Origin of the sequence: Dinghuibacter silviterrae (assembly GCF_004366355.1) — a bacterium.
Taxonomy (GTDB): Bacteria; Bacteroidota; Bacteroidia; order Chitinophagales; family Chitinophagaceae; genus Dinghuibacter; species Dinghuibacter silviterrae.
Genome location: NZ_SODV01000002.1, coordinates 115,343 through 173,013, shown reverse-complemented (window position 1 = coordinate 173,013; position 57,671 = coordinate 115,343). Strand labels below are relative to the sequence as shown.

At 56.6% G+C, this 57,671-nt stretch carries 49 protein-coding genes and 1 tRNA gene (2 of these 50 running past the window's edge); 32 read left to right on the top strand and 18 right to left on the bottom strand.

From position 1 onward, the window contains the following. The 3 genes in view from EDB95_RS17945 to EDB95_RS17935 are tightly spaced (at most 27 nt apart) and all read right to left on the bottom strand, a layout consistent with a single transcriptional unit that may run on beyond the window. Positions 1-914 carry the 5' portion of an MFS transporter gene (locus EDB95_RS17945; RefSeq protein ID WP_133995522.1) on the bottom strand. It extends 622 nt beyond the left edge of the window, so the window shows 914 of its 1,536 coding nt (coding positions 1-914); the start codon lies at positions 912-914; its stop codon lies off the left edge, out of view. Positions 915-941: 27 nt separating this feature from the next. Next, a complete protein-coding gene (locus EDB95_RS17940; RefSeq protein WP_133995520.1) occupies positions 942-1,730 on the bottom strand; it encodes a helix-turn-helix domain-containing protein in 789 nt (262 codons plus the stop codon). Between the two features lie 12 nt (positions 1,731-1,742). After that, positions 1,743-2,621, bottom strand: a complete 879-nt coding sequence (locus EDB95_RS17935) for an SDR family oxidoreductase (RefSeq protein WP_133995518.1) — start codon at positions 2,619-2,621, stop codon at positions 1,743-1,745. Between the two features lie 124 nt (positions 2,622-2,745). Here EDB95_RS17935 and EDB95_RS17930 point away from each other — a divergent pair, with 124 nt between their 5' ends. After that, the gene (locus EDB95_RS17930) at positions 2,746-3,963 is read left to right on the top strand and encodes a glycerate kinase (protein WP_133995516.1); all 1,218 of its coding nucleotides are present in this window, start codon (positions 2,746-2,748) and stop codon (positions 3,961-3,963) included. A 124-nt stretch (positions 3,964-4,087) separates the two neighbouring features. After that, entirely contained in the window at positions 4,088-6,475 is a 2,388-nt protein-coding gene (locus tag EDB95_RS17925) for an ABC transporter permease (RefSeq protein ID WP_133995514.1), read from the top strand. A 20-nt stretch (positions 6,476-6,495) separates the two neighbouring features. Here EDB95_RS17925 and EDB95_RS17920 read toward each other — a convergent pair whose 3' ends face one another. Next, positions 6,496-7,347, bottom strand: coding sequence for an NAD(P)-dependent oxidoreductase (locus EDB95_RS17920; RefSeq protein ID WP_262710542.1), 852 nt, complete (start codon positions 7,345-7,347; stop codon positions 6,496-6,498). 59 nt (positions 7,348-7,406) lie between these two features. Here EDB95_RS17920 and EDB95_RS17915 point away from each other — a divergent pair. Further along, positions 7,407-7,477 (top strand) — tRNA-Gln (locus EDB95_RS17915). 88 nt (positions 7,478-7,565) lie between these two features. Here EDB95_RS17915 and EDB95_RS17910 read toward each other — a convergent pair. Together EDB95_RS17910 and EDB95_RS27565 are read right to left on the bottom strand one after the other, a co-directional pair. Then, the gene (locus EDB95_RS17910) at positions 7,566-7,889 is read right to left on the bottom strand and encodes a DUF2442 domain-containing protein (RefSeq protein WP_162852666.1); all 324 of its coding nucleotides are present in this window, start codon (positions 7,887-7,889) and stop codon (positions 7,566-7,568) included. Next, positions 7,870-8,331 carry a DUF4160 domain-containing protein gene (locus tag EDB95_RS27565; protein ID WP_211352158.1) on the bottom strand — a complete coding sequence of 154 codons (462 nt, stop codon included), beginning with the start codon at positions 8,329-8,331 and terminating at the stop codon, positions 7,870-7,872. The genes EDB95_RS17910 and EDB95_RS27565 overlap by 20 nt, the downstream gene beginning before the upstream one ends. Positions 8,332-8,389: 58 nt before the next feature. On the opposite strand from EDB95_RS27565, the gene EDB95_RS17900 reads away from it, so the two are divergent. Beyond that, positions 8,390-9,640 (top strand): outer membrane beta-barrel protein, encoded by a 1,251-nt coding sequence (locus EDB95_RS17900; protein ID WP_133995508.1) that lies wholly within the window; start codon positions 8,390-8,392, stop codon positions 9,638-9,640. A gap of 112 nt (positions 9,641-9,752) precedes the next feature. On the opposite strand, the gene EDB95_RS17895 is transcribed toward EDB95_RS17900, so the two are convergent. Next, positions 9,753-10,889, bottom strand: a complete 1,137-nt coding sequence (locus EDB95_RS17895) for an ATP-binding protein (protein ID WP_133995506.1) — start codon at positions 10,887-10,889, stop codon at positions 9,753-9,755. A gap of 224 nt (positions 10,890-11,113) precedes the next feature. Here EDB95_RS17895 and EDB95_RS17890 point away from each other — a divergent pair, with 224 nt between their 5' ends. From EDB95_RS17890 to EDB95_RS17865, 6 genes are all read left to right on the top strand, one after another. Then, positions 11,114-11,377, top strand: coding sequence for a LytR/AlgR family response regulator transcription factor (locus tag EDB95_RS17890; protein ID WP_162852665.1), 264 nt, complete (start codon positions 11,114-11,116; stop codon positions 11,375-11,377). Positions 11,378-11,590: 213 nt separating this feature from the next. After that, positions 11,591-12,853, top strand: coding sequence for an ATP-binding protein (locus tag EDB95_RS17885; RefSeq protein WP_262710571.1), 1,263 nt, complete (start codon positions 11,591-11,593; stop codon positions 12,851-12,853). Positions 12,854-13,009: 156 nt separating this feature from the next. Further along, positions 13,010-13,465 (top strand): RDD family protein, encoded by a 456-nt coding sequence (locus EDB95_RS17880; protein ID WP_133995500.1) that lies wholly within the window; start codon positions 13,010-13,012, stop codon positions 13,463-13,465. Positions 13,466-13,584: 119 nt separating this feature from the next. After that, positions 13,585-16,269, top strand: a complete 2,685-nt coding sequence (locus EDB95_RS17875) for an ABC transporter permease (RefSeq protein WP_246073735.1) — start codon at positions 13,585-13,587, stop codon at positions 16,267-16,269. 106 nt (positions 16,270-16,375) lie between these two features. Continuing rightward, positions 16,376-19,450 carry a SusC/RagA family TonB-linked outer membrane protein gene (locus EDB95_RS17870; RefSeq protein WP_133995498.1) on the top strand — a complete coding sequence of 1,025 codons (3,075 nt, stop codon included), beginning with the start codon at positions 16,376-16,378 and terminating at the stop codon, positions 19,448-19,450. 11 nt (positions 19,451-19,461) lie between these two features. Next, the gene (locus EDB95_RS17865; RefSeq protein WP_133995496.1) at positions 19,462-21,036 is read left to right on the top strand and encodes a SusD/RagB family nutrient-binding outer membrane lipoprotein; all 1,575 of its coding nucleotides are present in this window, start codon (positions 19,462-19,464) and stop codon (positions 21,034-21,036) included. Positions 21,037-21,096: 60 nt separating this feature from the next. Here the strand turns inward: EDB95_RS17865 and rfbD are convergent, their stop codons facing one another. From rfbD to EDB95_RS17835, 6 genes are read right to left on the bottom strand one after another with little or no spacing between them, the layout of a single operon-like run. Next, on the bottom strand, positions 21,097-21,960 hold the full coding sequence (rfbD, locus tag EDB95_RS17860) for a dTDP-4-dehydrorhamnose reductase (RefSeq protein ID WP_133995494.1): 864 nt from the start codon (positions 21,958-21,960) through the stop codon (positions 21,097-21,099). Next, complete coding sequence (rfbC, locus tag EDB95_RS17855; protein WP_133995492.1) at positions 21,957-22,508, bottom strand: dTDP-4-dehydrorhamnose 3,5-epimerase; 552 nt, start codon at positions 22,506-22,508, stop codon at positions 21,957-21,959. The genes rfbD and rfbC overlap by 4 nt, the downstream gene beginning before the upstream one ends. Before the next feature lie 8 nt (positions 22,509-22,516). Further along, positions 22,517-23,566 (bottom strand): dTDP-glucose 4,6-dehydratase, encoded by a 1,050-nt coding sequence (gene rfbB / locus EDB95_RS17850; protein ID WP_133995490.1) that lies wholly within the window; start codon positions 23,564-23,566, stop codon positions 22,517-22,519. Next, on the bottom strand, positions 23,566-24,507 hold the full coding sequence (locus EDB95_RS17845; RefSeq protein WP_133995488.1) for a UDP-glucuronic acid decarboxylase family protein: 942 nt from the start codon (positions 24,505-24,507) through the stop codon (positions 23,566-23,568). Before EDB95_RS17845 ends, rfbB begins: the two co-directional genes overlap by 1 nt. Before the next feature lie 4 nt (positions 24,508-24,511). Beyond that, the gene (locus tag EDB95_RS17840) at positions 24,512-25,825 is read right to left on the bottom strand and encodes a UDP-glucose dehydrogenase family protein (RefSeq protein ID WP_133995486.1); all 1,314 of its coding nucleotides are present in this window, start codon (positions 25,823-25,825) and stop codon (positions 24,512-24,514) included. A gap of 10 nt (positions 25,826-25,835) precedes the next feature. Beyond that, positions 25,836-26,966 carry a DegT/DnrJ/EryC1/StrS family aminotransferase gene (locus tag EDB95_RS17835; protein ID WP_133995484.1) on the bottom strand — a complete coding sequence of 377 codons (1,131 nt, stop codon included), beginning with the start codon at positions 26,964-26,966 and terminating at the stop codon, positions 25,836-25,838. Positions 26,967-27,011: 45 nt separating this feature from the next. Between EDB95_RS17835 and EDB95_RS17830 the strand changes: the two genes are divergently transcribed. Next, positions 27,012-28,367: a 3-deoxy-D-manno-octulosonic acid transferase gene (locus EDB95_RS17830; protein ID WP_133995482.1), complete on the top strand. Its 1,356-nt coding sequence runs from the start codon at positions 27,012-27,014 to the stop codon at positions 28,365-28,367. On the opposite strand, the gene EDB95_RS17825 is transcribed toward EDB95_RS17830, so the two are convergent. Then, a complete protein-coding gene (locus EDB95_RS17825; RefSeq protein ID WP_133995481.1) occupies positions 28,345-28,944 on the bottom strand; it encodes a hypothetical protein in 600 nt (199 codons plus the stop codon). The genes EDB95_RS17830 and EDB95_RS17825 overlap by 23 nt on opposite strands. A gap of 486 nt (positions 28,945-29,430) precedes the next feature. On the opposite strand from EDB95_RS17825, the gene EDB95_RS17820 reads away from it, so the two are divergent. From EDB95_RS17820 to EDB95_RS17800, 5 genes are all read left to right on the top strand, one after another. Further along, positions 29,431-30,024 (top strand): thymidine kinase, encoded by a 594-nt coding sequence (locus EDB95_RS17820; protein WP_133995479.1) that lies wholly within the window; start codon positions 29,431-29,433, stop codon positions 30,022-30,024. Positions 30,025-30,119: 95 nt separating this feature from the next. Beyond that, positions 30,120-30,782 carry a heme exporter protein CcmB gene (locus tag EDB95_RS17815; protein WP_133995477.1) on the top strand — a complete coding sequence of 221 codons (663 nt, stop codon included), beginning with the start codon at positions 30,120-30,122 and terminating at the stop codon, positions 30,780-30,782. 16 nt (positions 30,783-30,798) lie between these two features. After that, positions 30,799-31,503, top strand: coding sequence for a cytochrome c biogenesis protein (locus tag EDB95_RS17810; RefSeq protein WP_246073734.1), 705 nt, complete (start codon positions 30,799-30,801; stop codon positions 31,501-31,503). Further along, positions 31,493-31,696, top strand: coding sequence for a CcmD family protein (locus EDB95_RS17805; RefSeq protein WP_133995475.1), 204 nt, complete (start codon positions 31,493-31,495; stop codon positions 31,694-31,696). Before EDB95_RS17810 ends, EDB95_RS17805 begins: the two co-directional genes overlap by 11 nt. An 86-nt stretch (positions 31,697-31,782) precedes the next feature. Beyond that, positions 31,783-33,204, top strand: a complete 1,422-nt coding sequence (locus EDB95_RS17800; RefSeq protein WP_133995474.1) for a Glu/Leu/Phe/Val family dehydrogenase — start codon at positions 31,783-31,785, stop codon at positions 33,202-33,204. Between the two features lie 91 nt (positions 33,205-33,295). Here the strand turns inward: EDB95_RS17800 and EDB95_RS17795 are convergent, their stop codons facing one another. Further along, a complete protein-coding gene (locus EDB95_RS17795) occupies positions 33,296-33,733 on the bottom strand; it encodes a type I restriction enzyme HsdR N-terminal domain-containing protein (RefSeq protein ID WP_133995472.1) in 438 nt (145 codons plus the stop codon). A gap of 32 nt (positions 33,734-33,765) precedes the next feature. On the opposite strand from EDB95_RS17795, the gene EDB95_RS17790 reads away from it, so the two are divergent. The 5 genes from EDB95_RS17790 (at position 33,766) to EDB95_RS17770 (ending at position 39,264) form a co-directional block, all read left to right on the top strand. Next, the gene (locus tag EDB95_RS17790; protein ID WP_133995470.1) at positions 33,766-34,536 is read left to right on the top strand and encodes an AMP nucleosidase; all 771 of its coding nucleotides are present in this window, start codon (positions 33,766-33,768) and stop codon (positions 34,534-34,536) included. A gap of 58 nt (positions 34,537-34,594) precedes the next feature. Next, positions 34,595-35,869, top strand: a complete 1,275-nt coding sequence (locus EDB95_RS17785) for a DUF5690 family protein (RefSeq protein WP_133995468.1) — start codon at positions 34,595-34,597, stop codon at positions 35,867-35,869. Between the two features lie 38 nt (positions 35,870-35,907). Further along, positions 35,908-37,527, top strand: coding sequence for a dipeptide ABC transporter ATP-binding protein (locus EDB95_RS17780; RefSeq protein WP_133995466.1), 1,620 nt, complete (start codon positions 35,908-35,910; stop codon positions 37,525-37,527). Positions 37,528-37,690: 163 nt separating this feature from the next. Further along, a complete protein-coding gene (gene queA / locus EDB95_RS17775) occupies positions 37,691-38,740 on the top strand; it encodes a tRNA preQ1(34) S-adenosylmethionine ribosyltransferase-isomerase QueA (protein WP_133995464.1) in 1,050 nt (349 codons plus the stop codon). Positions 38,741-38,751: 11 nt separating this feature from the next. After that, entirely contained in the window at positions 38,752-39,264 is a 513-nt protein-coding gene (locus EDB95_RS17770; RefSeq protein WP_133995462.1) for an acyl-CoA thioesterase, read from the top strand. Positions 39,265-39,278: 14 nt separating this feature from the next. On the opposite strand, the gene EDB95_RS17765 is transcribed toward EDB95_RS17770, so the two are convergent. Both EDB95_RS17765 and EDB95_RS17760 read right to left on the bottom strand, forming a co-directional pair. After that, complete coding sequence (locus EDB95_RS17765) at positions 39,279-40,037, bottom strand: porin family protein (RefSeq protein WP_162852664.1); 759 nt, start codon at positions 40,035-40,037, stop codon at positions 39,279-39,281. 48 nt (positions 40,038-40,085) lie between these two features. After that, the gene (locus EDB95_RS17760) at positions 40,086-40,838 is read right to left on the bottom strand and encodes a lysophospholipid acyltransferase family protein (RefSeq protein WP_133995458.1); all 753 of its coding nucleotides are present in this window, start codon (positions 40,836-40,838) and stop codon (positions 40,086-40,088) included. Positions 40,839-40,916: 78 nt separating this feature from the next. Between EDB95_RS17760 and hxpB the strand changes: the two genes are divergently transcribed. From hxpB to EDB95_RS17740, 4 genes are all read left to right on the top strand, one after another. Beyond that, complete coding sequence (gene hxpB / locus EDB95_RS17755) at positions 40,917-41,603, top strand: hexitol phosphatase HxpB (protein WP_133995456.1); 687 nt, start codon at positions 40,917-40,919, stop codon at positions 41,601-41,603. A 215-nt stretch (positions 41,604-41,818) separates the two neighbouring features. Further along, positions 41,819-42,310 carry a DUF2383 domain-containing protein gene (locus EDB95_RS17750; protein ID WP_133995454.1) on the top strand — a complete coding sequence of 164 codons (492 nt, stop codon included), beginning with the start codon at positions 41,819-41,821 and terminating at the stop codon, positions 42,308-42,310. A 63-nt stretch (positions 42,311-42,373) separates the two neighbouring features. Next, positions 42,374-42,793, top strand: coding sequence for a hypothetical protein (locus EDB95_RS17745; RefSeq protein ID WP_133995452.1), 420 nt, complete (start codon positions 42,374-42,376; stop codon positions 42,791-42,793). Positions 42,794-42,821: 28 nt separating this feature from the next. Beyond that, positions 42,822-44,654, top strand: coding sequence for an ABC transporter ATP-binding protein (locus EDB95_RS17740; RefSeq protein ID WP_133995450.1), 1,833 nt, complete (start codon positions 42,822-42,824; stop codon positions 44,652-44,654). Here EDB95_RS17740 and EDB95_RS17735 read toward each other — a convergent pair. Next, positions 44,607-45,785 carry an acyl-CoA dehydrogenase family protein gene (locus EDB95_RS17735; RefSeq protein WP_133995448.1) on the bottom strand — a complete coding sequence of 393 codons (1,179 nt, stop codon included), beginning with the start codon at positions 45,783-45,785 and terminating at the stop codon, positions 44,607-44,609. The genes EDB95_RS17740 and EDB95_RS17735 overlap by 48 nt on opposite strands. An 88-nt stretch (positions 45,786-45,873) precedes the next feature. Between EDB95_RS17735 and EDB95_RS17730 the strand changes: the two genes are divergently transcribed. The 7 genes from EDB95_RS17730 to EDB95_RS17700 all read left to right on the top strand — a co-directional run. Continuing rightward, a complete protein-coding gene (locus EDB95_RS17730; RefSeq protein WP_133995446.1) occupies positions 45,874-46,425 on the top strand; it encodes an RNA polymerase sigma factor in 552 nt (183 codons plus the stop codon). Next, positions 46,422-46,979 (top strand): hypothetical protein, encoded by a 558-nt coding sequence (locus tag EDB95_RS17725; RefSeq protein WP_133995444.1) that lies wholly within the window; start codon positions 46,422-46,424, stop codon positions 46,977-46,979. The genes EDB95_RS17730 and EDB95_RS17725 overlap by 4 nt, the downstream gene beginning before the upstream one ends. Next, positions 46,954-47,865, top strand: a complete 912-nt coding sequence (locus EDB95_RS17720) for a DUF4097 family beta strand repeat-containing protein (RefSeq protein ID WP_133995443.1) — start codon at positions 46,954-46,956, stop codon at positions 47,863-47,865. Before EDB95_RS17725 ends, EDB95_RS17720 begins: the two co-directional genes overlap by 26 nt. Before the next feature lie 31 nt (positions 47,866-47,896). Next, positions 47,897-49,159 carry a kynureninase gene (kynU, locus tag EDB95_RS17715; RefSeq protein WP_133995440.1) on the top strand — a complete coding sequence of 421 codons (1,263 nt, stop codon included), beginning with the start codon at positions 47,897-47,899 and terminating at the stop codon, positions 49,157-49,159. Positions 49,160-49,224: 65 nt separating this feature from the next. Beyond that, positions 49,225-52,317: a WD40/YVTN/BNR-like repeat-containing protein gene (locus EDB95_RS17710; protein ID WP_133995439.1), complete on the top strand. Its 3,093-nt coding sequence runs from the start codon at positions 49,225-49,227 to the stop codon at positions 52,315-52,317. Between the two features lie 11 nt (positions 52,318-52,328). After that, a complete protein-coding gene (locus EDB95_RS17705; protein WP_133995437.1) occupies positions 52,329-55,436 on the top strand; it encodes a WD40/YVTN/BNR-like repeat-containing protein in 3,108 nt (1,035 codons plus the stop codon). 4 nt (positions 55,437-55,440) lie between these two features. After that, positions 55,441-57,671 carry the 5' portion of a VPS10 domain-containing protein gene (locus EDB95_RS17700; RefSeq protein WP_133995436.1) on the top strand. 1,486 nt of this gene lie beyond the right edge of the window, so the window shows 2,231 of its 3,717 coding nt (coding positions 1-2,231); its start codon is at positions 55,441-55,443; its stop codon lies off the right edge, out of view.

Here is a 57,671-nt window from a genome sequence, read left to right as displayed (position 1 = left end):
CCTGATTGCAACTGGTCATATCCTTGGGCCTGGACCAGGTTCAGAGAAAGGAACAACATTCCCGCACCGAGGCCCGCATAAAGGAAAAAGGTAAGAAGGTTTGCCCCGGCGAAGGTCCGGTTGGCAAAAAGATGCAACGGCATCATAGGGTGCTTGCTTCTCTTTTCCACCAAAACAAAGACCCCGAGCAACAACACGCCAGCCCCGATCGTAGCCAAAACCCAAGCGTCCCTGATACCGGCCTGGGGTAACCGCAGACAGCCAAAGGTCAGTAAAGCCAGTCCGAAAGCGATGGACAACGCACCCGGGATGTCCAGGGCCGGATCGGCCTGTTCGTCCCTGTTTTCCCCGACTTTACGCCAGAGGATCACCAAGGCCGCAATACCGATAGGAATATTGAGGAAAAAAATATACCGCCACAGGCCTGCATCCGCCAGGGCGCCCCCCAGGACGGGGCCACCGATCGTGACAATGGTCGAGATCGCCGACCAGGTACCGATGGCCTTGCCTTTTTCTTTGTCGTCGATCGTAGAGGAGATCAGCGACAAACTTCCCGGGATCATCAGCGAGCCGCCCAAACCCTGGACAGCCCGGAAAGCAATCAGGTAAGCCACCCCCGGTGAACATCCGCACGCGGCCGATCCTACAATAAAAGCCGCAATGCCGGTCATGAATACCTTTTTGCGACCCAGCTTGTCGCCCAACGCGCCCCCCACCAGGATGAGGGAAGCCAGCATCAGCAAATAGGCATTGAGTATCCAGAAAATTTCCGTGCCCGTGGCACCGAGGCTGCGTTGCAGCGATGGCAAGACCACGTTGAGCGCGGTACCGTCAATAAATCCCATGGAAGAAGCCAAAATGGCCGAAGCCATCACCCACCGGCCGGCCGGGCTGTTGAGGGGAACCGTTGACATACTATGTTTTGTACCAGCGTTGTGTCGTCAAATCCGCGAAGGCGCCACTCCATACCTCTTCTTAAAGGTAAAGGAAAAATGGGAAAGGTCCTCGAACCCCACGTCCAGGTAGACATCCGAAGGGGCCTTTCCCTTTTCCTTGATCAGGTAATGCGCTTCCTGAAGCCGCCGCTGTTGCAACCACCGGCTCGGCGTCGCATGAAATATCTTTTCAAAATCCCGTTTGAACGTCGCCAGGCTCCTCCCCGTCAGGTACGCAAACCGTTTGAGCTCCACGTTAAAGTGAAAGTTCTTTTGCATAAATGCCTCCAGGTCGATCTTCCCCGGTTCGCTAAAGTCAAAAAGTATATCCTGTAGCCACGGGTCCGTCCGGATTAGCACCAGGATGGCTTCCTTTACTTTCAGGTCCAGCAATGGGCCGTCCATGTCCAGGTAGGGCGGCAGGGAGTCCATGTAGCTTTTGTAGAGCGGGGCGGCCGCCAGCGTTATGATGGCGCCTTCTGCGGGCGCACCCGGCGCGGGCGCCAACCCATATTCCACGCTAAAGCCCCTCAACGTCTCCTGGTCCAAATACACAGACAACGTCCTGAATTCTCCCCCCGGCGGCGGCAGCTTGTTGAATTTGATCAGGTGATTCCTGCGGGTGAAGTGGAAACTCCCCGGTTCGCAGACATACTCCCGCTCCGCGTCGTTGAGGATAAGCCTGCCCGTGAGCTGGAGACTAAACACGTGCTCCGGGGCAAACTGCTCTCCCGCCCTGCTCTGTGCATGATAGCAGGAAGAAACGATGGCCGGGGTATTCCGGGACGTGTTCATGGGATGACAAAATTACGACTTGAACAACCGCGCCGCGGCTTCCGTTTCCAGGAAATTGACCGCCCCCTCGTGGTCGGTGGACAAGCTGACCGCTTCCCACTTGGCCAGATCCTGCAGCTTGTCCGTATCCGCCTTGCGTGCCAGCGCCAACGCTTCGCTGCCCAACACCAGGTGTACGGGGGGCTCGGGATGATCCGCCAACTCGACCATCACCTTTGCCGCTTTGTCCGGATCTCCCATAGGCTCAAATTGGCCGCTTTGGAGTAACTGCGTCATAAAACCAACCGTCTTCTCGTATCCTTCGATCACCGGTGCAAAGCTCATCGACGCACCCGCCCAATCGGTCCGGAAACCACCGGGTTCTACCGCCGTCACCCGGATACCCAGCGGCGCCACTTCACCCGCCAACGATTCGGAGAAACCACCCAGCCCGAACTTCGCCGCCTGGTAGATGGACAAACCCGGCCGTCCGATGCGACCACCCACAGAGCTGATCTGCAGGATCCTGCCCGAGCGCTGCTTCCGCATATACGGCAACACGGCACGGGTCACCTCGATCGGCGCAAAGAGATTCGTCTCAAGTTGGCTGCGCACCTGTTCATCCGTATAAGCCTCCGCCGCACCCGTGATCCCAAAACCCGCATTGTTCACCAGGACGTCGATACGTCCGAAATGGGCAACGGCAGCGTCCACCGCCTTGCGGATTTGTTCTTTGTCCGTCACGTCCAGCGCCAGCGTCAGCACCTGTTCGCCATAACGGTCCTTAAAATCCTGTAATTGTTCGGGCCGGCGCGCCGTAGCCGCCAGCCGGTCCCCTTTAGCCAAAACAGCCTCTGCCAGGCTGCGCCCCAGACCCCTGGAGGACCCCGTAATGAACCAAACCTTTGTCATATCAACATGTTTTTGTGACACAAAGTTCCGCCGCCCGGTCCCCTCCCTGGTTTGTTAAAAAGCTCATTGTTGGTTTGCTAAAAAGTTCACCTGCTGTTTGCGCGGCCACCGTATTTTTGATCACATGCGCGTACTCATCGCCCCCAACGCTTTCAAAGACAGCCTCGACGCCCGGGCTGCCGCGGACGCCATCCGCGAAGGCCTGGAGCGTTCCCGCCTGGCCGCCGGGTATTTCTCCTTCCCGATCGCCGACGGTGGCGACGGCACCGGATCTCTGCTGACCGAACGGCTGGGAGGCACGCGCGTCGAGGTCCCCGCACAGGACCCGCTGGGCAGAACGATCGGAGCGGCCTATGGGATTGCCCCCCGCTTTGGGGCCCCTACGGCCCTTCTCCACCAGGCTGCGCCCGGCCCTATCGCCCTCATCGACATGGCTACGGCCTCCGGTCTAAGCCTTCTCCAACCCGGCGAACGCGATCCGCTACACGTCACCAGCCAGGGCACCGGTCAGCTGTTGCGCTCCGCCCTTTCCGCCGGCGCCCGCCAGGTGCTCCTAGGCGTAGGCGGCTCCGCCACCGTCGACGGTGGCGCGGGCATCCTCCACGCCCTGGGCGCCCGTCTCCTCGACGCAGCGGGCCACGAGCTGTCCCCCAACCCGCTGGGTCTTCTTCAACTCGATCGCATCGACCTTACCGGTCTGTATCCGCCTGTGCGCGATACGCGGATGCTTATCTTGTGCGACGTTGATAATCCCCTGTTGGGGCCGTCTGGTACGGCCGCTGTCTTCGGCCCGCAAAAAGGCGCGGATGCCGGCACCGTAGCGCTTCTGGAGAAGGCGCTGACGCGCTGGTGCGAGGTTATCAGTCGCATGGGTGTGGACCGCCGCCCCGGGGCTGCCGGCGCAGGTGCGGACACGGCCGCCCTCTCCCTTGGCGCCCTCCCCCACGGCGGCGCCGCGGGCGGCGTGGCTGCCGGTCTCTTCGCCGTCCTTGGCGCCACCCTTGTCAATGGCGCCGACGGTTTCCTCGACCTTACCCGCTTTGACGACGCCCTGGAGCGCGCCGACCTCGTCCTCACCGGCGAGGGCAGCCTCGATGCACAAACCCTGCGGGGCAAAGGGCCGTACGCCATTGCCCGGCGTGCCCTCACGCGCGACATACCCGTGATCGGCCTGGCGGGCAGCATACCCACAGCAGATGAGCCACGCCTGCGCGACTTCTTCGACGCGCTTTTCAACATCAACCACGCCCCCTCCAGCCTGGATCAGGCGCTACGGGACACCCGCGCCAACCTCACCCGCACCGCCCTTGCCATCGGGGACCTGCTGGCGCTCCGCTCGTAGGCGGACAGACAATGTATTGAAACCGGACACCGCCTCCTCGATAAGTTCATACAAGGAATTAACAATCATAAACTTATATATACGGCACGTTTTTAGACCCTACCAGGCTACTGAAATTGTCGACATGATCAAGAATCTTCTCCTGGTAGCGATCCGCAACCTCAAAAGGGACAAATGGTATAGCTTGTTAAACATCCTTGGCCTGACCATCGGCATAACCTTCGGTTTGCTGCTCCTCCTTTACATCAAAGATGAGCTCAGTTATGACCGCTACCACGAGAAAGCCAACCGCATCGTCCGCATCGTTTCCAATATCAAGGAGGAGTCAAAGGATACCATGCGCTGGTCCAGCAATCCATACCCCCTCGGGCCCACCCTGAAAAAGGATTTCCCCGAAGTCGAGGAGGCCATCCGTTTTGTCGATAATGGAACCATGATGTTTAAGACCGGGGACACCCGCTTCTACAATGAAAATACTTTTTTTGTCGACAGCGGATTTTTCCGGGTCTTTACCTACCCGCTCCTTGAAGGCGATCCGAACACCGCCCTGGTCGACCCGAAATCCCTGGTCCTGACCCGCTCCATTGCGGAAAAATATTTTGGAAAAGTAAATGGCATTGTCGGCAGAACCCTGCTCGATGACAGCGGAGCCGTGTACAAGATCACCGGCGTCATGGAAGACGTTCCAAAAAACTCGCAGCTGACGTTTAACATCCTGATCTCCAACGCCACCCTACCCGTGGATTTTTCGCCTCAATGGGGAAACTTCAGCTACTTCACCTATGTGTTGCTCCGGCCGCATACCGACCTCCAGGCTTTCGACCGGAAAATGCTTCCCCTTTACGACAAGTTCATGGCGCCCATCTTTGCAAAAAACAATATAAAGATCAGGCTCAGCGCCCAGCCCCTTACCGAAATGCACCTTCATTCAACCGACATTTCAGGACCAGGGGAGTACGGCAGCATGTCCTACATCTTCATCTTTGGCGCCGTCGCCCTGTTCATGGTCCTGATCGCGTGTATCAACTATATGAACCTGACCACCGCCCGGTCCGCGCGCCGTGCCAAAGAGATCGGTATCCGGAAAGTCACCGGTTCTTCGCGAAGCCAGTTGATCACACAATTCCTCGTCGAATCCACCTTGTCCTCTCTTGTCGCGCTCGTCCTCAGCCTCGTATTGATCGCCCTGCTCCTGCCGACCTTTAACACGCTGGCCGGCAAATTTATCACACTCAACACACTGCTGGATCCCAGCACTTCACTTTTGTTGCTCGGCATCGTGCTGTTTGTCGGTCTTTGCGGTGGCAGTTACCCCGCCTTTTACCTTTCCAAATTCATGCCCGTCAATATCCTTAAAGGCGCTCTTTCCAAAGGGTCCAGCAATGTCACCCTCCGCCGGATCCTCATCGTCACCCAGTTCAGCATATCCATGACGATGCTCATTTGCACCTTTGTCGTGTACAATCAGTTGCAATACCTCCAGCACAAAGACATGGGTTTTAACAAAGACGAGGTCGCCAACATTACCGTCAATTCCAACAGTGACGAGCGGAGCCGGATCCTTGCGTTTAAAAACGAAATGCGCAATACCCAAGGCGTCCACTCCGTTAGTACCGCCGAGTCCATCCCCGGTTTCGGCAACAGTTTCCAGCTATTCGACGTTCAAACCGACCACGGCATCGTCGACAAAGGCGTGGACGTGTACGGCATAGACGAAGACTATTTCAAAACCCTTGGCATTCAATTGACCCGCGGCCGTAATTTCTCCGGCCTGCCCGACACCCTCCACAGCATCGTGGTCAATGAAAACATGGTCCGGTATTTCGGGTGGAAAAACCCCATCGGCATGCGCGTCAAATACCCCGGCGATACCACCGGCAGGCACTACCTTGAAGTCGTCGGTGTTTTCAAAGACTTCAACTGGAAATCGCTGTACAGCCCCATGTCTCCCCTCATCCTTCTATACCGCCCGAACAGCTTCAACGTCCAGTTAAAGCTTGACGCCCAAAACATCCCGGCCACCCTCGCCATCGTAGAAAAAAACTGGAAAACCGCCTTCCCCGAACTGCCGTTCAGCTACATTTTCCTCGACCGCGAGTTCGACTCCCAATACGCCGCCGACCAAAGAAGGGGAAAGATCTTCACCGCCTTTTCCATCCTCACCGTCGTCATCACCTGCCTCGGACTTCTCGGCCTGATCGCCTTTACCACCGAACAACGGCAAAAAGAGATCAGCATCCGTAAAATCCTCGGCGCCGGCCTGACGGAAATCATCCCGCTGATCACCCGCAATTTCGTGTACCTCGTCGGGCTGTCCTGTTTTATTGCATTCCCCGTCGCCTACTGGTTCATGCACCACTGGCTCGACAACTTCTCCTACAACACGGGGATGACCTTTGGGCCGTTTATCCTCTCCGCCCTCGCGGTGCTGGTGCTGACGCTGCTCACGGTTATTTTTCATACGGTCAAGGCGGCGGTCGCCAATCCGTCGAAGAGTTTGAGGACGGAGTGACGCCGGGGCTCCGCGCCGCTTTAGCGCTCCACCGTCTTTATCACCGCGATGATGTCCTCCTCCCCCATCGCGGCCGCCGCCGCCTGGTAGGTCTCGTACGCCGCCTCCGCCAGCGGCGTCTCCAGCCCTTCGGCTTTCGCCAGCCGCAGATCCTTGGCGATATGCTTCAACGCAAACGCCGCGGTATAATTATCGTGCAAAATCGCCTCCCCCTTGATCCGCGCAAACACATTGCTCATCGCGCCATTGTTCACGATCGTCAGGAAGTCCTCCGCCTTCACCCCATGCGCCCGGGCAAACAACAACGCCTCCGCCAGCCCCTGCGCATGGATCCCCAACAGCACATTGATCGCGAGCTTCGCCGTATTCCCCGCACCCGTGTCTCCCACCCTCAACACCAGTTTACCCAAATGCGCCAGCAACGGCGTCACCCGTTCCACCACGTCCACGCTCCCGCCTGCCATGATCACCAACTGCCCCTCCTGCGCCTGTTTCACACTCCCCGACACCGGCGCGTCCACATAGTGGCTCCCCAGGGCCGCACACCGGACCGCCACCTCCCGGCTCACCTCCGGCGACACCGTGCTCATGTTGACAAAGGTTTTGCCCCCCATCCAAAGCCCGCCGTCGAACACCTCCCGGACCGCCCGGTCATCTGACACCATAATAAACACGACGTCAGATTGTTGTGCCACGTCACCCGGCGTCGCCGCCAGTGCCGCGCCTTCCACGGCCTTCCCTTTGCTCCGGTTGTACACCGTCACCGCAAAACCCGCGTTTAATAACCGTTGCGCCATAGGCACCCCCATATTTCCAAGGCCGACCCAGCCCAGTCTCGTTGTTTCCATCGTTTTTGAGTTTGTTTCCGGCAAATTTACTCGTATATTTGCCCCCCCGAAGGAGCCTCACGGCTCATTTCCGGGGAAGCCACTGCCCAATAGTATAAAGGTAGTACAGCAGATTCTGGATCTGCTCGTCTTGGTTCGAATCCAGGTTGGGCAACACCAATTCAAAACCCGCTCCTAGAGCGGGTTTTGCTTTTCATACTATTGAAAGTAATTTCCTGTGACTTTCCACAAAAGGGAATAATTCAGGCAGCCACTTGATTTCCATCCCCTTTAACAACTTTTCTAAGCTCGTCCTGCAAGAAGCCTTTTAGACTAAGGTCTTCATCTAGCAAGGGCCAATGTACGCCTGTACCCCCACCTATAAGCTCGTATTGCAAAAGCTGAGATTTTTCAGCATTTCGGAGAATGCGGTATGAAGATATATGTTGACTTAAAATAGCCCTGGTATTTAAATATATGGTCATCAAGTCAAGCTCAGGCTTAATGTCCAGTGCTTGGATGCGTATCCCGCCTTGAAAAATTAAATTTTCAATGGCATCGAACTGTTTATTTTCGGAAGTACTCATTCCATCTATTTTTGAATTCTTCAGATTTATTTTGCACCGTTTCCAAAATGTCATTTTCCTCTGCCTTAGTAAAGCCAATCAAGTATTCAATGCTTATTAACGGCTCTAGCCAAATTTTTCCATTCGCGCTTCCCTTGGTCACATGAACATGAATCGGTTCATTGTTTTCATTGCTATAAAAGAAAAAACGAAGTCCGTTTAAAAATAACAATGTCGGCATTTCATCAAATTTAACGCTAAAAGCCCACACTTCAAATTTAACCCAACCTCTATTGCCAACCAAGTTATTGATAATCAACATCAATAATGCTTGAAAGTGGGATAATTTCAATCCACAGCTGGTTCGAAAAATATACAGCCAGGTCATCTTGCTGCGGGCCGCTTTGGGTAATGCAATGCGGCATTGGATCACCGCAGCCGCGAAGGCGGCGGCCTTCGTCAAAAGTTATATCATTTTTTTCGTATATTTAACTCCCAAACCCACAATTTAACCGCGCCGAATGAGAAATCTAATTGTTTGTACCTTTTTGCTGCTCACAACCGTACTATCCACCTCCGCCCAAACTCATTTCCAACCTGGAAGCATCGTTAATGACAATGGCGATACGCTGCATGGTTACATTGATTACCAGCAGTGGAGAAAGAATCCCAAAAGGATAAAATTCCGTCAAGGTAACGAAGACAGCCCCGCCCAATCCTACGGACTCCGGGACATTACGTATTTCAGCATTGATAAACAGGATGCCTATGTCCGGGCCTATGTGAAAGAAGACATGAATTCTGTAGACCCAGGCGCCAACGAGGATGTCAAAGACTCCTTCATCCAGGATACCGTTTTTTTGAAAGTCCTGGTCATCGGAAAGCGCCTTTCTTTGTATGCATTGACCGATTCAAAGGATCATTATTATATCAGCGATGGTCCTGGTCGTTTTAATGAACTGATTTACAAAATACACATTGTACAATTGGAGTCCGGAGGCACACGTGAGGATGCTGTCAACGAATTCAGACATCAGTTGTTGGAGTTCCTTCCAAGCGAAGACAGCGTGTCTATGGCCGAAAGGATTGAGGGTCTGCCCTTTTCGGAGCGTCCCTTGATGAGGGTGGTGAAAGACCTTAACGGAAGTTCAAACACGACTTTTGTGAACCAATATGCTCAGGCAAGCCCTATAAGGGTTCAGTTTTACCTGGGCGCTGGGGTATCCACCTCTTCTTTACGCTTTACCGGCAACGATAACGGAGCCTCTCCCATGTCCTTCAACCATTCAGTGGGACCTTTGGGTGAAATTGGAGTCGATTTTACGATCAACCAAAAATGGGGAGACATTGCCCTGAGACTGTCCGTTGCCTATTGGACAGCCAGCTTCTCCGGCAAGGAAAATGACAACCAGGGAACCGACACCTATAAACTGGATATGAATATCATTACTCCTTCGGTGGACGTAATGTACAGTTTCTACAAATCTAAAAACATGAGGTTGTATGCGGGTTTGGGTGTCGGAATCAATGAAGCAAGCTATCCCACCAACTCGTATGTAACCCACAAACCCGGTATTATAGCGCAGGACACGGCCAACATGCGCCTTACCCCGGCAAACTCCTGGTTCAACCTACATTACCGGGTTGGCGGCAAGATAGCCAACCATTTTGGGTTGGAAGTCGAAGCTATTCCTACCGGAAGCCTGACCAACAATGTTGACTTTAAAGGTTCGGTTGCTAACTATTCCTTAAAGGTGCTCTATTACTTCTAGGCAAAAATAAAGCGCCTCCTTCTCCTCACCGGAATCAAGGTTCGAAAATGTACAGTCAGGGCCCCGTACAAGGTGCGGGGCCTTTGAATTTATTCACGACGTTGCCGGCAGTTTATCCGGTTATCCATTCCAGATAATTATCCTGATTAATCAAAGTAAAATCAGCGTCCGGATAAGCCTTTGCAAAAGCGGTAGGGATTTTAACTTTCTGACTCTGCCATTTGCATTCGAACGCCTGCAAATGTTGCTTGTTATCCAGTTCTATCAGATCGATTTCTTGTCCATCATAAGTTCGCCAGAAGAAATATTGAGGTTGATAATTTCGATAATTGTTATGCTTTATTCTTTCACTCAATATGTATTGCTCCCATAATTGGCCAATATCATTGCGGCTTTGCAATGAGCTAAAATTATTGATCAATGCGTTACGAATGCCATTGTCATAAAAATACCATTTTTTACTCTTGCTGACCTCTTTACGCAAGTTATTACTATAACCTGTCAAAGGGAAAATAATGAATGCTTTGGCAAGCAAGTCCAGATAACGTTCTACCGTAACTTTATTTAGTTGGAGACTATTTCCCAGCTCTGTAGTACTTGCCTGTCCGCCTACCTGCCAGGCAAGCATTTGGAGTAATTTATACAAGACACCGGCGCCTTTGACATTTTCCAGTGTCAATAAGTCTTTGAGTAAATAACTATTTACCATTTGTCTTAAATAGCTCTCCTGCTCCTGCTGATGCTGAAGATGCCATAATTCAGGATATCCTCCATAAATTAATCGTTGTTCAAGATTCCGAAGAGTAGTAAATCTATCTTCCAGAGCAGACAATTCTACTTGTGCAATGGGATATAAATGATATACTATATTCCGTCCCACTAAAGGTTCTCCGGTATGATTTACCGGATCAAAGCTGCTGCTACCTGTCGCAATAATAGTGATGGCCTTCACGTTATCAATCATCAATTTCAGTATCTTCCCAATCTCCGGAATAGCTTGCGCTTCATCGATAATAACAATTTTCTTTCCCTTCGTCAGTTGGATGTAATTTGTAATAGTTCTTTGCTGCAACAAACCGGCTACCTGCATATCCTCACCTTGCAGCAAAAGCACGTCATCGCCATGCCTGGCAGCAATATTCTCAATAATGGTCGTTTTACCTGTACGCCGGGTTCCATATAACATAACCACCTTTTGTTTACCCAGTTCGTCCTCAATTTGCTTTTCTATTATTCGGGGGATATCCATATAATATAAATTAGGTCATTCAGATGTCGTAATTTATATAAATTAGGTTATTTAAGTACCCTAATTTCAATCTTTTAAACTAAATCGACATATTAAATTGATTATCAGCACCCTCAATCCGGCTCGAAATTCGGCTATTCCAAGGCAACAAGGCGTGCAACCACTTCATCCCCTTTTCCCCCCATTCATCGCCCCCTCCCCTACTTCGTCGCCTCGCCGCCCCGGTGTTCCTTTGTGTCATACTCCTGGTCAAAACCCACAACAGCCTCAAAAGCATTGAGACTTCCCAGATCGCCTATATCAAAGCCCTCGACAAGCTGCTCTATATCTATACCTTTTCCGGCCAGGTCCATATCCAGGATGACTCCCTCGAAGAGCTGGAGGCCTCGCTCCATCCGGATCATTTTTTTCGCATCAATCGCAAGTACCTGGCCCACATCAATGCCGTGGCTGAACCGGTGAGTCGCAGGCTGCGGCGGCTGAGGTAATCCAGGATGGACAACTAGTTTTCCGGTCCGCTAAAAAGCGGACCTTTTTTATAATTAGGACAAGACTTGTCGATTTCCCCCTATAGATTTTCTTCTTGACACGGTTCATTTTCCAAATACGCATATATTTGTACGATCTACCAACACGATGTCATGACCGAATCCCAAAACATAGAATATAAACAGACCTAGAGGGATGACTACCTTAAATGGATATGTGGCTTCGCCAATGCCCAGGGCGGGAAGATATTCATTGGTATGGACGATGATGGCGAAGTCTCGGGGATCGATGACTACAAAAGGCTTATGGAAGATATCCCCAATAAAACAGTCAACCACCTTGGAGTAATGGTAGATGTCAATCATTGCAAAAAAGGCGATAAACATTATCTTGAAATCGACGTACCGGTAAGTAGTGTCCCAATTTCCTATCATGGTGTATATCACTACCGGAGCGGCAGTACCAAACAAGAGTTGAAGGGCGTTAGTCTTCAAAATTGGCTCCTCAAAAAAATGGGGAGGCACTGGGAAGATATTCCCGCCTCTGCTTCAAGCCTCAACGACTTGGACCAGGATAGTATTCTCGCTTTTCTAAAAAGGGCAACCGTCCATAGTCGCATCCCGAATGAGGCGCGGCAATATGACATCCCAGCGCTACTCGAAAACCTCCACCTGCTCACTTCCGATGGGCAGCCCACTCAGGCCGCCGTTCTCCTCTTCGGCAAAAGACCCTCCCAGTTTGTTCCCACATGCACCATTAAGATAGGTCGGTTTGGCAAAAGTGAGGACGAACTGTTGTTCCATGACGTCATCGAGACAAACCTCATCTCCATGCCAAGTGACGTACTGCGAAAACTCACCGATCGCTATATCGGCCGCCCCATATCCTACAAAGGGCTCGAACGTCTCGAACCAATGGAATACCCGGAGCCAGCACTTCGGGAAGCAATCCTCAACGCTATTGTTCATAAGGACTATTCCAGTACCTGGACCTTTCTGCGCGTTTATGACGACAAAATTGAAATATGGAACCCCGGTCCACTCCCCGAGGAGCTAACCATACAGAAGCTGAAAGGCAGACATTCTTCTTATCCTCGCAATCCCCATATTGCTGAAGTATTCTTCAAGGCAGGCTATATCGAGGCCTGGGGCAGGGGCACCACCAACATGATTCAGGAATGCCTGGCCGCAGGCTTACCGGAGCCAATATTGGAAGAGGATCAGGGAGGAGTTCGGGTCACTTTTCTAAAAGACATCTATACTAAGGAGCACCTGACCCAACTTGGCCTTTCAGATCGAAAGATCTATGCAGTCCTTTATATCAAGGAAAAAGGTTACATTACTAACAGCCAATACCAAAAGGCCTTACAAGTATCCGATAGGACTGCACTCAGGGATCTTGAAGACCTGGTCCAACGCGAGGTTGTAGTCAAAATGGGAGAAAGAAAGAGTACCCGGTACTTACTGAAAAAGTAATCTTAGCGCGCCTTGATGGCGGATATGGCGGATAAATGGCGGATAAACGACGGATATGGCGGATAAATGCTGACTATCTTAAACTTTACCCGGAATCCCCAAAAGTTATAAATACGATTATAACTCTCCAACAGATTTTTGCTATCTTAAAAGTATATGCCCAACAAATCCCTCGGCAAACGCTCCCTCGCCACCCTCCTCGACTACCTCGTCGTCTACGCCTTCACCTATTTCTATATCCTCGCTTTCGGCGAAAGAGCGCCCAACGGCACCCACGTCATCCACAATTCGGCGCTATTGATCCCGACGGCGTTCTGGTTTATTTTTATCGTGCTCACCGAACAGTACCTCGGCGGGACGGTGGGTCACCAATTGTTTGGCCTGCGGGTGATCACCGCGGACAAACACAGCCTCTGGCTTGGCCGGACGCTGGCCCGGCGGGCGTGTGACGCCATAGAGATTTCATGGTGTTTTGGACTGATCGCCTACATCATTGCCCAAACTTCCGAAAAGGGCCAGCGGCTGGGGGACATGGTGGCCAGGACGACCGTGGTTGCCAAAAAGGACCTGAATGTTACCATTCAGTTCGAGTTCGAACAAACCGGCGCCTGAAACAAAACCGTACACCCATTGTATCAAAACCATACAGTAAGAACACACAAAACGCTGAAAAAAAGCCAGTTATAAACTGGCAACGCATTTGTGGATGCAAAGTACCTTTACTGATAGCCATGAAGTATACAACGGTGGAAGAACTCCTGATGGACGACGGGTTTCTGGCCTGGTACCATCTGAGTGACGACAAACAAATCGAGTTCTGGGACGCCTGGATTGCGTCCAGCGAAGAGCATCGCGCGCTGGCGCGGGCGGCCGTACAGACCTTGCAATACCTTCAGTTCCGGCCGCAAACGCAAAAAAACCTCCAGGAAAAGGCGGACCAGATATGGGATCGGATCAAAACCAACATCCGAAAGGAAGCGACCCCTCAAAAAATAAAGACCAAAACCGCCAGCCCGGTCATGCTGGCCTCCTCCTACATGAAAGTCGCCCTGCGCAATTTCCGCAACGGGAAAATGCACAGCCTCATCAATATCTCCGGCTTGTCCGTGGGGATGGCGGTGGCCGTCCTGATCGGCCTTTGGATCATGGATGAATTGTCCTACAATACATACCACGCGAATTACAGCCAAACGGCCCAGGTCATGATCCATGGCACGCAAAACGGATCGGGCTTTGCCGACGGTTCCGTTCCCATCCCGCTCGCACAGGCCATACGTTCCACGCACGGCAGTGATTTCGAGCGCATAGGGCTGGCGACCTTTCCAGGCGGGGGGCATACCCTGGCGGCGGGGGACAACAAGTTCACCGAGCCGGGAGCTTTCATGGAACAGGAAGCGTCGGATATCCTGGCCTTAAAATTACGCAAGGGCAGCCTGTCCCTGTCGGATCCTCATACCATCCTGCTCTCGGAAACAACGGCCCAAAAACTTTTTGGCGCCCGGGACCCTATCGGCCGCATCGTCAAGATGGACAACAATGGCAGGCTGGTCCTCAAGGTTACAGGCGTATACGAGGATGTGCCCGACAACGACGACTTCAAAGACCTTCATTTCCTCTGTCCCTGGGAACTCTTTGTTACCAGCTGGGACTGGATCAAACCGGCCCTTACCGACTGGGAATTCACGGCGACGAGCATCCTGGTACAAATACCGGAGCACCGGGACTTTAACGTCCTTTCGGCGAAGATCAAGGACCTCATTACCCAAAATTGGAAGCCAAAAGAAAAAGGCATACACGAAGACGTGTTCCTTTTCCCGATGAGCCGGTGGCACCTGTATTCGAATTTCGAAAACGGTGTCAACACCGGGGGGCTTATTACCTTCGTCTGGCTCTTTGGGATCATCGGGGTGTTCGTACTCCTGCTGGCCTGTATCAATTTTATGAACCTCAGTACGGCCCGCAGTGAGAAACGGGCCAGGGAGGTGGGTATCCGGAAGGTCATGGGGTCCGTCCGCGGGCAATTGATCCAGCAATTCCTAAGTGAATCCATCTTGATCGCCCTGATGGCCTTTGTCCTGTCCCTGGGCCTGGCGCAGCTCGTGCTGCCGTGGTTCGACGGCATTGCCGGCAAACGCCTGGACATGCCGTGGTTCAATGGCTGGTTCTGGGGGATGGGTTTGGTATTCACACTTTTTACAGGAATCATCGCCGGGAGCTATCCGGCGCTCTTCCTATCCTCCTTCCAACCGGTCAAAGTGCTCAAGGGGACTTTCCGGCTGGGCCGGTTTGCCGCCGCTCCCCGGAAGGTCCTGGTGGTATTCCAGTTTGCGATCTCGGTTCTCCTGATCAACGGGACGATCATCGTCTTCAGGGAGATCAACTACGCGAAGGACAGGCCCACGGGCTATGACCGTGCGGGCCTGATCTCCATCCAGGAAACGACACCGGAGGTGTATAACAACTACAGCATCATCCGCAGCGAGCTCCTACGCACCGGGGCCGCCACCAATATGGCAGAATCCCAGTGCCCGGTTACCAATATATTCGCCGGCGCCAATGGGTACGACTGGCCGGGCAAAACGGCGGGCCAGGCCGATAATTTTGCCGTGGTAGATGTCCGCCACGAATTTGGCCAGACGATCGGCTGGCAGGTAGTACAGGGGCGTGATTTTTCCAAGGCCTATCCTTCGGATTCGATGGGGATGATCTTAAATGAAAGCGCGGTAAAGTTCATGGGCCTGAAGCATCCCATTGGTGCGATCGTCCACGACAGGGATCATAAAACCTATACCGTCATCGGTATCGTAAAAGACATCATTCAAACGAATCCGTATGGCAACATTCCGCAAACGATCTATACCATCCTCCACGAAGGGGGAAATTTCCTCACGATCCGTTTAAACCCGGCCTTAGGTCCCCAAGAGGCACTGAAAAGGGTGGAAGCCGTCTTTAAACAATACAACCCGGCGGCGCCGTTCGCCTACACTTTTGCGGATAAAGACTACGCCAAAAAATTCGGGGACGAAGAACGCCTGGGCAGTCTGGCCCTGTTTTTTGCACTCCTGGCCATTTTTATCAGCGCCCTCGGGCTGTTTGGCCTGGCGTCCTTTGTCGCCGAGCAAAGGACCAAAGAGATCGGCATCCGGAAAGTCCTCGGCGCCTCGCTGTTGAGCCTTTGGCAACTGCTCTCCGGAGAATTTGCTATACTTATCTTGATGTCGCTCGTGATCGCCACCCCGCTGGCCCGGTATTTTATGGGACAATGGCTCAGCCATTATAATTACCGCACCGGCATACCCTGGTGGATCTTTGCCGGGGCCGGGCTAGGGGCCATGATCCTGACCATGTCAACGGTTAGCTACCAAAGCATCAAAGCTGCCTTGTTGAGCCCGGTCAAAAGTTTACGGACGGAATAGCATTACATTTTTCGAACACCGGTCACTTGAATGATTGACATGAGTCCTTCTGACCCCGGAACGGGGTCAGGGGGCATGTATTCTTCACCTCAATCGTTCACTCCTTATGAGCAAAGTGCTTACAGCCTTGCTGGTGTTCCTTTTTGCCTATAGTGCACAAGCACAGGAAGGGACCCGAAAGATTACCGGCAAGGTCCAGGAAGACGGAAGCAACAGTCCTCTTCCCGCCGCTACTATCCAGGTTAAAAACAAGAAAATCGCCGCCATCACCAATCCGAACGGTCAGTTCACCGTGACGGTCCCCGAGGGAACGGTCGTCCTCGAAGTCTCCTCGGTGGGCTATGTGACCAAAGAAGTCACGGTAGACGGTTCGATGGAATTCCTGACGATCAGCCTGGCCCTGGATTCCAAAACCCTTTCCAACGTCGTGGTCACGGCCCTCGGCGTACGCAAAACCGAAAAGTCGGTTACCTATTCTACCCAACAGGTGTCCGGGGGAGAGCTGACCCGGGTCCGCACCGACAATCTGATGGACGCCCTGGATGGGAAGGTCGCCGGGGTCACTATTTCTCCCAGCTCCTCTGGTGTGGGTGGCTCGGCCAAGGTCATCCTCCGCGGCAGCCGTTCCGCGGCCGGGGGCAACCAGCCGCTGTATGTCATCGACGGTATCCCCATCTCCAACGCCTCCAATTCCAACATGCAGCCCAACAGTACGTATGGCGGCGCCACGAACGTGGATGGGGGAGACGGTATTTCCAACCTCAACCCCGACGACATCGAAAGCATCACGATCCTGAAGGGCGCTTCGGCCTCCGCGTTGTATGGAAGTCAGGCGGCCAACGGGGTGATCGTCATCACCACCAAAAAAGGCAGGGTCGGGCATACCCAGATCCAGTTCTCTTCGCTGGCCTCCATGGACAACATTGCCTACAAACCCAAGTTCCAGGACGGATACGGGCAAACGTCCGCCGGCGCTACGACGAGCTGGGGTTCCAAGTTGTCCTCCGGGGCCTCCGACAACCTCAAGGACTTTTTCCAGACGGGGGATAACTTCACCAACTCCATCAGCCTGTCCGGGGGATCTGACCTCGCACAGACCTATTTTTCCTACGCCAATACCACTGCCCGGGGCGTGGAACCGGGGAACAAGCTCACCCGGAATAACTTTAACTTCCGGGAAACGGGGCACTTCCTCAACAACAGACTGACGGTGGACGCCAATATCTCCTACATCACCCAGGAGATCAACAATACACCGGGCATGGGTCTGTACTTCAATCCCCTGACCGGTTTGTACCTTTTCCCCCGCGGTGTAGACATCACCCCTTATAAGAACAACTACGAAGGGGCTGTTGGGTCCAACGGGGCGCCCACCCAAAACTGGCCGTTTAACGAGGACGTACAGCAAAATCCCTGGTGGATCATCCACCGCAACCCCAACGACGGCAAACGCAACCGCATCCTGATCAACGCCAGCGCCAAGTATGACTTTGCCCCCTGGCTGAACGTCCAGGTACGGGGGAACGTCGACCGGGCCAACGATACCTACGAGCAGGACCTGTATGCAGGTACCATCGGGGTCTTGTCGCAACCCAACGGTCAGTTCCTGTATACGAACCAAACCCTGACCTCCAAATACGGGGACGTGCTCGTTAATTTCAGCCCCGCCGCATTCTCCGGCTTTAAACTGGACGGGCTTGTGGGGAGCAGCATCACCGACGTCAATACCATTGGGTCGACGCTGGGACCGGACATCAACGGGAACTACACCGCCCCCGGTCTTTTTATCCCGAACATCTTCACCGGTCAAAACCTGGTAGCGGCCAACGGCGGCACCGCGGGCAGCAACGACCTGGCCCTGCCCAACAACCACAACCAGATCCAGTCCATCTTTGCCAACGTAAACCTCTCGTACAAGGAATGGGCCTACCTGACCCTGACCGGCAGAAACGACTGGTCTTCCAACCTGGCCTTTACGCCCAACGAGTCCTACTTCTATCCTTCCGTAGGGTTGTCGGTGATCCTCAGCCAGCTCCTCAAGCTGCCCAGCGCGATCAACTACCTGAAGGTGCGCGGGACGTATGCCCAGGTCGGGAATACGGTACCCAATTATGTAACCAATCCCCTGGCCCACTTCGGTACGGCAGGAGCGGTCGTCCTGAACTCGGTCGCGCCCTTCCCCACCCTGAAACCGGAAAAAACAAAATCCACAGAGCTGGGCGCCGACTTCCGGTTGCTGGACAATCGCCTCACCGCCAGCTTTACCTGGTACAAATCGAATACCCTCAACCAATTCATCCAGGTGACTCCCTCCGCGACCACCACGTTCTCGAAAGGGTATGTCAATGCGGGGAACATCCAAAACGAAGGGATTGAATTCATGCTGGGATATGACGTCGTCCGGGCGTCGCACTTCACCTGGAACACGGCCTTCAACGGGTCTACCAACCAGAACAAGGTGATCGACGTGGACGCAAAGGACGGGATCAACCAATTCATCATCACCCCCAACTTTAACAACAGCTACGAATCGATCTTGTCCAAGGGCGGCTCTTACGGGGACATCTACGGCGTCACCCTGCAAAAGAACGCGCAAGGCCAAATCATGATCGGCTCCGGTGGTCTTCCCCTGACCAACAACGGGTTTAACCTTATCGGCAATCCTAACCCCAAATTCCAATTGGGTTGGAGCAACACCCTTACATACAAGAACCTGACGTTCTCCTTCCTGATCGACGGCAAGTTCGGCGGCAACGTCCTGTCGATGACCCAGGCCATGCTGGACCAATACGGCGTGTCCGAGGTGACCGGCCAGGCAAGGGACGCCGGTGCCGTGAAAATAAACGGCGTTGGTCCCAACGGGATCGCCGTCACCACGATCAACCCGCAAACCTGGTATACCACGATCGGCGGACGCGCCGGCATCACCGGGGAGTATATGTATAGCGCCACCGTCGTCCGGTTGAGGGAAGCCGCGCTGGGGTATACCTTCCCCCTGAAGTCGACCATTGTCAAGAACTTACGGCTTTCCGTCACGGGCAGGAATCTTTTGTATTTCTCCAAAAAAGCGCCCTATGATCCCGAGCTGACGATGTCCACCGGTAACGGTCTTTCCGGGGTGGATGTCTTCAGCCAGCCCGCTACGCGCAACTTAGGCGTCAACCTAAACGTCACCTTCTAAAATCGTTTGCGATGAACCATTCTTTCAGATACCGTGCGCTCCTCCTGCTGTCTTTGGCGGGTCTGGGTGGCTGCACGAAGAATTTTGACAAATACAATACGGACAATACAGGCCTGACCAGCAGCCAGTTTCAGATCGGGAAGGTCTATCCCGGCATACAAACCGCCATCTTCGGAGAGGAAAATGCCTACCAGCTCGACCAGAACCTGAACGCGGATTGTTATGCGGGATACATGATGTCTCCCGATCCGTTCCGCGGCAACATCAACAACCTCAGCTATAGCCTCGTGGACGGATGGAACCAGAATCCATGGAACGACGCCTATACGCTGGCGATGGGCCCGATCAACGCCATCGAGAAAGCGGGGATTCCCGCCTCCGCCCCGGACTTCTGGGCCATTGCCCTCATCCTGAAAGTAGAGACCATGGACCGGCTGACCGACAAGTTCGGCCCCATCGCGTTGAGCCAGGTGGGTCTTTCGGTCCTGTCCACACCCTACGACGCCCAGCAAAGCGTCTACCAGCAGTTCTTTGGCGAACTCGACACAGCTGTCGCCAACCTCCAGGCGTACATCGCGGCCAACCCGGGGAGCAAACCCTTTGCGTCCTTTGACCTGGTTTACGGGGGCGACTACACGGAGTGGCTCAAGTTTGCCAATTCCCTCCGGTTGCGCCTCGCTATGCACCTGACAAAGATCGATGTCGCTACCGCCCAGGCCCAGGCGGAAAAAGCCCTGGCGGCTTCGGGTGGCCTGATGTCGGTTCCCGCGGACAACGCGGCGGTGTCCGGCGGTGGTTACCACAACCCGTTGTTTGTCATCACCACCAGTTGGACCGATATTTCCATGGGCGCACCCGTAGAGTCCTATATGGTGGGCTACAACGATCCCCGTTTGCCGAAGTATTGTTCCCCGGCCACGGATTCCCGTTTTGCGGGTCAGTACGTAGGCATTCGCATCGGGTCCGCGATCACGGCCAAGCCCGGATACACGGGGTATTCCACGCTCAACCCCCAGACGTGTGTGGCCAGCGCGCAACCCATGCTGATGATGACCGCGGCCGAGGTTTGGTTCCTCAAGGCGGAAGCCGCTCTACGCGGCTGGACCGGCGCGGGCACGGCGCAAACCGACTATGAGACCGGCATCACCACCTCCATGAACCAATGGGGCGTGTCACCCGGCGCGTACCTCACGGACGCCACGAGCACACCGGCAAATTACACCGACCCGGGCAACGCCGCCAACAACGCAACGGCAGCGTCCACGATCACCATTGCCTGGAATCCTGCCGCCACCAACGAGCAAATGCTGGAACGCATCATCACCCAGAAGTGGATCGCGATGTTCCCCGAGGGACAGGAAGCCTGGACGGAATACCGGCGCACCGGTTACCCCAAGCTTTTCCCCGTGGTCAACAACAACAGCAACGGCACGATCGACAGCCAGATACAGATCCGCCGTCTCGCCTATCCGCAAAACGAATACAGCACCAACAACGCCGCGGTTACCGCCGCCGTCAAGGTGCTCGGAGGCCCGGACAACGGGGGTTCCCGTCTGTGGTGGGACGTGAATAAAGGAAACTTCTAAAGTCAGTTGGGGTATTTACATACAGGAAAGGGGCCGCCCGTCATGGGTGGCCTCTTCTTTTTAGAACCGCGCCAGGCAACGCCTCAGGCTGTCCTTCCAGTCGCAGATGTCCACGTCGAAGGCTTCTTCGATACGCGTCGTGTCGAGGACCGAATAAGCCGGTCTGCGGGCAGGAGTAGGATATTGCGCGGTGGTCAGGGGATGGATGACACAGGGTGCCTGGATCAATTCCTTGACGGCCGACGCCAGGTCGAACCAGGTGATTTCTCCACGGTCTGCATAGTGATACACGCCATGGAAACGATTGTCCGAACACTGTTTGTATTCGGCAACGATCCCCAGGAGCGCCTTGGCCAGGTTTCGTGCGTAGGTGGGACGGCCCAACTGGTCGGCGACTACGCCGATGGATTCTTTTTCCCTCAACAACCGGAGCATCGTTTTTACAAAGTTCTTCCCGTAATAGGAGTACACCCAGGAGGTGCGCACGATCACGACCTTTTTATGAGCCGCCAGCGCCAGGCGCTCACCTTCGAGCTTTGAGGCACCGTAAACACCCAGGGGCGAAACGGGGTCGGTTTCGCGGTAAGGTTGTTTCCCTTCCCCGTTAAAGACGTAGTCTGTAGAAACATGGAGTAATAAGGCGTTATAACGTGCGCACAACAACGCGAGCGCACCCACCGCGGTGCCGTTAATAGCATACGCCTGCTCTTTCTCGCTTTCCGCCTTATCCACCGCCGTATAGGCAGCGGCGTTAATGCACACCGAAGGCTGTACCCGATCAAAGGCCTCTGCCAGCAGGCCAGCGTTGTCCAGCGGCAAATCCGACCGGTCGAAAAAATGAAATGTCCAGTCCGAATGCGCCTCGGCCAGATCCCTCAGCTCGCTGCCGAGCTGTCCGCCCGCCCCTGTGACCAGGATATTCATGCAAAATGATTTTCGGCCTCCGCCAGCACCGGCAGCTCCACATCCTTGGTGGATAAAACCGCGTGTTCCGCAGGTATCTTCCAGTCGATGTTCAAAGAAGGGTCGTCATACCGGATGCCGCCCTCGGCCGCCTTGTTATAAAAATTATCGCACTTATACAGGATTTCCGCCGTTTCGCTCAGCACCGAATACCCGTGGGCGAATCCCCTGGGCACCAGCAACTGGCGTTTGTTGGCAGCCGATAGTTCTATCGCAAAGACCTTTCCATAAGTGGGAGAGCCCTTGCGTATATCGACGACAACGTCCAGGATCGTCCCTTCCAGGGACCGGATCAACTTTGTCTGGGCGTAAGGCTCATGCTGGAAGTGAAGCCCGCGGATCACCCCGTAGGTCGACCGCGCCTGGTTGTCCTGCACCCAGGTCCGCTCAAAACCTTCCGCCTCGAATACTTTCTGGTTGTAGCTTTCAAAAAAATATCCCCTGTCGTCGTGAAAGACGCGCGGTTCATAAACTACCAGACCCTCAAAACCGGTTTCAAAAAAGGGCATATAATATATCAGTGTTTGCCGTATTGCTTCGTATAGTATTGCTGGTATGCCCCGGAGGTCACGTGTTCGATCCAGTCCTCGTTGGCGATGTACCAGTCGACGGTCTTCTCCAGACCCTCTTCAAACGTAATGGACGGGACCCAGCCCAGCTCCCGTTTGAGTTTGCCGGCATCGATGGCGTACCGGAAGTCGTGCCCCGCCCTGTCCTTGACATAGGTGATCAGCAAGGCCGACGTGCCTTCGCTCCGTTTCAGCTTGCGGTCCATGATACGGCAAAGGAGGTGGACGATGTCGATGTTTTTCCACTCGTTGTGGCCGCCGATATTATAGGTATCTCCCGGTTTGCCCTGGTGAAAGATCACGTCTATGGCGCGGGCATGGTCATCCACCCAAAGCCAGTCGCGGACATTTTCGCCCTTCCCGTACACCGGCAGCGGCTTGCCCTGCATGATATTATTGATCATCAGCGGGATCAGCTTTTCCGGAAACTGGTGCGACCCGTAGTTGTTGGAGCAATTGCTGACCACGGCCGGAATCCCGAAGGTATGGTTGTAGGCCCTGACCAGGTGGTCGGAAGAAGCCTTTGACGCGGAATAAGGAGAACGGGGGTCATAAGGGGTCTCTTCCGTAAAGAAACCCTGATCGGTGAGGGATCCAAAGACCTCGTCGGTGGACACGTGATAAAACAGCTTCCCCTCCATCTGGTCCTTCCAGTGCGTCCGTACCGCATTCAGTAAGACCGCCGTCCCCAGGACATTCGTCCGTACGAAGTCCATGGGGCTGTGGATCGACCGGTCCACGTGGCTTTCCGCCGCCAGGTGGATCACGTGGTCAAAGCCGTGCTCCGCAAAGATGCCGTTGATAAAAGCTTCGTCGGTGATGTCGCCCTTGATAAAATGATAGTTGGGCGACGATTCCACATCCCTGAGGTTCTCCAGGTTACCGGCGTAAGTGAGTGCGTCCAGGTTGTACACCTGGTACGCGGGGTATTTTTTTACAAACAAACGGACCACGTGGGAACCGATAAAACCGGCGCCACCGGTGACGAGTATCTTCATTATATGACTTCTTTAAAGTAGGCCAACGTCTTTTTCAAACCTTCGCTCCGGGAAACCGCGGGCATCCATCCCAACAGCTCCTGGGCCTTGGTGATGTCGGGTTTGCGTTGTTTGGGATCGTCCTGGGGCAGGGGTTTGTAGATGATCTTGCTCTTCGAGCCGGTCAGCTTCAGGATCTCTTCCCCGAATTCCTTGATGGTGATTTCATCCGGGTTACCGACATTGACCGGGTGAGGATAGTCGCTCAGCAACAGCCGGTAAATGCCTTCCACCAGGTCGTCCACATAACAGAAGGAACGGGTCTGGGAACCATCCCCAAAGGCGGTCAGGTCTTCCCCCCTCAATGCCTGTCCGATAAAGGCGGGCAGGACACGGCCGTCGTCGAGCCGCATCCGGGGTCCGTACGTATTAAAGATCCGGACAATCCTTGTTTCCAGCTTATGGAAGGTATGATAGGCCATCGTGATGGACTCCTGGAAACGCTTGGCTTCGTCGTATACGCCGCGCGGACCGACGGGGTTGACATTTCCCCAATAGCTCTCGTTCTGGGGATGCACCAGGGGATCGCCATACACTTCGGAGGTCGACGCCACCAGGATACGGGATCCTTTCGAACGCGCCAGTCCCAGCAGGTTGTGCGTCCCCAGGGAGCCCACTTTCAGCGTCTGGATCGGCATCTTGAGGTAGTCGATCGGGCTGGCGGGGCTGGCGAAGTGCAGGATATAGTCCAGGTCACCGGGAACGTGTACGAACTTGGTCACGTCATGGTGATAGTACTCGAAGTCTTCCAGGGGGAACAGGTGCTCGATGTTCTTGATGTTCCCCGTGAGCAGGTTGTCCATGCCCACGACCTTGTAGCCCTCCCGGATAAACCGGTCACAAAGATGGGAGCCCAGGAAACCGGCTGCACCCGTGATCAAAACGCGTTTCTTTCTTTGCATGGAATTATGGTTTAACCGGCCTCCTGCCAATACTTTCGTAGTAATAACCCAGGGAAGCCATCAGAGGTCCTTCAAATACGTTCCGTCCGTCAAAAATAACCTTTTGTGCCAGCTTCGTCTCCATCAGGTCAAAATCCGGTGTCCGGAAGGCACCCCACTCCGTGGCAATCACCAACGCTTCCGCGCCTTCCAGGGCGTCGTACTGGTTCTCTGCAAAAGTAATTTTATCCCCCACCATGCGTTTGACCCCCGGCATCGCCTCGGGGTCGAAGGCGGTGACGACGGCCCCTTCCGCCAGCAAGGCGTCGATGATATATAAGGCCGGCGCTTCCCGGATGTCGTCCGTATTGGGTTTGAAGGACAGCCCCCACAACGCGATCTTTTTCCCGCGGAGGCTGCCGCCAAAAAAGCGTTTTACTTTGGGGACCAGGTAGGTCTTTTGCTCCTGGTTGACGTCCATCACCGAGCGCAGGATCTTGAATTCATACCCCACTTCGTCCGCCGAACGCGAGAGCGCCTGCACATCCTTGGGGAAACAGCTCCCGCCGTACCCGATGCCCGGGAAAAGAAACCGTTTCCCGATGCGTTCATCCCCCCCGATACCCTTGCGCACCATATCCACATCCGCGTCCAGGCGTTCGCACATACGGGCGATTTCGTTCATAAACGTGATCTTCGTCGCCAGGAAGGCGTTGGCCGCGTACTTCGTCAGTTCGGCGGAACGCTCGTCCATATAAATGATCGGGTTCCCCTGGCGGACAAAAGGCGCATACAGCTGTTGCATCAGCGCGTTCGCCCTTTCCGACGACGACCCGATGACCACCCGGTCCGGTTTCATAAAGTCGTCCACGGCAACCCCTTCGCGAAGGAATTCCGGGTTGGACACCACGTCGAATTCGACTTTGGCATTGGCCGCGATCGCTGCCCGAACCTTGTCGGCCGTACCGACGGGGACCGTGCTCTTGTCCACGATCACCGCATAGGCGTCGAGGATCTTACCCAGCTCCTTGGAAACACCCAGGACATAGCTCAGATCCGCAGATCCGTCTTCTCCCGGGGGGGTAGGCAGGGCAAGGAAAATAATTTGCGCCCCTTTGATTCCCTCGGCCAGGCTGGTCGTGAAATGAAGGCGGTTCTCTTTCAGATTTCTTAGGAAAAGGTGGTCCAGACCGGGTTCATAGATGGTGATCGTCCCCCCTTGCAGCTTCTCGACTTTAGCTTTGTCGATATCCACGCAGGTGACTGTATTCCCCGTTTCTGCAAAACAGGTCCCTGTGACAAGTCCGACATATCCTGTACCAACGACGGCAATACGCATAGATTAGGTTTTAAGCGTTCAAATATTCCAATACAGAACCCGTAATGTGAAACAGTTGTTGATCGTCCAGCTCCGTATGCATGGGCAGGGAGATGACCTTCGTGGTCAGGTCGTCCGTCACGGGCAGGTGAGGCATCACGCCGCCCTTTCCGGCGAACATCTGCTGCCGGTGACCCGGTACCGGGTAGTAGATCATCGACGGGATCTGCCTGGACGCCAGGAAGGTATTCAACCCGCCCCTGTCCGCCCCTTCCAGTTGGAGCGTATACTGGTGAAAAACATGGTGCGTATACGGCGCCCGGTAAGGCGTCCTGATCTTGGCATGCCCCGCAAAAGCAGCGTCATAGAAATCCGCCACCTTCCTCCGGGCGGCAATGTACCCGTCCAGTTCCTTCAGCTTGACCCGCAGGATCGCCGCCTGGATAGAATCCAGCCGCGAATTGCAGCCCACGACGTCGTGGTAATATTGTTTACTCTGGCCATGGTTGGCGATCATCCTCAGCTTAGCCGCCAGCGCGTCGTCGTCCGTGCAGATCGCACCCCCGTCCCCATAGCAGCCCAGGTTTTTGGAGGGGAAAAAGGACGTGCAACCCGCCAGCCCCAGCGTGCCGGTCTTTTTGGTGGTCCCGTCCGGGAAGGTATACGTCGAGCCGATCGCCTGCGCATTATCCTCGATCACCGGGATGCCATGCTTGTCCGCCACCGCCAGGATCTCCGCCATGGGTGCCGCCTGTCCGTACAAATGGACGGGGACAATGGCCTTGGTCCTCGGGGTAATGGCCGCTTCCAGCGCCTTCGGGTCTATGCAAAAGGTCTTCGGATCCACCTCCACAAAAACCGGCGTTAGCCCCAGCAGGGCCACCACCTCGGTCGTGGCGATATAGGTAAAGCTCGGCGTGATGACCTCATCCCCCCGTTCCAGCCTCAGGGCCATCAAAACGATCTGGAGCGCGTCCGTCCCGTTGGCACACGGGATCACATTTTTCACACCCAGGTATTCCGCCAGCTCATGCGCAAAAGACTGAACCGCCGGACCGTTGATATACCGGGCCGTGTCCAGGACCTCCCGGATGCCCTCGTCGATCTGATCCTTGATCCGGGCATACTGTTGCTGAAGGTCTACCATTTGTATCGCGCGCATATTCATTTTTTAGGCGGGGCAAAAATAGTTATAGTTTTACCTTCTATGTACCGGACCTTCATTTTTTTATATCCCTTATTCGTACGGCTCGCCTCCCTATGGAACCCCAAGGCCCGCGGGTGGGTCCGGGGAAGAAAAGGCCTCCTGGAGGACCTGGAAAGCCGTTTCCGGGGGGAAAACCGGCCCGTGGCCTGGTTCCACTGCGCGTCCCTCGGCGAATTCGAACAGGGAAGACCCCTCATCGAAGGCCTCCGGAAGACCCACCCCGGGGTCTGCATCCTCCTCACGTTTTTCTCCCCTTCCGGTCTGGAGATCAGCAAAAAGTACACCGGCGCCGACGTCATCTGCTATCTGCCCATGGACGGCCCCCGCAACGCCCGCGCCTTCCTGCAGGCCGTAAAGCCCGCCATCGCCGTCTTTGTCAAATATGAATTCTGGCATTTTTACCTCTCCGCTCTCCGGCGCACCGGGGTCCCCACCCTCCTGGCCAGCGCCGTCTTCCGCGCCGACCAGCCCTTTTTCCGCTGGTATGGGGGATTTTGGAGGAAAATGCTCGGGTGTTTTACCCGGATCTTTGTGCAGGACCAGGTGTCCCTGGAGCTTTTAGCCGGCCTGGGCCTGACGGATCGCATCCAATGGAGTGGTGATACTCGATTCGACCGGGTACTGGAGCTTACCGGTGCCGCGCTCCCCGCACTTGCCGGGGCCGCATCGCCGCACGACCTTGCCGGTGGTGCGACGCTCCCGGCGACCGCCGCGCCCCACGCCCCCGCGGCGGCCCGGCCACTGGACCCCGCCCTCGCACCGGCCGCCGCCTTCTCCGGGGACGGCCCCGTCATCGTCGCCGGCAGCACCTGGGACGAGGACGAAAAGGAACTCGTCCACTTCGCGCGGACCCACCCCCATATCCGGTTTATCCTCGCCCCCCACGAAATCAGCAAGGAACATATACGTGCCATCCAGCACGCCTTCCCCGAAAGCGTACCTTACTCGACCTATACCCCCGGCACCCACGCCCGCTGCCTGATCATCGACAACATCGGTATGCTGTCCCGGCTCTACCAGCTCGGCACCATCACCTTTGTCGGCGGTGGTTTCGGGGGAGACGGCGTCCACAACGTCCTGGAGGCCGCCGTTTGGGGCAAACCCGTTGTGTTCGGCCCCATCTTCGACAAATACAGGGAAGCCACCGAGCTCATCGAGGCCGGTGGCGGGTTCACGGTGGACAATGCCCTGGCACTGGAAAGCTGTTTCCGCCAACTGCTCGACCACCCCGACACCCTTGCCGCGGCCGGACAGGCCGCAAGGGCATACGTAGAGCGGGAGGCTGGCGCCACCGGGCGCATCCTTAGTTATATACAGGAAATGGACGTATGGGTCAGGCCGAAAAACGTCTCCTGACCAACTGGTAGAACAGCTGGGTGCTGTGTTTATTCTGGTCCCAGGCCAGCTTCAGCTTCAACTCCCGTTCCATCCAATAATAGGCCTCCTGGAAAATGGAGAAATTGTTGATGGTCTTGATCGACCGTTCGTACATCGTTTCGTCCCCCCGGAACAACTCGCTGATAAAGAGGTACCTGTCGTTAATTCCCACGGCCTTGCGCAGGTCCTTGACCGGCGTTTCCGTGAGCCGCGCGCTGACCTCCTTCTGCTCCGGCTTTTGCTCCTTCAAAGCGTCGTTCAGCGAACGGCTCGCTTCCCCAGCCATCACGTCGTTGAGCTCCTTCCCCCGGGCTTCCTGCGGAATCTGGTGGGTCAGGGTCGGCACTTCCCGGATGGGGTTGTACCGCGCAGGTTCAGCCTCGCGGGTCGCGGGCCGCGGCTGCGGTTCCGTGTACGTCGGGCGCGACTGCGGCTCTGTGTACGCGGGGCGCGTCTGCGGCTCTGGCTCCGCATACGACGGGCGCGGCGGCGCTTGGGCAGCGGGCTGATACACGGGCGCCGCGCTCGGCTGCGCCGGTGACGCCTCCCCATACATCGGCCGCGTCTGCGGCTGGTACGGCGCGTGCTCGGGCGGCGCATCGGCCGCGGGCCGGGCCGGGGCTGCGGGCGCCGGTTGCGGTTCCGCATACGCCGGGCGTGCCGGCGGCTGCTCCGTATAAGCCGGCCTCGCCGCCGCCACCCTCGCGGGCTCGGCGCGCTCCTCCTGCACGGGAGCAGGCGCGTCGTTCGGCAAATACCGTTCGTGTTCGGTGTTGGAAATTTTGCTAGGGATAGGTCGATGGTTGCCCGGCAGCACCACAGCTACATGAGGGGAGGCGGGCACGGTCCCCTTTTGGAGATGATACCTCAGTTCTCCTTCGAGCAACTGAGTAGACAGTAAAAGTTGTTCAATATCAGCCCCTGCTGCAAACTGTTCCCGTAATTTTTCGATCAAAGCACTGATTCGTTCCATGGAATTGAATTACGTTTGCACAAGTCGGAGTGAAGTTACAAACACTTTGCCAGAATTAGTTTAGACCGTATGTTTATTGAACCGCACTGGACAGGAGGTGAAAGAAGAGGATGGATCGAAGTCATCTGCGGGTCGATGTTCTCAGGAAAAACCGAGGAGTTGATCCGTCGCCTCAAACGCGCCCGGATCGCCCATCAGAAAACAGAAATTTTCAAACCGTCCATCGATACCCGTTACGCCGAAAGAGACATTGTATCCCACGACGAACGCCACATTCCCTCCACTCCCATCGATAACTCCCAGGAGATCCTTTTATTGTCACAGGACATGGACGTCGTCGGCATAGACGAGGCCCAGTTCTTCGACGCCGAACTCCCTTTCGTGTGTGACCAGCTCGCCCTACAGGGCATGCGGGTCATCGTGGCCGGTCTTGACATGGACTTCAAGGGCAACCCATTCGGTCCGATGCCCGCCCTTCTGGCTAAGGCCGATTACATCACCAAGCTACACGCCATTTGCGTCTGCTGCGGTCACATCGCCTCCTATTCTTATCGCAAGGTCTCCGCCAAGGGGCAGTTGCTCCTCGGCGAAGCCGAATCCTACGAGCCGCGCTGCCGCAAATGCTACACCGCGGGACCGGCAGCCGACCGCCGTGCCGGGTAATAACGCCACGGCCGCCGACAGGCGCACCAGGTTATAACGAAGGCCACGGCCGATAAATTGCGGCCCTTTGCGCCGCGCGCCCTATTTTTGCCCCCATGTCCTCCAGCGCCAAGATCCTCCGGCTCCTCCGTAAAGACATCCTTCTGGAGATCCGCCAGCAATATGCCCTGTATGGCATCCTATTATACGTCGCGTCGACCATCTTCGTCCTGTATATGGCCATGGGCCGGCCCGAAGCGGACGTCTGGAACGGGCTTTTCTGGATGATCCAGCTTTTTATATGTGTCAACGCCGTGGCCAAAAGCTTCCTCCAGGACTCCCGGGAAAGGATGCTCTATTTCTATAACATCGCCGGACCGGTCGACTTTATCCTGTCCAAGCTGCTATACAACCTGCTTTTGATGTTGACCATGAGCCTGTTAAGCCTCCTGGTCTTTACCCTCCTGCTGGGCGCCCCGATGATGAGACCCGGGCTTTTCCTGGGGATTACCTGTCTGGGCGGGATCAGCCTCAGCCTGGTGTTTACCCTGCTGGCCGCCATTGCCTCCAAGGCCCGCCAGCAGGCCGCGTTACTCGCGATCCTGGGGTTCCCCCTGATCATCCCGCAGATCATGCTCCTGGTCCGCCTTTCCAGGGACGCCTTTGGGGAGGTCTTCCGTGCCGGGGCCGTATGGAAAATAACCGCGCTCCTGGTGGGTTTCGACGGTATGGTCGTCCTGCTGTCCATCATTCTTTTCCCCTTTTTATGGAAAGATTGAACCAACCCCCGTATTTTTGCACGCACATTTTCTGGACATTATGATGCGGCAGTATTGGTGGAAAATAGTCTCGGTCGTCCTGCTTCTGTACACTTTTACAGCGGGATTCCTGACACCGGTGCCGGACCTGGGGAACCTCCACCAGTCCATTCGGAATCTTTATTTCCACGTACCGATGTGGGCTGCCATGATGACCCTTTTTTCGGTTTCGGTGGTCAATGCGGTGCTGTACCTGCGCAAACCCGATCCGGCCTACGACCTCCGTTCTTCCCGGTATGCCGGAACCGGGATGATCTTCAGCCTGTTGGGCCTTGTGACCGGGATGATCTGGGCCCGGTATTCGTGGGGCGAGTTCTGGAGCAACGACCCCAAGCAACTCGGTACCGCCATTGCCATCCTGATCTACCTGGCCTATGGCGTATTAAGGAATTCCATTACCGACCTCGACAAAAGGGGCCGGGTCAGTGCTGTGTATAACATTTTTGCATACTGTATTCTTTTCCCTACCATCTTTATCCTGCCCAGGATGGTCCAGTCCCTGCACCCCGGCGGTCAGGGCGTGGAAGGCAACCCGGGGCTCGGGGGCGACAACCTCGACCCCATCATGGCACGGGTGTTCTTCCCGGCCATGATCGGATGGAGCCTTCTGGCGGTCTGGATCGCCAGCCTCCAGGTACGGTACAGCATCCTTCATGAAAAAGCGACGAACCATGACGCGTAGATTGACGAGTGTCTTCCTGCTGATCGGCCTTTCCGTACGGGCAATTGCCCAGGATACGGCTCAAAATCAAGGTTTTATGGAATCAAGCGGGAAGATCAGGGTCGTCATGGCCGTTTGCCTGGTCATACTGATCGGCCTTATTTTATACCTGTTCCGGCTTGACCGGAAGATCTCCCGTTTGGAGAAAAAGTAACGACACTCCGCTTCACCCATACTAACGATGCAAATTAAGTCTTAAAGCTAACAAACATTCGTAAATCGAACTTAATTTATCACCATATGTCAGGTACACAGCCACTCTCCTTTTTTGAAAGCGTAGAAAAAAGTTTTGACAAGGCAGCCCAGTTTACCCACTGGAACCCGGGGGTCCTGGAACAGATTAAGGCCTGTAACGCCGTTTACCGGATGCGTTTCCCCGTAAAAATGGACGACGGGCGCATCGAGGTCATCGAAGCCTACCGTGTCCAACACTCCCACCACAAATTACCCTGTAAAGGCGGGATCCGTTTCGCCGCCGAAGTGAACCAGGACGAAGTCATGGCCCTCGCTTCGCTCATGACCTACAAATGCGCCATCGTCAACGTCCCCTTTGGCGGGGGCAAAGGCGGTATCAAGGTCAATCCCAAAAAATACAGCTCCTTTGAGCTCGAAAAGATCACCCGCCGCTACACCGCCGAGCTCGTCAAAAAGAACTTTATAGGCCCCGGCATCGACGTACCCGCGCCCGACTACGGAACCGGGGAAAAAGAAATGGCCTGGATCCTCGACACTTATGCTTCCATCCACGCGGGTGAAGTCGACGCCATGGCTTGTGTTACCGGCAAACCCGTTTCCCAGGGAGGCGTGCGCGGCCGTAAGGAAGCCACCGGTCTGGGCGTATTCTTTGGCATCCGTGAGGTTTGCCATATTCCGGAATTGATGGAAAAAGTGGGGCTGACGCCCGGTGTCGAAGGCAAACGCGTTGTTGTGCAAGGCCTGGGTAATGTGGGTTACCATTCCGCCTACTTCTTCTCCAAGGCCGGCGCCAAGATCATCGGCCTCGCCGAATACGAAGGGTCCATCTATAACGAGGACGGCCTCGACATCGACGCCGTCGTCGAACACCGCAAAGCCACCGGCTCGATTCTTAATTTCCCCGGCGCCAAAAACTTTGCAAAAAACATCGACGCCCTCGAAATGGACTGCGACATCCTCATCCCCGCCGCCCTCGAACAGGTGATCACCGGTGAGAATGCCCCCCGCGTCAAGGCCCGCATCATCGGCGAAGCCGCCAACGGCCCCCTCACCCCCGAAGCCGACGAAATCTTTATCCAAAAAGGGACCCTCGTCATCCCCGACATGTACCTCAACGCCGGTGGTGTAACGGTCTCCTATTTCGAGTGGCTCAAAAACCTCAGCCACGTCCGCTACGGCCGTATGGAAAAACGCTTTACCGAAAACCTCAACACCCACATCCTCACCCAGATGGAAGAGCTGACGGGCAAACAGGTGACCCAAAAGGAAAAGACGCTCATCATGCACGGCCCCGACGAGATCGACCTCGTCCACAGCGGGCTCGAAGAAACGATGATCACCGCTACGCAGGAGGTGATGCAAGTATGGCGCGACAATCCCAACATCCCGGATATGCGCACCGCGGCATACGTAGTAGCGATCAACAAAGTCGCCACCTCTTACGCCGAACTGGGCATCTTTCCATAGGTCCCCTTCGGCCCACCCGGCGTTCGCCGCTGCGCGGCCGCCGCGGGCCGAAGGCCCGCTGGCCTGCGGCGGGTCCCGGCCGGGCCCGATCTTATTCCCAGGAGGGGAGCGCCGTCATTTCCGACAGCCTCCCCTCCCGTTTTTCCCACGCATACGTGTAATGCCCGTTGGTGATCGCGATGTACCGCACCGGCACCTGGATGTGGTACCGCAACGCCTGTTCCAATGTATCCGGCCCCAGCGCAACGGAGGTCTCCTTACATTCCACGAGCAACCAGGGCCGGGTATCGCGGTCAAAAACGACGATGTCGTATCGCTTGCGGCGCTCGCCCACAAGGATTTCCTTTTCCACAGAAACCAAAGACGACGGATACCCCTGCACCTGTAGAAGATATTGCAGGAAGTTCTGACGCACCCACTCCTCCGGTGTGAGCCGGACCCATTTGCGACGGACCGGGTCGAGGATGACAGGGGCTCCGTCTTCCTCGCGGATGGCATGCGCATAGTCGGGATAGGTGATGTGGATCATAGCAGCAAAATCGCTAATTTAGACGATTAATTATGATTCAGAAAGACGACATTGTCCACAACTGGCTCCCCCGGTATACCGGGGCGCCCCTTGAAAGCTTCGGCAAATACATCCTGCTGACCAACTTCAGCAACTATGTAAAGCTCTTCGCCGAGTGGCATCATGTTCCCATCATTGGCCCGGACCGGCCGATGCAGTGCGCCACCGCCGACAACATCACCATCATCAACTTCGGCATGGGCAGCCCCGGGGCGGCCACCATCATGGATTTACTTACGGCGATAAAGCCGGAGGCGGTGCTTTTCCTTGGGAAATGCGGCGGGTTGAAAAAACGCAACAAGCTGGGCGACCTTATCCTCCCGATCGCCGCGATCCGCGGGGAAGGGACCTCGGACGACTACTTCCCGCCGGAAGTACCCGCCCTCCCCGCGTTCGCCCTTCAAAAAGCCGTCTCCACCACCATCCGTGACTACGCCGTCGACTATTGGACCGGCACCGTGTACACCACCAACCGCCGCGTATGGGAACACGACGAGGAGTTCAAGGAATACCTTCAGGAGATCCGCGCCTATGCGATCGACATGGAAACCGCGACGATCTTTACCGTGGGCTTTCACAACAAGATCCCCACGGGCGCGCTGCTCCTGGTCAGCGACCAGCCTATGATCCCCGAGGGTGTCAAAACAGAGGAAAGCGACAAGCTTGTCACGGCCTCCTTTGTCGAACGCCACCTTCATATCGGCATCGACTCCCTCAAACAGCTCATCAACAACGGGCTGACCGTCCGGCACCTGCGGTTTTAACGCGCGTGCCTAACCGTTTGCTTACGGTGCGCTAATCCGGGATCGGTACTTTGGCGGCATGAGCCTGCGCAAGCTGTACAGTCACCCTGCCTGGGTGACCATCGCCGCCTTCGGGACCTACTTTTGCATGTATGGTTTCCGCAAGCCCTACACCGCAGCTACCTACGCGCACAGCGCCTTTCTTCACCTCGATTATAAGGTCCTCCTGGTCATCAGCCAGACCCTCGGTTATGCATTGGCCAAGTGGATCGGCATCAAGGTCGTCTCCGAGGCCACCCGGGGCCGTCGCCTGCTCTTGCTCGTAGCGCTCATCGCCCTGGCGGAAGTCATGTTGTTGCTCTTTGGCGCCACGCCCCGTCCCTGGAACATCGTTTGCCTTTTGCTCGACGGGCTTTGTCTGGGCATCGTTTATGGCCTGGTGCTTGGTTTCCTCGAAGGAAGACGGAATACCGAGGCCCTGGTGGCCGGTCTTTGCACCAGCTTTATCCTGGCCGACGGTGTTACCAAAACGGTGGGCAGCCTGCTCCTTCAGCGGGGCGTGCCCGAAAACTGGATGCCCGCCTGTGCGGGCGCGCTTTTCCTCGTCCCCACCCTTTTGTTTATCGGGATGCTCAGCCGTGTCCCCGCCCCTTCCATGGCGGACATAGCCCACCGGTCCGAACGCGTCCCCATGCCGGCGGCCATCCGGCGGCGTTTTTTCCGCGCCTATGCCCCGGGGATGACGGGCATCGTCCTCATCTATCTTTTCGTCACCCTTCTCCGCGGCCTGCGCGCCGACTTTGCCCCCGAAATCTGGAAGGGCCTGGGATACCGCCAGGATCCCGCCCTTTTTACCCAATCCGAACTCCTGGTCTCCCTCGGGGTCCTGGTCACGAGTGGCCTGACGATCTATATGTGGAACCACTACCGCGCCTTCCGTTTCTCCCTCCTCTCCGGCCTCACCGGTTTTATCCTCCTCCCGCTGTCCGTCTGGGCCCTCGTACACGGCCTTGACAAATTTACTTTTATGGTGCTGATCGGGCTGGGCGTCTACCTCCCGTACGTGGCCGTCCACACCACCCTCATCGAACGCCTGATGCCGCTGACCCGGGAACGCGGCACCAGCGGCTTCCTGATGTATGTCGCCGATTCGGTGGGCTACACCGGGTATATCCTGCTGATGCTTTTCCGTTACCTGGCCCCGCCCGGGGAGTCCATCCTCCACCTGCTGTTGCGCGCCTGCCTTGTCCTCGGTGTCGCGGGAGCGGGGGTTGTGCTTTTTACCGGGGTTTACTTCCACCGCAGGTTTGCGGCGCGGCCGGGGCCCGTGCCGGTAGAGGCGGCGGTCGCGTAAGCCGCGGCCACTTCGCGCAAATTCCGTAGGTTTGGCCCATGCCCCTTCTCCGCATCCAACACCTGCAGGCCACTTTCCCGGGCCAACCCCAACCGGCGCTGCAGGACATTTCCCTGGACATCGACCGGGGGGAATGGGTCGCCCTCGTCGGAGAATCGGGCTCGGGTAAGTCGGTGACCGCCCTGTCAGTCCTCGGTTTGATCCCGCAAGCGCGCTATCCCAGCGGGGCCATCCTGCTGGAGCGCCCAAGCGGCGGGGCCGCCGCCGGGGCCGACCCGCAAGTGCAGGCGCCCACCGGGGCCCCGCCCACCCTGGACCTCCTCCACGCCGCCCCCGACACCCTCCGCCATATCCGCGGCCGCGAAGTCTCGATGATCTTCCAGGAACCCATGACCTCCCTCAACCCCGTCTTCACCTGCGGCTTCCAGATCGCCGAAACGCTCCGCACCCACCTGGGCCTCACCGCGCGGGAAGCCAAAGAACGGGCCCGCGAAGCCCTGGCAGATGTCTTGCTTCAGGATGTCCTATACGACCGCTACCCCCACCAGCTCAGCGGTGGTCAGAAACAAAGGGTCATGATCGCCATGGCGATTTGCTGCCGCCCCGCGCTGCTCATCGCCGACGAACCCACGACCGCCCTGGATGTTACCGTCCAGCAGGGGATTATCCAGCTCCTAAAAAATTTACAGCAAAAAAGGAACATGGGTGTCCTTTTTATCACCCACGACCTGGAGCTCGTCCGCTCGGTCGCGGACCGTGTCCTCGTGATGTACCGGGGTCGCCTCCTGGAAGAGGGACCCGTGCCGGGGGTACTGGACGCGCCGCGGCACCCGTATACAAAGGCGTTGCTGGCCTGCCGGCCCGGCCATACGCCCAAGGGACAACGGTTACCCGTGGTGGAAGATTTCTGGCGGGAGGAGGGGACGGCTCCGCCCCCCATGCCGCCGAAGACCGTTCCCGAACCGCCAAAGGCAAAGACGATCCCCTTGCTTCGGGCAGAGGACCTAAAAGTCTGGTTTCCAGGAAAAAACGCATTATTTGCCAAGCCACATCCGCCCGTAAAGGCGGTAGACGGCGTCAGCCTGACGGTCCACGAGGGCGAAATCCTGGGCCTTGTCGGAGGGTCCGGTTCGGGAAAAACAACCCTCGGACGGGCCCTCATGCGACTGGTCGATCCCACCGGGGGAAAAGTCTTCTTCCGCGGCGAGGACCTGACCGTCCTGGGGCAAAGGGCACTAAGACCCTACAGGCGTCAGGCTCAGATCGTTTTCCAGGATCCCTATTCCGCACTGAATCCCCGGATGACCATTGGCCGGGCTTTAGGAGAGGTCGCCGGCCCGGGGCATGTGCCGGGGCTTCTCGAACAGGTGCGTCTGCCGGCCGCTTTTGCCGGGCGCTACCCCCACGAATGCTCCGGTGGGCAACGACAACGCGCGGTGATCGCGCGGGCGCTGGCCGTGCAACCGCGTTTTATCCTTTTTGACGAATCCGTGTCTGCCCTGGATGTCAGCGTACAGGCACAAATACTCAACCTGATCGGTGATCTGAAACGGGAGCTGGGGTTTACGGCGGTCTTTATCTCCCACGACCCGGAGGTGGTCCGTTACCTCTGCGACAGGGTCATCGCGATGAAGGCGGGGCGGATCGAAACGGATTAGGTACAAAAAAAACCGGCCGCCGGGACCGGATGCGTCTCTAAAATACGTATCTTGACAAATTGTTTATTATATCGTACCTTTGCAGCCCCAAAAACTCATGCCGTAACATGACACCCGGGGGAAGCGCAAAAAACGGGTGAATCACAGTCAATTCAATTAGAAAATGAAACTATCGCAGTTCACGTTTGACTTACCGTTAAATTTAATTGCCCAGCACCCTTCGAAGAAGAGAGACGAGAGCCGCCTCATGGTCATAGAAAGAAAGACCGGGAATATCGAGAACCGGAATTTCAAGGACATCATGGATTATTTCGACGACAAGGACGTTTTCGTCGTCAACAATACCAAGGTTTTCCCGGCGAGAATGTATGGGCGCAAGGAAAAGACGGGGGCCAAAATCGAAGTTTTCCTCCTTCGTGAACTGAACAAACCCAACCGCCTTTGGGACGTCATCGTGGACCCCGCGCGTAAGATCCGGGTCGGCAACAAGCTGTACTTCGGCGACAACGACGAACTGGTGGCCGAGGTCATCGACAACACGACTTCCCGCGGCCGGACCATCCGCTTCCTTTTTGAAGGCAGCGACGACGAGTTCCGCAACATCCTGGAAACCCTGGGCGAAACGCCCCTTCCCAAATACATCAAGCGCAAACCCGACGAAGAGGACAAAGAACGCTACCAGACCGTGTACGCCAAGTTCGAAGGCGCGGTAGCGGCCCCCACCGCCGGTCTGCACTTTAGCCGCGAACTCATCAAACGTCTGGAGATTAAAGGGATCCGCTTTGCCGAAGTCACCCTGCACACGGGGCTGGGTACGTTCCGCCCGATCGAGGTGGAGGACCTGAGCAAGCACAAGATGGACGCCGAATATTACCGGATCGACGACTTTGCCTGCAAGATCGTCAACAAGGCCAAGGAAGAAGGGCACCGCATTTGCTCGGTCGGGACGACCACCATGCGGGCGCTGGAATCTTCGGTAACGGCCCAAAAGCTGTTAAAGCCCTCCGAAGGCTGGACCAATACGTTTATTCACCCTCCTTACGATTTCAACATCGCCGACTCCCTGGTGACCAACTTCCACCTCCCCAAGACGAGCCTTCTGATCATGGTCTGCGCCTTTGCGGGTTATGAACTGACGATGGAAGCGTACAAAAAGGCGATCAAGGACAAATACCGCTTCTTCAGCTACGGCGACGCTATGGTCGTTCTCTAATTATGAAAGCGATGACCAGCAAGACGCCGAAGGACACGCTCACGATCATGACCGAGCTTGTCCTGCCCAACGATACCAACGGGTTTGGAAACCTGATGGGGGGCCGGCTCATGTATTGGATGGACATTGCGGCGGCGATCGCCGCGGGGAAGCATTGCAATGCCCCCACGGTCACGGCATCCGTCGACAATATTTCCTTTGAAAATCCCATCAAGCTGGGTAACATCGTACACATCGAGGCCAAGGTCACCCGAGCGTTTACCTCGTCCATGGAGGTGTACCTGAAGGTGTGGGGAGAAGACAGCACCCAGCAGTACCGCTACAAATCAAACGAAGCCTATTTTACGTTCGTCGCCCTGGACCCCAACCGTAAACCCCGGCCGGTGCCCCAGATCATTCCCGAAACCGATGAAGAAACGGCGTTGTATGACGGCGCGCTTCGCCGCCGGCAGTTGCGGCTGATCTTGGGCGGCAAAATGAAGCCCGACCAGGCGGACGAGCTCAAGGCGCTTTTCTTCAAATAAGCCCGGAAAGGACGTCATCGTATCCGCAACGCGTACCCGATGACCGCCGTCGCGGACCCGGTATTATTCTTCCCATCCTCCGCATACCGCTGGATATTGATCACCCCGTAGGATCCCCCCGCATTGAGGAAAAGGTACCCATGCCCGCAAGGATGTTCGATCGCGATCCCCCCCTGGAACCCGCAGTTGAACCGGTGGATCTGGTCGGTGATGTCTTCCGTCCCGGAAAAGTCCTGTTTACCGACGGGGAAGGGCTGCTGCTCCTGCGGGTCGTAATAGATCATGCTGGAATCCTTTGTAATGGTCTTGGCGTTGAGTAAGTAAGCGACATAAGGGCCCAGGTTGACCGACAATGTCCAATGGGCGCCGAGCGGCATCTTGTATTTAGCCAGGAGGGGCAGTTGAAGATAGTTTAAACGGGCTTTGCTGTAAAAGGTCGCATAGAAGTACTCGGGGGGTGTATACCCTTGGGGAAAATAAGCGGCAAAAGGAGCCGTCGGGATCGCCTGCACCCCGTTCTTTTTCCCACCCTCTGTAACGAAACTCAGCTCGGCCCGGAGTGACCACCGTTTCTTCCAGCCATATTCCGCAAAAACGCCGAAATCCGGGCCCAGGATAGAGGAGTATCCTTTGCTAACAGGGGAGCTTCCACCTGCCGTCAGGTTAGGAATCCCGACGCCACCTTCGACACCGAGGTAAAAGGGCTTTTGGGCGTAAGCCCGGGGAATGGCCATACCGGAGCAAAGAAGGACAGCCAAGGCAAGCGAGCGCATATATCCCATTATAGCAAGTATTTTGGAACTAAATATAACAAAAATGTTCTACTCGTGCGGGTGGTGCCGGTGCGCATGCTCAGGCCCCTGCTCGATGGCATCCATAATCTGTTCGAGGATGCGCTCCGTGGATTCGTTGTAGTCCAGGTCCAGCGGTGGTTTGAAGTCGACGGTCAGTTGGGTGCCGGCTTTGCGGACGCCGATCCCTTTCTTTTTAAATGCCCGCCAGAAGCCGCCGATGACGATGGGGACCACGATGGGCTGGCTTTTCTTGATGATGTAGGCGGTACCCTTGCGGCCGGGGGCAAAGGGTTTGGTCGTGCCCTGCGGAAAGGTGATGACCCAGCTCCGGTCGAGGGCGCGCTCTACTTTGCGCGTGTCCGATGGGTCCAGGCCCCGGCGGACTTCCTTGCCGCCTTGTACCCAGGTCCGCTTTACGGAGATGGCGCCGGCCAGGGAATAGATCCGGGTGACCCAGTTCTTGGAAATGGTTTCGTGCGCGGCTACGTAGTGTACGTTGGTGTAGGGGGACAACAGGTAATAGGGAATCCCGAGCTTGTTGCGCTTGCCCCATTTCACCGCGCAGAAGATGTGCAAAAAAGCAATCACGTCTACGAAGTAGGTCTGGTGGTTGCTGACGAACAACACATTCCGGTCGGGGAGATGCTCCAGGTGCTCGGTACCGCGGATGATCATCCGGTTCCGCAAAGCCAACCCGGGATAGGACAGCGCGCCCACCACAGAATACACCAAGGCCTTCACTATTCTGATCTTTCTGATTCTTTCGGCAAGCTTACTCATTCCAATCATGCTTCGGGCCCGCAAAATAGAGAATTGGCGCCGATCCAACCAAAAAAACTATGTCTTACCTTTGCGCCGATGCAACCCACGACTGTAATTTTCGACATGGACGGCCTGCTGATTGACTCCGAACCCTTATGGGGAGAAGCTGCCGAAGAGATCCTTGCCCGCTTTAATGTGCGCCTCACCAACGAGCAGTACCACCAGCACACGGGGCTGCGCACCCGCGAATTCCTGACCTGGTGGTTTTCCTTTTTCGGCATATCGCCCGACCATCTTGACACCGCCGAGACGGACCTGGTCGACCTGGTCATCCAAAAGGTAAAGGCCCGGCCGAAATTCCAGCCTGGTGTGCCCTATATCCTGGACTTCTTCAAGGCCCGCGGCTTCAAGATCGGGCTGGCCAGTTCCTCCCCCATGCGGCTGATCGATACTGTGGAAGACCTTGGACAATTTGGCGACTATTTCCAGGTAAAAACTTCCGCAGAGTACCTCCCCTTTGGCAAACCTCACCCCCAGGTATACCTGGAATGTGCGCGGGCGTTGGGTGTGTCGCCCCTGGAATGCGTGGCATTCGAAGACTCGTTCAACGGCATGATCGCCGCAAAAGCAGCCCGGATGTCGTGTGTGGTGGTTCCCGCACCCGACCAGCAGCGCCAGCTCCGCTGGCACGCGGCCAACTTAAAACTCTCGTCCTTAGCCAATTTCAACGACCTCTTGCTGGAGGCGATGGGCGCCCCGGCGGAAACCTTGAAAGAATGTTAATGTCTTTGCTTTTCCGGGATAAAGGTGTACCTTAGCCCTTCTACCTCTGGCAGGGCCAATCCACATTTTTTGGTATAGCGCTTGTAGCCATTTACTACCGCCCCTGCACCATCTAAAAAGAACTTGCTATCGATACGGGAACTTGCACCGAAATGAGCGCTTGCGACGATTTAGGGAAGTACGGATGATTTTGTTAACCTGAAAAATATTTATCTATGGAACACGTGACTCTTTCTCCTGCCAGGATTCGTAAAAACAAGTATGTAGCACGCAAACTCAATGACCTCCTCGACATCTTGCACGAGTTGAAGGTCGGATTAGACCAGGTAGCGGAGTCCGTATCCGATAAACAAATCCGAAAAACGATTACCAGCGTGGCTTTGGAAAGCAGCCAGTATGCCACGGAAATCACGTCCAAGATCCATAGCCTGGGCGGCAAACCCCATCCCTCCTCACCGGAACGGAAATACAACCTGATGGGTCTGGATCCGAAGTCCGCCACCGATGAAACTTCCGTCGCGGAAGCCGAACCCGAGGTACTCGCCCGGTGTTATTCTTCCGAGAACTTCATCGTAAAGGCCTATCGCGACTTTCTCAACGAATATACCCCTTATGAAGACGTGAGGTCTCTCATCAGGGCCCAGCTCAACGGGATCCTTTGCGCGTTTGTCCAGCTAAAGCTGTTCAATGTGACGCTTAGGTCCTAAACACGTCGCGCGGGAAAGCCCGAAAGTTAAAAAAACACCCACCTATGTAAACATACACGACCGATGATACACACCACCTCCACATCCGATCCCATCGTACAGCACGTCAGCGAATTGATCGCCATCAACAACGAGCGGTTCAAGTCGTATTCGCGCGCCATGCTGAAAACACACGATTCCAATTTCAAGTCCCTTTGCGCCCAGACCAAAGAGCGGACGGTGCATTTCAACATGCAACTGATCAAGTTCCTGGTGCAATACAACCAGCTCCCGGAAGACTTCCACTTCGGGTGGAAAGGCCCGGTCCCGAAGTCCAGGGGCGTTGACCGGAAAGCCTGTTTCCGTTGGGACGCCATTGCCCTGAAGGCCTACCGGCAAGTCATCAAGGACCTCCAGAACATACCGAAAGAAATCCAGCGCATCCTTTTGCAGCAGCAGGAAATCCTGGAAAGCGACCGGCGCTACTCGGGGATCGCGCTTTAGGCTACCTTTGGGGAGTCAATTCCCCCGAATGGCCAAAACACAACCCCGAAAACCGCTCACCCTTTCCAACCTGAAACAGGTTTTCAGGATCTTTCGTTTCCTCCGCCCCTACCGGGCGCCCTTTATCCTTGCCTCTATCTTTTTATTGCTCGGCAGTTTTGCCGGGATGGTCATTCCATTCCTGATGGGGAAGCTCATCGACAGCGCTTCCGCCCATCCGAAGCCGGGACCCTGGCACGATACGACCGCCGTCGGGATCGCACTGGCGGCTGTCCTCGTCCTTCAATCCGCCGTCGGGTATTTCCGGGTAAGCCTTTTTGCAAAGGTGACGGAGAAGACCATGGCGGCCGTGCGCACCCATCTCTACGACCACCTCATGACGCTAAGTATCGGTTTTTTTGAGGAGCGCCGGGTAGGGGAAATCATCAGCCGCAGCACCAATGACGTGGACCAGCTCCAAGACATGCTGTCCGGCACCCTGCCGGATTTTGCACGGCAACTGGTGGCCATCATCTTTGGGATCGCTTTTACCTTTGCCGCTTCGGCCCGGCTGACCCTCCTGGCGATCGCCATCGTGCCCGCGCTGGTGGTGGCCACTTTTTTCTATGGCCGCTTTATACGCCGCCTGGCGCGGGAACGCCAGGACGCCCTGGCCGCTACCAGCGTCATCACCGAGGAGACCCTGCAAAACATCCATACCGTAAAAGGCTTCTCCAACGAAGAATACGAATCCCGGCGGTACCGCACGTCCCTTGACAAGGTGGTGCGCCTGGGGATAAAGGGGGCGGTGTACCGGGGCGGGTTCGCGACCCTGTTGTCGTCGGGTTTGTTTGGTTCTTTTGCCGTCGTGCTCTGGTACGGCGTGACGCTGATCAAAAGCGGTGACCTGACGAGCGGCGTCCTGGTCTCGTTTATGTTATACGTCGGCTTTATCGGCGGCGCGGTCGCCCAGTTTGGCGATCTTTTCGGCCGGCTCAGCCGGTCCATAGGGTCCTCCGAAAGGTTGTTCGAGATCATGGAAGAGCCCGGGGAATTTGCCGCCCTCGATACAACGGAGCCCGTCAGGGATCCCATACACGGCGCCATCACCCTCGACCACCTTCATTTTGCCTACCCCACCCGCAAGGACATAGAAGTCCTCAAAGGCATTTCCTTCGACGTACAACCCGGTCAGAAGATCGCGCTGGCGGGGCAAAGCGGCGCCGGCAAGTCAACGATCGCGCAGCTCATCCTTGGTTTTTACAAACCCGTTTCGGGCACGATCCTTTTTGACGGCAAGCCCGCAAAAGAATTCGACCTCCGGGCGCTTCGCCGCCAGATGGCGGTGGTCCCGCAGGAAGTCCTGCTTTTTGGCGGAACGATCCGGGAAAACATCGCCTACGGGCGTCCCGGGGCATCCGAGGAGGCCATCCGCGAAGCCGCCCGGCAGGCCAACGCCCTGTCCTTTATCGACGGCTTCCCCGACGGAATGGACACGATCGTCGGAGACAGGGGGATCAAGCTGTCCGGCGGGCAACGCCAGCGCGTCGCCATTGCCCGGGCCATCCTCAAGGACCCGGTCCTGCTCATCCTGGACGAGGCCACGAGCGCCCTGGACTCCGAAAGCGAACACCTTGTCCAGGAGGCGCTGGAAGGCCTGATGCGCAACCGGACGACCCTCATCATCGCGCACCGGTTGTCCACGATCCGTCACGTGGACTGCATTTTCGTCCTCCAGGAAGGCCGGATCGTGGAGTCGGGGTCGTTCGACGCACTCGAAGGACGACCCGGCGGGGTTTTCCGCCAATTGCTCCAATTACAATTCCAGAAAAATCTAGTTGAACGCGTTGAACCCGGTGACGTCCATCCCGGTGATCAGTAAATGGATGTCGTGCGTGCCTTCGTAGGTGATCACGCTTTCCAGGTTCATCATGTGCCGCATGATGGAAAATTCTCCCGTAATGCCCATACCACCGAGTACCTGCCGGGCCTCCCGTGCAATACCCGCGGCTATCTCACAGCCGTTCCGTTTGGCCATCGAGACCTGCGCGGGGGTGGCCTTGCCTTCATTCATAAGGATACCTAACCGCCAGTTGAGCAGTTGGGCCTTGGTGATCTCGGTGATCATTTCGGCCAGCTTTTTTTGCTGGAGCTGGAAGGCGCCGATGGCCTTCCCGAATTGTATGCGCTCCTTGCTGTAGCGAAGGGCGGTATCATAACAATCCATGGCGGCGCCCACGGCGCCCCAGGCGATGCCGAACCGGGCTTTGGTCAGACAACTGAGGGGCCCCTTGAGCCCCTGGACGCCCGGAAGGATATGGTCCTTCGGGACACGGACGTTGTCAAAAACCAATTCCCCGGTGGCGCTCGCGCGCAGAGACCACTTCCCATGGGTCTCCGGCGTGGTAAAACCTTCCATGCCCCGCTCCACGATCACACCCCGGACGACGCCCGCGGCATCCTTTGCCCACACAACGGCGATGTCCGCAAAAGGAGCGTTGCTGATCCACATCTTTGCCCCGTTCAGGACAACATGATCCCCGTCTTCCCGGATGTTGGTCTGCATACTCCCCGGATCGGACCCGTGGTTGGGTTCGGTCAGGCCGAAACAACCCATGTATTCCCCCGTAGCCAGTTTGGGCAGGTATTTCCGTTTTTGTGCCTCGCTCCCGTAAGCATAAATAGGGAACATCACGAGCGACCCCTGGACCGAAGCGGTAGACCGGATACCGCTGTCCCCCCGTTCGAGCTCCTGCATCATCAGCCCGTAGGAAATATAATCCAACCCACCGCCCCCATATTCAGCGGGTACCGTCGGACCAAAACATCCGAGGGCGCCGAGCCCCTTGATCACGTGTGTTGGAAACTCGGCCTTTTGTGCGTATGTTTCAATGTCCGGCGTAATCTCCTTTTTGACATAAGCGCGTACGCTATCCCTGACCATCTTGTGTTCGTCGGTCAGCAGCTCATCCAGGAGATAGTAGTCGGGAGACTGAAAGAGGTCTTGGGGCATAACGATCGTTTATTAGCAAACGAATGTAGGAAAAAAAATTCTGGCCGGCTTGCAACATCCTTTTTTCCCGCTTGTTATTAGAGTATAGATGGAGGTCGCTGTTTTTAGCCATACCAACGAACTCGTGCACCGGAGCCGGGGCGGGGACGCCTATAGCTTCCAGTTGCTCTATAAACAGTATGCCCGGGCGATGTACAACACCGCCCTTCGCATCCTCGGGAATACGGCCGACGCGGAAGACGTCCTCCAGGAAGCGTTTATAGACGCGTACAAAAATCTGTCCAGGTTCGAGGAGCAATCCACTTTCGGGGTCTGGCTCAAAAAGATCGTGGTGTATAAATCGATCAACCAGCTCCGGAAAAAGAAACTTGTGTTGATCGAGCCCCCCGAGGTCTGGGACAAGGAGGAGCCGCACCCGGGGGAGCCGGACGAGGCCTTGCTCCAGGTCCACCGCATCCGGGAAGCGATGGAGCGGCTGTCCCCCGGTTTCCGGGCCGTCCTGAGCCTGTATCTTTTCGAGGGCTATGACCAGGAAGAAATCGCCGGCATCTTGGGCGTCACCCACGCCACGGTCCGGACCCAATACATCCGGGGCAAGGCCCGGCTTTTACAACTCATACGTGAAGGAGGTAATCCATGAACGATCCTTTAAAAAAATACATCAAGGCCCACCGGGATGAATTTGACAGCGAGGTCCCCGGGCCGGCGGTTTGGGAACACATTTCCCAGCGTATGACCATGACATCGGCTGTGCGCCCGCTTCGTGCCTTTCGCTGGGGCATGGCGGCCGCTGTGACGGTGCTGGCGTTGATCAGCCTGGGGCTGTACTTCCAGGACCGGGGTGACCACAGCCGGCGGGTGCCGCCCCCCATCCAAACCGACACCACTACGGAGGCCTCCTACGACCAGGAAATGGGCCACTTCTCGCAGATCATCACCATCAAGTACAAGGAAATCGAATCCATAAAAGCCACGCATCCCGAACTATACCGGCGCTTTACGGCGGATCTGCAAAAACTGGATCAGTCCTATCAAGAACTAAAAACGCAACTGCCCGGCCAGGCCAACCAGGAGGTCGTGCTCCAGGCCATGCTTCAGAATCTGGCCCTCCAGGTCGACCTGATCAACCGGCAGTTGGACATTATCGAACAGTTAAAAAGTGAAAGCCATGTGCAACCTGTTACGCATATCTAAACTCTTCACCCTTACCCTCCTGCTCTCCGCCCGGGTGGTGGCGGGTCACCAGGCCGACAAAGAAAAAGACTATTCCAAGTCCTATACGTTGAGCGCGTCGGACAAAGTGTCCATCAGCAACAAGTTTGGAAAAGTCGACGTTCATACCTGGGACAAAAGCGAGGTCCAGGTGGACGTACACATAAAAGTCAGCGCTCCCCTGGAAGCCGAGGCCGAGACGATCCTGAACCGGATCCAGATCAAGGACAGCCGTGAAGGAGACCTCGTTTCGTTTGCGACCGACCTGGGCACGGAAGAGGAACACCACAACCACCACCGCAACCAGAAGTTCAGCATCGACTATACGGTGTACATGCCCGCCGCCCAAACCCTGCGGTTGAAAAACGAATTCGGGTCCACGAGCATACCCGACTACACCGGCCTTATAGAACTGACCAGCAGCTTCGGCAGCCTGGAAGCCGGTCGCCTCGCCTCTGTCAAATCGTTAAAGATCGAATTCGGCAAAGCGCACGTACAAAGCGTCAACGGCCAGGACAACGGGGATGTCTCCGTAAAATTCTCCAAGGCAGACGTGTCCGAGGTCTCGGGGCATATCGATGCGGACTTCGAATTTTGCAATATGATGGACGTCCGGGTCACTTCGGCCATCAAAACCCTCCGGATCAAAAACTCCTACACCCACCTCAACCTGAAACTGGCGCCCGGCATCCCCGCCCGGTTTGACATCTTCACCAATTTCGGTTCGCTGAACAACAGCAGCGATTATCCCATAAAAGAGGGAGAAAAGCACCACGACATGTTCCAGAAAACGTATTCCGGGAAATCCGGCGATGGATCGGTGGACGTCATTCTCCACGATGAGTTCGCCACCGTGAATATCAGCTGATCGTCGTACATTGGCCGTCCAAAGCTTCCCCATGGACGACACGCTTGACTATGCCCTCTCCCAGGACCGGGCCGACGAACTCAAAGACTTTCGTGCGCAATTCCACTTCCCGCTGGCGGGAAATACACCCGCCTTATACTTCTGCGGCAATTCGCTGGGGTTACAGCCGAAAAAGGCCGAGGCTTATGTACACCGCGTCATGAACGCCTGGAAAACCTACGCCGTAGGCGGTTACATGATCGGGGACGCGCCCTGGATGTACTATGCCGACCGTTTCAAGGCTCCCCTGGCGGCCCTCACCGGCGCGCTGCCCCACGAGGTCAGCGTGATGAATACCTTGACCGTGAACCTGCACCTGTTGTTGTGCTCATTTTACAGACCCACGCAGGAGCGGTACAAGATCCTCCTCGAAGCCGGCGCCTTCCCCTCCGATCAATACGCTGCCCAGACGCAGGCCATCCACCACGGCCTGGATCCAAAAGAGGCGCTGATAGAGGTCGCACCGCGGCCGGGTGAAAAACTCATCCGGGAGGAGGACCTGCTGGAGGCGATCCGGCAGGCGGGACCGTCCCTGGCTGTCGTTCTCATCGGAGGTGTCAACTATTATACCGGTCAAAACTTCGACTTGAAGACCATCACGGCCGCCGCTCATGCCGTAGGCGCCCTGGCGGGCTATGACCTGGCCCATGCCGTGGGCAACGTGCCCATGCAACTGCACGACTGGGACGTAGACTTTGCCGTCTGGTGCTCCTACAAATACCTCAACGGGGGACCCGGCGCCGCCGGGGCGGTGTATATCCATGAACGCTTTTCCCTGGACCCGGCCTTTCCCCGCTTTGGCGGCTGGGGCGGTTCCAGGCTGGATACCCGTTTTGACATGCTGCCCGATTTCACCCCCGAAAGAGGGGCCGACGGCTGGAACCTGAGCGTCGCCGCCGCCCTCGTGATGGGCGGGTTGGAAGCCTCTTTGGAACTTTTTATGGAAGCCGGTCTGGACAGGCTTCGCGCCAAGAGCCTGCGCTTGACCGGTTATATGGAATACCTCTTTACAAAACTACCCGGCGGCGCCTTCGAGGTCATCACACCCCGCCGCGAAGAGGCCCGCGGCGCCCAGCTTTCCGTTTATTTCTACTACGAGGGCGCGGCGCTCCAAAAGTCCCTGGCGGCCGCCGGGATCATCACGGATTACCGGGACCCCGGCGTGATCCGTTTTTCGCCGGCCCCGCTGTACAACAGCTTTGAGGACGTATATCTCCTCTACGAAGCCCTGGGTGCAATTCTGAAGACCCGATAAAAGGATAAACGGTCGCCGGTTGCTGGAATTAAGTCGTACTTTTTTGTCTTCGAACAACCACAGACATGCAGAAACGACTGATCCCCTCTTTGGGCCTGGCTGTCACGGCCTGCCTGGGTCTTCAACTGGTTACCGCCCAGGTCCCCGATCCTTCCCTTTTCGCCAACCTCCGGTACCGGATGATCGGCCCCCACAGGGGCGGCCGCACAGTAGGCGGCTGCGGGGTTCCCCAGCAACCCAACGTCTTTTATATCGGCGTGAACAACGGGGGCGTCTGGAAAACGACCGACTATGGCCGCACCTGGAACCCGATTTTTGACGACCAGCCGACCGGTTCCATCGGTGATGTGGCGGTGGCACCTTCCAATCCCAACGTCCTCTATGTGGCCAGCGGGGAGGGTATCCAGCGACCGGACCTGTCCGTGGGCAACGGCGTCTACCGGTCCTCCGACGCCGGCAAAACCTGGACACACCTGGGCCTGGAAAAAGGCCAGCAGATCGGCGGCCTGGCGATCGATCCCACCGATGAGAACAAGGTGTTTGCCGCCGTCCTTGGTCACCCGTACGGCCCCAATGAAGAGCGGGGCGTCTACCGGAGCCTCGATGGCGGGAAAACCTGGGAGCGCGTACTTTATAAAGACGAGAATACCGGCGCGGTCCAGGTGACCATCGATCCCAAACACCCCAATATCGTCTACGCCGATCTCTGGGCCGGCCGCCAGGGTCCCTGGGAAAACGGGGCCTGGAACGGACCCAACAGCGGTCTTTTTAAATCGACCGACGGAGGCACGACCTGGCACCCTTTGACCAAGGGGTTGCCCACCACGGCCCAGGGTTTGGGCAGGATCGGTTTTTGCATCGCCCCCTCCGACCCCGACCGTTTGTATGCCACGGTCGACGCGGGGGCTTACGGTGGCGTATACCGCTCGGACGACGGGGGCGAGTCCTGGACAAAGCTGAACAGTGACAACCGTTTTTGGGGAAGGGGGGATGACTTTGCCGAAGTAAAGGCAGATCCCCAAAACGCCGACATCGTCTATACCGCCGACGTGGTGGTCTGGAAATCCACCGACGGCGGGAAGTCCTGGAACGCGTACAAGGGCGCACCCGGGGGAGACGACTACCACCGCATCTGGATTAACCCCGACCATCCCGAGGTCCTTCTGATCGCCTGCGACCAGGGCGCCATCGTCACCGTCAACGGCGGCCAGACCTTTTCTTCCTGGTACAACCAGCCCACCGCCCAGTTTTACCACGTAGCCACCGACAATACTTTCCCTTACAATGTATACGGCGCCCAGCAGGAAAGCGGGTCCATCGGCATCGCTTCGCGCGGTAACGACGGGGAGATCACCTTCCGGGAATGGCATCCCGTGGGTGTCGAGGAGTATGGCTATATCGCCCCCGACCCCCTGGACAACAACATCATTTATGGCGGCAAGATCACCCGGTACAACAAACGCACGGGCCAGATTCAAAACGTCGCCCCTGAAGCCGTCCGGAGCGGGAAGTACCGTTTCCTGCGGACCGCACCCGTCCTTTTTTCGCCCGTCGATCCACACACCTTGTACCTGGCGGGGAACGTCCTGTTTTCCACCCGGGACGGGGGGAACTCCTGGAAAGTCATCAGCCCCGACCTTAGCCGCCCTACCTGGGACATCCCGGCCACGGTGGGCATATACAATACGGAATCCGTACTAAAAATGGCCCGGAGGGGCGTGATCTACACCGTAGCCCCCTCTCCCCTGGATATAAATACGATCTGGGCCGGTACAGACGACGGCCTGATCCATATCACGAGGGATGGCGGAAAAACGTGGACCAATGTCACCCCCGCCGGTCTTCCTTCCTGGAGCAAAATATCGTTGATCGAAGCAGGTCATAAAGACGTGCTGACTGCTTACGCGGCGGTCAACGCCATCCGCCTCGACGACATGCATCCCCATATCTACCGGACCCGCGACGGGGGAAAAACCTGGACGGAGATCGTGACCGGTCTGCCCGAAGACCCCATCAATGCCGTACGGGAGGATCCCCGCCGGAAAGGCCTCCTGCTGGCAGGTTCGGAGCGCGCGGTCTATGTCTCGTTCGACGACGGGGATCACTGGCAATCCTTACGGCTGAACATGCCCGCGACCTCCATCCGCGATCTTGTCATCAAGGACAACGACCTTGTGGTCGCGACCCACGGGCGTTCTTTTTGGATTTTAGACGACATCGCGCCATTACGCCAGTTGAGCGGGCCTGCCGATGCCTTGCTTTACCGGCCCGATACCGCCGTCCGGGTGCGCTGGGACATGAACCCGGATACGCCGCTACCCCAGGATGAGCCGGCGGGTGAAAATCCACCCGATGGCGCCATTATTGACTATTACCTGGGCGCGACCGGCCCGGTCAGCCTCGATATCCTGGATGCCTACGGTCGGCTCGTCCGCCATTATAGCGACACCGATACAGCCTACGCCGTCCCGGACGTCAATATCCCGTTGTACTGGATACGGCCCCAGCAAATCCTTTCGAATGCGCCCGGCCCGCACCGATTTATCTGGGACCTGCACTACCAACCATTGAACGTGCCACCCTCCTATCCCATCGCGGCCGTGTTTGGGAATACAGCCCCGTCGGCCACCTCCCCCTGGGTGCTCCCCGGTACGTATCAGGTGCGCCTGACGGCGGGCGGTAAGACCTATACCCAGCCCATACACGTCCGCATGGATCCCAGGGTCAAAACGCCGATGGCCGGGTTGCAGCAACAATTCGATCTTTCCATGAAAGCGTATAAGGCGCGCAAACAATGCCTGGACGCGATCGCGACGATCGGCCGTCTAAGAGCCGAACTTCAACCCACGGGTACGCCCGACTTCGACCAGGCCATAAAAGACCTAAGTGCCCTAGCGGGCGCCGCCCGTCGCGGCCGGAGAATGGGAATGGGAGCGGGTGGCGAACAAGGCGCCTCCAACTTCGGCCAGCTCGAAGGCACGTTTGCCTCCCTGCTGACCTTGCTGGAGGAAGCCGACATGCCCCCCACCACGCAGGCCGCAGCCGGTTTGAGCACCGCCCTGGAACAGGCCGCACAGGCGGAAGCCCTTCTGCAAAAAGACATTTCGGCCCTCAACGCCCAGTTGAAAAAAGCCGGTAAACCCCCGATCAACCTTTAACCAACCGATATATGCGTACGCTATTGATCCCGTTCCTCCTGCTCGCACCGGCGCTGTCCGCCCAGCGGCACAAACCCGTGGAGACGGACACCGATTCTGTTTTTTACGCCCAGACCAAATACCGGCTGATCGGCCCTTTCCGGGGAGGCCGCGCAGACGCCGTCGCGGGTTCCGTTCACCAGAAAACCACGTTCTATTTAGGCACTTCCGGCGGAGGGCTTTGGAAGACCGTGGACGGCGGTAATAATTGGAAAAATATGTCGGACGGATTTTTCGGGGGTGGCGTAGGCGCCGTAGCCATCGCGCCCAGTGACGAAAGCATCGTCTACGCCGCAGAAGGCGAAGGCACCATCCGGAACAACGTCACCGAAGGCATGGGCGGTATATGGCGGAGCGACGACGCGGGCCGGCACTGGAAAAACCTCGGGCTGGCCGACAGCCGTCATATCGTCAAAATCCTCATCCACCCCAAAAACCCCGACATCGTCTGGGTCGCCGTATTGGGACACCTGTTTGGCCCCTCCAAGGCCAGGGGGATTTATAAAACGACCGACGGCGGTAAAACCTGGAGACAGGTCCTGGCCGTGAATGACCAATCCGGCGGCTCCGACCTGGCCATGGAACCCGGGGAACCGTCGGTCCTGTATGCGGGCACCTGGCGGGTCATACGGACCCCTTATGGCTTTGAAAGCGGAGGCGAGGGAAGTGGTTTGTACAAAAGTATGGACGGGGGCGAGACCTGGACGAACATCACCGGCAGCAAGGGTTTTCCGAAAGGGATTTGGGGCGCGGTGAATGTCACCGTCGCGCCCAGCAACCCGGACAAGGTTTACGCCATGATCGAGAACAAGGACGGCGGTCTGTACACCAGCAAGGACGCCGGAAAAACCTGGACCAAGACCAACGGGGACAACAACATCAAACAAAGGGCCTGGTACTTCAACCGCATTTTCGTAGACCCCAAAGACGAAGATATCCTCTACTGCCCCAATGTGGAAATGATGAAAAGCACCGACGGCGGCAAGACCTTCGAGTCCATGCGGACACCACACAGCGACCACCACGACCTGTGGATCGACCCGGAAGACCCGCAGCGGATGGCCCTCGCGGACGACGGGGGTGGTCACGTCAGCTTTGACGGCGGCAAAGAGTGGAGCAGCTCCGACAACCAGCCGACCGCCCAGATTTACAGGGTATCCACCGACAATGCTTTTCCCTACCATATCTTAGGCGCCCAGCAGGACAACACAACCATCCGGATCCGCAGCAGGTCCTATGGAGGTGCCATCGGCGCAAACGACTGGACACCGACAGCAGGCTTTGAAAGTGGTTTCGTTGTAGCCGATCCGAAAAACCCAGACATCGTGTACGGCGGGAACTATGACGGGTATATCGGGCGTTACGATCACCACACCGAAGAAAACCGCGTCATCACCGTCTGGCCGGACAATTCCACCGGGGAAGGCGCGGACGTACTGAAATACCGGTTCCAGTGGAACTTCCCCTTGTTCTTCTCCCCGAATACGCCGGGCCGTTTGTACGCCGCGGGCAACGAGCTCTTCGCCACCGATGACGAAGGCAAAAGCTGGACGGCGATCAGTCCCGACCTGACCACCAACGACAAATCCAAACAAGGGCCCAGCGGGGGGCCCATCACCAAAGACAATACGTCCGCCGAATACTACTGTACCATCTTTGCCGCGGCGGAGTCGCCCCTGGAAAAGGACCTGCTTTGGACGGGCAGCGACGACGGTCTTGTGTTTGTCAGCAAGGACGGGGGTGCGCACTGGGATAAGGTTACCCCGCCCCAGGCCGGCGGGTGGATGATGTGGAACTGTATAGAACCCGATCCTTTCCGGAAGGGGGCGGCGTATATCGTCGGAACAAAATTCAAGCTGGACGACTATACCCCCTATATCTACCGGACGACCGACTACGGCAAAACCTGGACCCTGATCACCAATGGTATACCGCCCACCCACTTCGCCCGTTGTTTGCGCGCGGACAAGGTCAAGGCCGGTCTTCTCTACGCGGGCACGGAGTTTGGCATGTACATCAGCTATGACGACGGGGGCCACTGGAAACCTTTTCAGCTCAACCTCCCCGTCACCCCCGTCACCGACCTGACGATCAAGGACGACGCCCTGATCGTCGCCACCGAAGGACGAGCGTTCTGGAGCCTGGACGATTTGGGCTTTGTCAGACAGCATGGAGACAGCCTTCAAAGGCTTACGATTTTCCCCGTGGCCGACGCCTGGAGAATGCGTGGCTTTGGAGGAAGGCGCGCCGCCGGCAGCACGTCCAATGCCGGGGAAAATCCGCCCAACGGATCCCTCTTTCAATACTGGCTGGGCGGCACCCCGGATTCCGCCGCCGTGTCCATCACCATTTTCGACAAACAGCAAAAACCCATTCGCACGTTTAGCACAAAGGCCACCGACCCGGACGACAAGCTGGAGGTCAATGCCGGCATGAACCGTTTTGTATGGGATATGAACTATCCCAGCGGAAAACGCATTCCCGGCATGCTCTTATGGAACGGCATGGTCGGCGGTCCCAAAGCCGCACCGGGTCACTACAGCGCCCGGTTCCGGTACGACAAGGATTCGGTCGACGTCCCCTTTGTCATCAAGGGAGATCCCAACTATGCCCTGACCGAAGCGGACTACGATGCCCAGGCCGGCTTCCTGCTCCAGGTACGGGACAAATTCGACGACGTCCAAAAGGCCATCCTCCGTTTGCGCAGCGTGCGCACCCAGTTGGGTGACCTCAACAGCCGGCTCGATACCGCACAAAACAAGGACATCCGGAAATACGCCGACAGCCTTTCCCACCGCCTGACCAAAATAGAGGAAGCCCTTTACCAGACAAAATCCAAAAGCTCTGAGGACATGCTCAACTACCCCATCAAGATCAACGACAAGCTGGCCGGCGTCTACAACACGGCCTCCGTGGGGTATACCACGCCCAGCAAACAGGTCAGGGATGTCTTCGCCGACCTGAGCGCCAAAGCCGACGTCCAGTTGACGGCGCTCAAGGAGGTCCTGGGCCCGGGTCTTGACAAACTCAACAAAATGATATACGAACGCCAGGTGCCCGTCATCAGCGTAAAAGACTAGTAATATGGATACCTCCTGGCTGGACCTTTCCTCCACCATAGGTTTGATCGCCACCGGCGTTCTTACCTTCAATATCCTGCTCGGCATGATGCTGAGCACGGCGTACAAAAGATCCCCGCTCTGGAAGCGGATGCCCACCCTTGTAAAAAAAGTCAGCATCGACGACCTTCATAACTGGACGGCGTATGTGGCACTCGTCCTGGCGTTGGCCCATCCGCTGCTCCTTTTGCCCGACAAGGCCAGCAAGTTTACCTGGGTCCACATCCTCTACCCCCTCCACGCACCCCACCAGGCCCTCTGGGTCCTTCCGGGCACCGTGGCGCTCTACGCGTTGGTAGTGGTGATCGTTACGACCCAGAAGGTTGTGAAGAACAAGATGAGCTTTCGGGCGTGGAAAAATATACACCTGATTTCTTACGGTACCGCGCTGTTGTTCGTGGTCCACGGCATCGTGATGGATCCCGACTTAAAAGACCGGCCGGTGGACTTCTTTGATGCCGAAAAGGTGCTGAGCGAGGTTTGTGCGTTGGTACTGCTGGCGGCGACGATCGTGCGCTACCGGTACCGCCTTCGCAAAAAATTGCCTGCCATGCCCAAGATAACACCAACACTGATCCTTTTCTGTCTCGTCACGGGCTGCGTGTCGGCTCAGTCTTTCGACAGCAGTATTTTCCGGCAGCTTCGCTTCCGTTTTATCGGCCCCGACGGCAACCGGGCCATCGCCGTGGCGGGCGTGCCCGGCGACAACAATGTCTCTTATGTTGGGGCGGCCTCCGGTGGTCTGTACAAAACGGAGGACGCCGGTATCACCTGGCGCCCGATCTTCGACAGCACCGATAATTCTTCCGTGGGCGCGCTCGCCATTGCCCCATCGAACCCCAAACAGGTCTGGGTGGGCACCGGGGAAACCTTTCTCATCCGGCCCGCGGAAGCCATGGGTAATGGCGTGTACAAATCCGTCAATGCGGGCCGCACCTGGAAAAACATGGGCCTCGTGGCAACCGGCCGGATCAGCCGCGTGATCGTGGACCCGACGGATACGAATACGGTCTATGTCGCCTCCTTAGGCAATACCCACGCCCCTCAACAGGAGCGGGGCGTATACAAAACCACCGACGGGGGAAAGACCTGGGAACGCGTCTTGTTTGTCGACGAGCACACCGGTTGTTCCGACCTCGCCATAGACCCTCAGCATCCCAACATCCTGTACGCCGCGATGTGGCAGGTCACGTTCAATACCTGGCAGCTCAACAGCGGCGGACCCGGGAGCGGCATCTTCCGGTCAAAGGACGGAGGGAAGACGTGGGAGCGCCTTAGCCTCCCCGGAGGACAAGCCCATCCGGTCGGCAAAACCTCGGTGGATGTTGCCTACAGCCAACCGAACGTGGTCTATGCCCTGATCGAAGACAAAGACCCCGGTTTGTACCGCTCGGACGACGGGGGGGATACCTGGAAGCTGGTGTTTACGTCCCACTCCCTGGCGCAACGCGCCTCGTACTACACGCGTGTGCGCGTATCGACGGGCGACCCCAATGATGTCTTTACCCTATCCGTCACCGTGATGGAATCCAAAGACGGGGGGAAATCCTTTAACGGCCTCCATGAGAATGGCGACTACCGGCCCGGGGGTGATACCCACGACATGTGGATCGACCCAAAAAATCCCTCCCGCGCCATGGTCGCCCACGACGGCTGTTTGAACATGACCTTTAGCAAAGGCAAGACCTGGCAAAACGTCAACCTGCCGATCGCGCAGATGTACCACGTTGCCGTCGACAACCAGGTTCCCTACTACGTATACGGGAACAAACAAGACGGGTTTTCTTACCGGGGACCCAGCAACAGCCTGCAGGGGGGTATCCCGCTCGGGCTTTGGACCGGCATCGGCGGCTGCGAAAGCGGATACGCCCAGCCGGACCCGGAAGACAACAACATCGTCTGGTCGGGTTGCTATGACGGGGGACTGGACCGGGTAAACCTGAAAACCGGCGACATCCGGGACGTGCGCGCGTGGCCGGAGGCCGGTTATGGTTATCCGCCCGCGGATATGCGGTACCGCTGGCATTGGAACTACCCGATGGTGGTTTCCCGTTTCGGACACAAGGTCTATATCGGCAGCCAGTACGTACACGTCACCGGCAACGGCGGACAAACCTGGACGGTCATCAGCCCTGACCTGACCACCAACGACAAAAGCCACCAGCAAAGCTCCGGTGGGGTCAGCACCGACAACCT

What these genes read in the sequence shown, in the direction of transcription:
- EDB95_RS17940 (WP_133995520.1), bottom strand. Translation starts at nt 1,730, where the DNA reads ATGAACACGTCCCGGAATACCCCGGCCATCGTTTCTTCCTGCTATCAT.
- EDB95_RS17935 (WP_133995518.1), bottom strand. Translation starts at nt 2,621, where the DNA reads ATGACAAAGGTTTGGTTCATTACGGGGTCCTCCAGGGGTCTGGGGCGC.
- EDB95_RS17930 (WP_133995516.1), top strand. Translation starts at nt 2,746, where the DNA reads ATGCGCGTACTCATCGCCCCCAACGCTTTCAAAGACAGCCTCGACGCC.
- EDB95_RS17925 (WP_133995514.1), top strand. Translation starts at nt 4,088, where the DNA reads ATGATCAAGAATCTTCTCCTGGTAGCGATCCGCAACCTCAAAAGGGAC.
- EDB95_RS17910 (WP_162852666.1), bottom strand. Translation starts at nt 7,889, where the DNA reads ATGAGTACTTCCGAAAATAAACAGTTCGATGCCATTGAAAATTTAATT.
- EDB95_RS17900 (WP_133995508.1), top strand. Translation starts at nt 8,390, where the DNA reads ATGAGAAATCTAATTGTTTGTACCTTTTTGCTGCTCACAACCGTACTA.
- EDB95_RS17895 (WP_133995506.1), bottom strand. Translation starts at nt 10,889, where the DNA reads ATGGATATCCCCCGAATAATAGAAAAGCAAATTGAGGACGAACTGGGT.
- EDB95_RS17880 (WP_133995500.1), top strand. Translation starts at nt 13,010, where the DNA reads ATGCCCAACAAATCCCTCGGCAAACGCTCCCTCGCCACCCTCCTCGAC.
- EDB95_RS17875 (WP_246073735.1), top strand. Translation starts at nt 13,585, where the DNA reads ATGAAGTATACAACGGTGGAAGAACTCCTGATGGACGACGGGTTTCTG.
- EDB95_RS17870 (WP_133995498.1), top strand. Translation starts at nt 16,376, where the DNA reads ATGAGCAAAGTGCTTACAGCCTTGCTGGTGTTCCTTTTTGCCTATAGT.
- EDB95_RS17865 (WP_133995496.1), top strand. Translation starts at nt 19,462, where the DNA reads ATGAACCATTCTTTCAGATACCGTGCGCTCCTCCTGCTGTCTTTGGCG.
- rfbD (WP_133995494.1), bottom strand. Translation starts at nt 21,960, where the DNA reads ATGAATATCCTGGTCACAGGGGCGGGCGGACAGCTCGGCAGCGAGCTG.
- rfbC (WP_133995492.1), bottom strand. Translation starts at nt 22,508, where the DNA reads ATGCCCTTTTTTGAAACCGGTTTTGAGGGTCTGGTAGTTTATGAACCG.
- rfbB (WP_133995490.1), bottom strand. Translation starts at nt 23,566, where the DNA reads ATGAAGATACTCGTCACCGGTGGCGCCGGTTTTATCGGTTCCCACGTG.
- EDB95_RS17845 (WP_133995488.1), bottom strand. Translation starts at nt 24,507, where the DNA reads ATGCAAAGAAAGAAACGCGTTTTGATCACGGGTGCAGCCGGTTTCCTG.
- EDB95_RS17840 (WP_133995486.1), bottom strand. Translation starts at nt 25,825, where the DNA reads ATGCGTATTGCCGTCGTTGGTACAGGATATGTCGGACTTGTCACAGGG.
- EDB95_RS17835 (WP_133995484.1), bottom strand. Translation starts at nt 26,966, where the DNA reads ATGCGCGCGATACAAATGGTAGACCTTCAGCAACAGTATGCCCGGATC.
- EDB95_RS17830 (WP_133995482.1), top strand. Translation starts at nt 27,012, where the DNA reads ATGTACCGGACCTTCATTTTTTTATATCCCTTATTCGTACGGCTCGCC.
- EDB95_RS17825 (WP_133995481.1), bottom strand. Translation starts at nt 28,944, where the DNA reads ATGTATGGGGAGGCGTCACCGGCGCAGCCGAGCGCGGCGCCCGTGTAT.
- EDB95_RS17820 (WP_133995479.1), top strand. Translation starts at nt 29,431, where the DNA reads ATGTTTATTGAACCGCACTGGACAGGAGGTGAAAGAAGAGGATGGATC.
- EDB95_RS17815 (WP_133995477.1), top strand. Translation starts at nt 30,120, where the DNA reads ATGTCCTCCAGCGCCAAGATCCTCCGGCTCCTCCGTAAAGACATCCTT.
- EDB95_RS17805 (WP_133995475.1), top strand. Translation starts at nt 31,493, where the DNA reads ATGACGCGTAGATTGACGAGTGTCTTCCTGCTGATCGGCCTTTCCGTA.
- EDB95_RS17800 (WP_133995474.1), top strand. Translation starts at nt 31,783, where the DNA reads ATGTCAGGTACACAGCCACTCTCCTTTTTTGAAAGCGTAGAAAAAAGT.
- EDB95_RS17795 (WP_133995472.1), bottom strand. Translation starts at nt 33,733, where the DNA reads ATGATCCACATCACCTATCCCGACTATGCGCATGCCATCCGCGAGGAA.
- EDB95_RS17790 (WP_133995470.1), top strand. Translation starts at nt 33,766, where the DNA reads ATGATTCAGAAAGACGACATTGTCCACAACTGGCTCCCCCGGTATACC.
- EDB95_RS17785 (WP_133995468.1), top strand. Translation starts at nt 34,595, where the DNA reads ATGAGCCTGCGCAAGCTGTACAGTCACCCTGCCTGGGTGACCATCGCC.
- EDB95_RS17780 (WP_133995466.1), top strand. Translation starts at nt 35,908, where the DNA reads ATGCCCCTTCTCCGCATCCAACACCTGCAGGCCACTTTCCCGGGCCAA.
- queA (WP_133995464.1), top strand. Translation starts at nt 37,691, where the DNA reads ATGAAACTATCGCAGTTCACGTTTGACTTACCGTTAAATTTAATTGCC.
- EDB95_RS17770 (WP_133995462.1), top strand. Translation starts at nt 38,752, where the DNA reads ATGACCAGCAAGACGCCGAAGGACACGCTCACGATCATGACCGAGCTT.
- EDB95_RS17765 (WP_162852664.1), bottom strand. Translation starts at nt 40,037, where the DNA reads ATGCGCTCGCTTGCCTTGGCTGTCCTTCTTTGCTCCGGTATGGCCATT.
- EDB95_RS17760 (WP_133995458.1), bottom strand. Translation starts at nt 40,838, where the DNA reads ATGAGTAAGCTTGCCGAAAGAATCAGAAAGATCAGAATAGTGAAGGCC.
- hxpB (WP_133995456.1), top strand. Translation starts at nt 40,917, where the DNA reads ATGCAACCCACGACTGTAATTTTCGACATGGACGGCCTGCTGATTGAC.
- EDB95_RS17750 (WP_133995454.1), top strand. Translation starts at nt 41,819, where the DNA reads ATGGAACACGTGACTCTTTCTCCTGCCAGGATTCGTAAAAACAAGTAT.
- EDB95_RS17745 (WP_133995452.1), top strand. Translation starts at nt 42,374, where the DNA reads ATGATACACACCACCTCCACATCCGATCCCATCGTACAGCACGTCAGC.
- EDB95_RS17740 (WP_133995450.1), top strand. Translation starts at nt 42,822, where the DNA reads ATGGCCAAAACACAACCCCGAAAACCGCTCACCCTTTCCAACCTGAAA.
- EDB95_RS17735 (WP_133995448.1), bottom strand. Translation starts at nt 45,785, where the DNA reads ATGCCCCAAGACCTCTTTCAGTCTCCCGACTACTATCTCCTGGATGAG.
- EDB95_RS17730 (WP_133995446.1), top strand. Translation starts at nt 45,874, where the DNA reads ATGGAGGTCGCTGTTTTTAGCCATACCAACGAACTCGTGCACCGGAGC.
- EDB95_RS17725 (WP_133995444.1), top strand. Translation starts at nt 46,422, where the DNA reads ATGAACGATCCTTTAAAAAAATACATCAAGGCCCACCGGGATGAATTT.
- EDB95_RS17720 (WP_133995443.1), top strand. Translation starts at nt 46,954, where the DNA reads ATGTGCAACCTGTTACGCATATCTAAACTCTTCACCCTTACCCTCCTG.
- kynU (WP_133995440.1), top strand. Translation starts at nt 47,897, where the DNA reads ATGGACGACACGCTTGACTATGCCCTCTCCCAGGACCGGGCCGACGAA.
- EDB95_RS17710 (WP_133995439.1), top strand. Translation starts at nt 49,225, where the DNA reads ATGCAGAAACGACTGATCCCCTCTTTGGGCCTGGCTGTCACGGCCTGC.
- EDB95_RS17705 (WP_133995437.1), top strand. Translation starts at nt 52,329, where the DNA reads ATGCGTACGCTATTGATCCCGTTCCTCCTGCTCGCACCGGCGCTGTCC.